This window comes from Mesorhizobium sp. M0983, assembly GCF_040318975.1.
GTDB lineage: Bacteria > Pseudomonadota > Alphaproteobacteria > Rhizobiales > Rhizobiaceae > Mesorhizobium.
Genome location: NZ_JAMYNH010000010.1, coordinates 108,771 through 164,175, shown reverse-complemented (window position 1 = coordinate 164,175; position 55,405 = coordinate 108,771). Strand labels below are relative to the sequence as shown.

57 protein-coding genes (2 of these 57 only partly in view) are annotated in these 55,405 nt (G+C 63.7%); 17 read left to right on the top strand and 40 right to left on the bottom strand.

What is annotated here, in order from left to right; all coding sequences use genetic code 11:
• Positions 1-3 carry the start of a DUF6481 family protein gene (locus NKH71_RS19830; RefSeq protein ID WP_352484331.1) on the bottom strand. The gene continues 426 nt to the left of window position 1, outside the view, so only the first 3 of its 429 coding nucleotides appear in the window; it begins with the start codon at positions 1-3; its stop codon lies beyond the left edge, outside the window.
• A gap of 231 nt (positions 4-234) precedes the next feature.
• On the opposite strand from NKH71_RS19830, the gene NKH71_RS19825 reads away from it, so the two are divergent.
• The 3 genes from NKH71_RS19825 to NKH71_RS19815 all read left to right on the top strand — a co-directional run bounded on the left by NKH71_RS19825 (position 235) and on the right by NKH71_RS19815 (position 3,731).
• On the top strand, positions 235-1,293 hold the full coding sequence (locus tag NKH71_RS19825; RefSeq protein ID WP_352895285.1) for an LLM class flavin-dependent oxidoreductase: 1,059 nt from the start codon (positions 235-237) through the stop codon (positions 1,291-1,293).
• 118 nt (positions 1,294-1,411) lie between these two features.
• Positions 1,412-2,572: an AI-2E family transporter gene (locus NKH71_RS19820; protein ID WP_352548080.1), complete on the top strand. Its 1,161-nt coding sequence runs from the start codon at positions 1,412-1,414 to the stop codon at positions 2,570-2,572.
• Positions 2,573-2,729: 157 nt separating this feature from the next.
• Positions 2,730-3,731: an LLM class flavin-dependent oxidoreductase gene (locus NKH71_RS19815; RefSeq protein ID WP_352495038.1), complete on the top strand. Its 1,002-nt coding sequence runs from the start codon at positions 2,730-2,732 to the stop codon at positions 3,729-3,731.
• Between the two features lie 157 nt (positions 3,732-3,888).
• Here the strand turns inward: NKH71_RS19815 and NKH71_RS19810 are convergent, their stop codons facing one another.
• The gene (locus NKH71_RS19810; protein WP_352790263.1) at positions 3,889-4,512 is read right to left on the bottom strand and encodes a L,D-transpeptidase; all 624 of its coding nucleotides are present in this window, start codon (positions 4,510-4,512) and stop codon (positions 3,889-3,891) included.
• A 255-nt stretch (positions 4,513-4,767) separates the two neighbouring features.
• A complete protein-coding gene (locus NKH71_RS19805; protein ID WP_023718178.1) occupies positions 4,768-5,787 on the bottom strand; it encodes a LacI family DNA-binding transcriptional regulator in 1,020 nt (339 codons plus the stop codon).
• A gap of 217 nt (positions 5,788-6,004) precedes the next feature.
• Here NKH71_RS19805 and NKH71_RS19800 point away from each other — a divergent pair, with 217 nt between their 5' ends.
• The 3 genes from NKH71_RS19800 to NKH71_RS19790 are packed head-to-tail and all read left to right on the top strand — an operon-like array spanning position 6,005 to position 9,860.
• The gene (locus NKH71_RS19800; protein ID WP_352790260.1) at positions 6,005-7,588 is read left to right on the top strand and encodes a sugar ABC transporter ATP-binding protein; all 1,584 of its coding nucleotides are present in this window, start codon (positions 6,005-6,007) and stop codon (positions 7,586-7,588) included.
• The gene (locus tag NKH71_RS19795) at positions 7,585-8,898 is read left to right on the top strand and encodes an ABC transporter permease (RefSeq protein WP_023718176.1); all 1,314 of its coding nucleotides are present in this window, start codon (positions 7,585-7,587) and stop codon (positions 8,896-8,898) included. Before NKH71_RS19800 ends, NKH71_RS19795 begins: the two co-directional genes overlap by 4 nt.
• Entirely contained in the window at positions 8,895-9,860 is a 966-nt protein-coding gene (locus tag NKH71_RS19790) for a substrate-binding domain-containing protein (protein ID WP_023718175.1), read from the top strand. Before NKH71_RS19795 ends, NKH71_RS19790 begins: the two co-directional genes overlap by 4 nt.
• 69 nt (positions 9,861-9,929) lie before the next feature.
• Here the strand turns inward: NKH71_RS19790 and NKH71_RS19785 are convergent, their stop codons facing one another.
• From NKH71_RS19785 to NKH71_RS19760, 6 genes are read right to left on the bottom strand one after another with little or no spacing between them, the layout of a single operon-like run.
• On the bottom strand, positions 9,930-10,391 hold the full coding sequence (locus NKH71_RS19785) for a MarR family winged helix-turn-helix transcriptional regulator (RefSeq protein WP_352484337.1): 462 nt from the start codon (positions 10,389-10,391) through the stop codon (positions 9,930-9,932).
• Positions 10,388-10,972, bottom strand: a complete 585-nt coding sequence (locus NKH71_RS19780; protein ID WP_023718173.1) for an amino acid synthesis family protein — start codon at positions 10,970-10,972, stop codon at positions 10,388-10,390. Before NKH71_RS19780 ends, NKH71_RS19785 begins: the two co-directional genes overlap by 4 nt.
• Positions 10,965-11,840 (bottom strand): UPF0280 family protein, encoded by an 876-nt coding sequence (locus NKH71_RS19775; RefSeq protein WP_352484338.1) that lies wholly within the window; start codon positions 11,838-11,840, stop codon positions 10,965-10,967. Before NKH71_RS19775 ends, NKH71_RS19780 begins: the two co-directional genes overlap by 8 nt.
• On the bottom strand, positions 11,840-13,381 hold the full coding sequence (locus NKH71_RS19770; RefSeq protein WP_352484339.1) for a 6-hydroxynicotinate reductase: 1,542 nt from the start codon (positions 13,379-13,381) through the stop codon (positions 11,840-11,842). The genes NKH71_RS19775 and NKH71_RS19770 overlap by 1 nt, the downstream gene beginning before the upstream one ends.
• Positions 13,378-16,131 (bottom strand): molybdopterin-dependent oxidoreductase, encoded by a 2,754-nt coding sequence (locus NKH71_RS19765; RefSeq protein WP_352790254.1) that lies wholly within the window; start codon positions 16,129-16,131, stop codon positions 13,378-13,380. Before NKH71_RS19765 ends, NKH71_RS19770 begins: the two co-directional genes overlap by 4 nt.
• Complete coding sequence (locus NKH71_RS19760; RefSeq protein ID WP_352484341.1) at positions 16,131-16,991, bottom strand: FAD binding domain-containing protein; 861 nt, start codon at positions 16,989-16,991, stop codon at positions 16,131-16,133. The genes NKH71_RS19765 and NKH71_RS19760 overlap by 1 nt, the downstream gene beginning before the upstream one ends.
• A 272-nt stretch (positions 16,992-17,263) precedes the next feature.
• Here NKH71_RS19760 and pncA point away from each other — a divergent pair, with 272 nt between their 5' ends.
• Positions 17,264-17,863 carry a bifunctional nicotinamidase/pyrazinamidase gene (gene pncA / locus NKH71_RS19755; RefSeq protein WP_023718168.1) on the top strand — a complete coding sequence of 200 codons (600 nt, stop codon included), beginning with the start codon at positions 17,264-17,266 and terminating at the stop codon, positions 17,861-17,863.
• Positions 17,864-17,903: 40 nt separating this feature from the next.
• Positions 17,904-19,331 carry a sodium:proton antiporter gene (locus tag NKH71_RS19750; RefSeq protein WP_023718167.1) on the top strand — a complete coding sequence of 476 codons (1,428 nt, stop codon included), beginning with the start codon at positions 17,904-17,906 and terminating at the stop codon, positions 19,329-19,331.
• Here the strand turns inward: NKH71_RS19750 and NKH71_RS19745 are convergent, their stop codons facing one another.
• The 8 genes from NKH71_RS19745 to gcvA (NKH71_RS19710) form a co-directional block, all read right to left on the bottom strand.
• Complete coding sequence (locus NKH71_RS19745; RefSeq protein ID WP_352484342.1) at positions 19,332-20,051, bottom strand: ABC transporter ATP-binding protein; 720 nt, start codon at positions 20,049-20,051, stop codon at positions 19,332-19,334.
• A complete protein-coding gene (locus tag NKH71_RS19740) occupies positions 20,044-20,772 on the bottom strand; it encodes an ABC transporter ATP-binding protein (RefSeq protein ID WP_023718165.1) in 729 nt (242 codons plus the stop codon). The genes NKH71_RS19745 and NKH71_RS19740 overlap by 8 nt, the downstream gene beginning before the upstream one ends.
• On the bottom strand, positions 20,769-21,731 hold the full coding sequence (locus NKH71_RS19735; RefSeq protein ID WP_023718164.1) for a branched-chain amino acid ABC transporter permease: 963 nt from the start codon (positions 21,729-21,731) through the stop codon (positions 20,769-20,771). The genes NKH71_RS19740 and NKH71_RS19735 overlap by 4 nt, the downstream gene beginning before the upstream one ends.
• Positions 21,728-22,609 carry a branched-chain amino acid ABC transporter permease gene (locus NKH71_RS19730; protein WP_023718163.1) on the bottom strand — a complete coding sequence of 294 codons (882 nt, stop codon included), beginning with the start codon at positions 22,607-22,609 and terminating at the stop codon, positions 21,728-21,730. The genes NKH71_RS19735 and NKH71_RS19730 overlap by 4 nt, the downstream gene beginning before the upstream one ends.
• Before the next feature lie 86 nt (positions 22,610-22,695).
• Positions 22,696-24,000 (bottom strand): ABC transporter substrate-binding protein, encoded by a 1,305-nt coding sequence (locus NKH71_RS19725; protein ID WP_352895284.1) that lies wholly within the window; start codon positions 23,998-24,000, stop codon positions 22,696-22,698.
• Between the two features lie 163 nt (positions 24,001-24,163).
• Positions 24,164-25,606, bottom strand: coding sequence for a hypothetical protein (locus NKH71_RS19720; RefSeq protein ID WP_352484343.1), 1,443 nt, complete (start codon positions 25,604-25,606; stop codon positions 24,164-24,166).
• Between the two features lie 168 nt (positions 25,607-25,774).
• Positions 25,775-27,079 (bottom strand): nicotinate phosphoribosyltransferase, encoded by a 1,305-nt coding sequence (gene pncB, locus NKH71_RS19715; protein ID WP_352484344.1) that lies wholly within the window; start codon positions 27,077-27,079, stop codon positions 25,775-25,777.
• A gap of 192 nt (positions 27,080-27,271) precedes the next feature.
• Positions 27,272-28,246, bottom strand: coding sequence for a transcriptional regulator GcvA (gene gcvA, locus NKH71_RS19710; RefSeq protein WP_023722516.1), 975 nt, complete (start codon positions 28,244-28,246; stop codon positions 27,272-27,274).
• Between the two features lie 181 nt (positions 28,247-28,427).
• On the opposite strand from gcvA (NKH71_RS19710), the gene speB reads away from it, so the two are divergent.
• From speB to NKH71_RS19690, 4 genes are all read left to right on the top strand, one after another.
• Positions 28,428-29,489: an agmatinase gene (gene speB, locus NKH71_RS19705; protein WP_352484345.1), complete on the top strand. Its 1,062-nt coding sequence runs from the start codon at positions 28,428-28,430 to the stop codon at positions 29,487-29,489.
• 138 nt (positions 29,490-29,627) lie between these two features.
• On the top strand, positions 29,628-30,437 hold the full coding sequence (locus NKH71_RS19700) for a transporter substrate-binding domain-containing protein (RefSeq protein ID WP_352484346.1): 810 nt from the start codon (positions 29,628-29,630) through the stop codon (positions 30,435-30,437).
• A 6-nt stretch (positions 30,438-30,443) separates the two neighbouring features.
• On the top strand, positions 30,444-31,112 hold the full coding sequence (locus tag NKH71_RS19695; protein ID WP_023722519.1) for an amino acid ABC transporter permease: 669 nt from the start codon (positions 30,444-30,446) through the stop codon (positions 31,110-31,112).
• The gene (locus tag NKH71_RS19690; protein ID WP_352484347.1) at positions 31,109-31,756 is read left to right on the top strand and encodes an amino acid ABC transporter permease; all 648 of its coding nucleotides are present in this window, start codon (positions 31,109-31,111) and stop codon (positions 31,754-31,756) included. The genes NKH71_RS19695 and NKH71_RS19690 overlap by 4 nt, the downstream gene beginning before the upstream one ends.
• Before the next feature lie 16 nt (positions 31,757-31,772).
• Here the strand turns inward: NKH71_RS19690 and NKH71_RS19685 are convergent, their stop codons facing one another.
• On the bottom strand, positions 31,773-33,176 hold the full coding sequence (locus NKH71_RS19685; RefSeq protein WP_352484348.1) for an MATE family efflux transporter: 1,404 nt from the start codon (positions 33,174-33,176) through the stop codon (positions 31,773-31,775).
• Between the two features lie 229 nt (positions 33,177-33,405).
• Between NKH71_RS19685 and NKH71_RS19680 the strand changes: the two genes are divergently transcribed.
• On the top strand, positions 33,406-33,987 hold the full coding sequence (locus NKH71_RS19680; RefSeq protein ID WP_352548107.1) for a histidine phosphatase family protein: 582 nt from the start codon (positions 33,406-33,408) through the stop codon (positions 33,985-33,987).
• Positions 33,988-34,001: 14 nt separating this feature from the next.
• Here NKH71_RS19680 and NKH71_RS19675 read toward each other — a convergent pair whose 3' ends face one another.
• The 9 genes from NKH71_RS19675 to gcvA (NKH71_RS19635) all read right to left on the bottom strand — a co-directional run bounded on the left by NKH71_RS19675 (position 34,002) and on the right by gcvA (NKH71_RS19635) (position 43,922).
• Positions 34,002-35,588, bottom strand: a complete 1,587-nt coding sequence (locus NKH71_RS19675) for an FGGY-family carbohydrate kinase (protein ID WP_352548063.1) — start codon at positions 35,586-35,588, stop codon at positions 34,002-34,004.
• On the bottom strand, positions 35,585-36,268 hold the full coding sequence (locus NKH71_RS19670) for an HAD family hydrolase (protein ID WP_352895283.1): 684 nt from the start codon (positions 36,266-36,268) through the stop codon (positions 35,585-35,587). The genes NKH71_RS19675 and NKH71_RS19670 overlap by 4 nt, the downstream gene beginning before the upstream one ends.
• A 15-nt stretch (positions 36,269-36,283) precedes the next feature.
• Positions 36,284-37,762, bottom strand: coding sequence for a mannitol dehydrogenase family protein (locus NKH71_RS19665; RefSeq protein WP_352484351.1), 1,479 nt, complete (start codon positions 37,760-37,762; stop codon positions 36,284-36,286).
• Between the two features lie 72 nt (positions 37,763-37,834).
• Positions 37,835-38,605, bottom strand: a complete 771-nt coding sequence (locus tag NKH71_RS19660; RefSeq protein ID WP_352484352.1) for an L-iditol 2-dehydrogenase — start codon at positions 38,603-38,605, stop codon at positions 37,835-37,837.
• On the bottom strand, positions 38,602-39,606 hold the full coding sequence (locus NKH71_RS19655; RefSeq protein ID WP_352895282.1) for an ABC transporter ATP-binding protein: 1,005 nt from the start codon (positions 39,604-39,606) through the stop codon (positions 38,602-38,604). The genes NKH71_RS19660 and NKH71_RS19655 overlap by 4 nt, the downstream gene beginning before the upstream one ends.
• 50 nt (positions 39,607-39,656) lie before the next feature.
• Positions 39,657-40,481, bottom strand: coding sequence for a carbohydrate ABC transporter permease (locus tag NKH71_RS19650; protein WP_352484354.1), 825 nt, complete (start codon positions 40,479-40,481; stop codon positions 39,657-39,659).
• 11 nt (positions 40,482-40,492) lie between these two features.
• A complete protein-coding gene (locus NKH71_RS19645) occupies positions 40,493-41,365 on the bottom strand; it encodes a carbohydrate ABC transporter permease (protein ID WP_031195183.1) in 873 nt (290 codons plus the stop codon).
• Positions 41,366-41,478: 113 nt separating this feature from the next.
• On the bottom strand, positions 41,479-42,789 hold the full coding sequence (locus NKH71_RS19640; RefSeq protein WP_352495053.1) for an ABC transporter substrate-binding protein: 1,311 nt from the start codon (positions 42,787-42,789) through the stop codon (positions 41,479-41,481).
• Positions 42,790-43,010: 221 nt separating this feature from the next.
• A complete protein-coding gene (gcvA, locus tag NKH71_RS19635) occupies positions 43,011-43,922 on the bottom strand; it encodes a transcriptional regulator GcvA (RefSeq protein ID WP_023722531.1) in 912 nt (303 codons plus the stop codon).
• Positions 43,923-44,032: 110 nt separating this feature from the next.
• Between gcvA (NKH71_RS19635) and NKH71_RS19630 the strand changes: the two genes are divergently transcribed.
• Positions 44,033-44,218: a hypothetical protein gene (locus NKH71_RS19630; RefSeq protein WP_352495054.1), complete on the top strand. Its 186-nt coding sequence runs from the start codon at positions 44,033-44,035 to the stop codon at positions 44,216-44,218.
• Between the two features lie 75 nt (positions 44,219-44,293).
• On the opposite strand, the gene NKH71_RS19625 is transcribed toward NKH71_RS19630, so the two are convergent.
• The gene (locus NKH71_RS19625) at positions 44,294-45,253 is read right to left on the bottom strand and encodes a sugar-binding transcriptional regulator (RefSeq protein ID WP_023722533.1); all 960 of its coding nucleotides are present in this window, start codon (positions 45,251-45,253) and stop codon (positions 44,294-44,296) included.
• Positions 45,254-45,510: 257 nt separating this feature from the next.
• On the opposite strand from NKH71_RS19625, the gene NKH71_RS19620 reads away from it, so the two are divergent.
• Entirely contained in the window at positions 45,511-46,143 is a 633-nt protein-coding gene (locus NKH71_RS19620) for an HAD family hydrolase (RefSeq protein WP_023722534.1), read from the top strand.
• A gap of 282 nt (positions 46,144-46,425) precedes the next feature.
• Here NKH71_RS19620 and NKH71_RS19615 read toward each other — a convergent pair whose 3' ends face one another.
• The 7 genes from NKH71_RS19615 to ureC all read right to left on the bottom strand — a co-directional run bounded on the left by NKH71_RS19615 (position 46,426) and on the right by ureC (position 52,013).
• Positions 46,426-47,193, bottom strand: a complete 768-nt coding sequence (locus NKH71_RS19615) for a class II aldolase and adducin N-terminal domain-containing protein (RefSeq protein WP_352791971.1) — start codon at positions 47,191-47,193, stop codon at positions 46,426-46,428.
• Between the two features lie 86 nt (positions 47,194-47,279).
• Complete coding sequence (gene ureG / locus NKH71_RS19610; protein ID WP_352791970.1) at positions 47,280-47,921, bottom strand: urease accessory protein UreG; 642 nt, start codon at positions 47,919-47,921, stop codon at positions 47,280-47,282.
• Entirely contained in the window at positions 47,918-48,358 is a 441-nt protein-coding gene (locus NKH71_RS19605) for a DUF3995 domain-containing protein (RefSeq protein ID WP_023722538.1), read from the bottom strand. The genes ureG and NKH71_RS19605 overlap by 4 nt, the downstream gene beginning before the upstream one ends.
• Entirely contained in the window at positions 48,355-49,026 is a 672-nt protein-coding gene (locus NKH71_RS19600; RefSeq protein WP_352495055.1) for an urease accessory protein UreF, read from the bottom strand. Before NKH71_RS19600 ends, NKH71_RS19605 begins: the two co-directional genes overlap by 4 nt.
• Positions 49,019-49,603, bottom strand: a complete 585-nt coding sequence (gene ureE / locus NKH71_RS19595; RefSeq protein WP_352481503.1) for an urease accessory protein UreE — start codon at positions 49,601-49,603, stop codon at positions 49,019-49,021. Before ureE ends, NKH71_RS19600 begins: the two co-directional genes overlap by 8 nt.
• A gap of 56 nt (positions 49,604-49,659) precedes the next feature.
• Positions 49,660-50,253, bottom strand: coding sequence for a hypothetical protein (locus NKH71_RS19590; RefSeq protein ID WP_352791969.1), 594 nt, complete (start codon positions 50,251-50,253; stop codon positions 49,660-49,662).
• A 47-nt stretch (positions 50,254-50,300) separates the two neighbouring features.
• Positions 50,301-52,013, bottom strand: coding sequence for an urease subunit alpha (gene ureC / locus NKH71_RS19585; RefSeq protein ID WP_502895920.1), 1,713 nt, complete (start codon positions 52,011-52,013; stop codon positions 50,301-50,303).
• A 179-nt stretch (positions 52,014-52,192) separates the two neighbouring features.
• On the opposite strand from ureC, the gene NKH71_RS19580 reads away from it, so the two are divergent.
• Positions 52,193-52,576, top strand: a complete 384-nt coding sequence (locus NKH71_RS19580; protein WP_023722543.1) for a hypothetical protein — start codon at positions 52,193-52,195, stop codon at positions 52,574-52,576.
• A 126-nt stretch (positions 52,577-52,702) separates the two neighbouring features.
• Positions 52,703-53,197 (top strand): hypothetical protein, encoded by a 495-nt coding sequence (locus NKH71_RS19575; protein ID WP_023722544.1) that lies wholly within the window; start codon positions 52,703-52,705, stop codon positions 53,195-53,197.
• 26 nt (positions 53,198-53,223) lie between these two features.
• Here the strand turns inward: NKH71_RS19575 and NKH71_RS19570 are convergent, their stop codons facing one another.
• The 5 genes in view from NKH71_RS19570 to NKH71_RS19550 are tightly spaced (at most 35 nt apart) and all read right to left on the bottom strand, a layout consistent with a single transcriptional unit that may run on beyond the window.
• A complete protein-coding gene (locus NKH71_RS19570; protein WP_023722545.1) occupies positions 53,224-53,529 on the bottom strand; it encodes an urease subunit beta in 306 nt (101 codons plus the stop codon).
• Between the two features lie 8 nt (positions 53,530-53,537).
• A complete protein-coding gene (locus NKH71_RS19565) occupies positions 53,538-54,131 on the bottom strand; it encodes a HupE/UreJ family protein (RefSeq protein WP_352791974.1) in 594 nt (197 codons plus the stop codon).
• Positions 54,132-54,166: 35 nt separating this feature from the next.
• Positions 54,167-54,424: a DUF1272 domain-containing protein gene (locus tag NKH71_RS19560; RefSeq protein ID WP_023722547.1), complete on the bottom strand. Its 258-nt coding sequence runs from the start codon at positions 54,422-54,424 to the stop codon at positions 54,167-54,169.
• 23 nt (positions 54,425-54,447) lie between these two features.
• The gene (locus NKH71_RS19555) at positions 54,448-54,750 is read right to left on the bottom strand and encodes an urease subunit gamma (RefSeq protein WP_023677011.1); all 303 of its coding nucleotides are present in this window, start codon (positions 54,748-54,750) and stop codon (positions 54,448-54,450) included.
• Positions 54,751-54,778: 28 nt separating this feature from the next.
• A protein-coding gene (locus tag NKH71_RS19550; RefSeq protein ID WP_502896922.1) for an urease accessory protein UreD crosses the window boundary here: on the bottom strand, positions 54,779-55,405 show its 3' portion. 195 nt of this gene lie beyond the right edge of the window; the window shows 627 of its 822 coding nt (coding positions 196-822); its start codon lies beyond the right edge, outside the window; its stop codon occupies positions 54,779-54,781.

Here is a 55,405-nt window from a genome sequence, read left to right as displayed (position 1 = left end):
CAAGTCCACTTCCCTGGAGTCAATTTGCGAGGCTTACATACGCGTGAAAACCGAGAGTTCAAGCGCCAAAACGGTATGCCAGCCATGAAATTCTGATCTGTTGCAACCGGGAGACGCCATTTCGATCGAATTCGGCTGAAAGCCACCCGCACTGTTCACCATCCAGGCCTCTGGCGGCGCAGCGGACTGATCGCTACCTGTAGCGCCAAGACAAAACGCTAGGATGACACCACTATGGAACTCGGTCTCTACACCTTCGCTGACGTCAGCCGGGAACCGGGTCCCGGTGCGATCGGTGCGCATGAGCGGCTGCGCAACCTGATCGAGGAGATCGAGCTCGCCGATCAGGTCGGGCTGGACGTCTTTGGTCTCGGCGAGCACCACCGTCCCGACTATGCTGCCTCCGCTCCGGTGGTGGCGCTGGCGGCGGCTGCCGAACGAACCAAGCGCATAAGGCTGACCAGCGCGGTCACCGTTTTGTCCTCCGACGATCCGGTGCGCGTCTTTCAGCAGTTTGCCACCCTCGATCTTCTGTCCGGCGGCCGGGCCGAGATCATGGCCGGGCGCGGCTCGTTCATCGAATCCTTTCCGCTGTTCGGCTATAATCTCGAAGACTATGACGAGCTCTTTGCCGAGAAGCTCGACCTGCTGCTCGCCATCCGTGATCATGTCAAGGTGACCTGGTCGGGCAGTCTGCGCGCGCCGATCAACGATCGCGGCGTCTATCCCCGGCCCTTTCAGGACAAATTGCCGATCTGGATCGCGATCGGTGGTACGCCGCAATCGGCGGCGCGGGCTGGCGTACTCGGGTTGCCGCTGGCTCTGGCGATCATCGGCGGCGAACCGGCGCGGTTTGCACCACTGTTCGACATCTACAGGGATGCAGCCAGGCGGGCCGGCAGCGATCCGGCGAGCCTTGCCACCAGCCTCAACGTGCACGGCTTCATCGCCGACACCGCCGACCAGGCAGCCGACGATTTCTACAGGCCGCAGGCCGAAGTGATGAACCGCATCGGCCGCGAGCGCGGCTGGGGGCCGACGTCGCGGGCTCATTTCGACCAATCGCGCGGCCCGAACGGCGCCCTGTTCGTCGGCAATCCAGAACAGGTGGCGCACAAGATCATTGCCCAGCACAGGATATTCGGCAACGACCGCTTCCTGCTGCAAATGGCGATCGGCACCATGCCGCACGCCAAGGTCATGAAGGCTATCGAACTCTACGGCACCAAGGTGGCGCCGATCGTGCGCCGGGAAACTGCGAAGGCCGTCGCCGCGGCAGCGCCGGTTGCCTGATTCACCAGCAAAGCCGCGAGGCGGCCTTGCCGGTGACGCCGGCTAACGGAACCTTGAAGCCGCAGAGGCGTTTTCGCCAACGGTCTACACCAATCGCGGTGTGCCGCCGAGGGTCAGAATGAAGGCCGAACCCGCCGCTTCGGGCGCAAGCGCTGCCGAAAGCCCGGATTCGCGCGTCGAGGCGCGGGCGGATGCGCATCTGATGCGTTCGCTGCTCGTCGGCATCTTCATCCTCATGGCGATCTACGCGCTTTACTTCGCCCGCGCCTTCTTCATGCCGGTCATTCTGGCTTTTCTGCTGGCGCTGACGCTGACGCCGATCGTTCGCTTCCTGCGCAAGCATGGCATGCCCGATGTCATTTCGGCGACACTGCTGGTGCTGCTTTCGTTTTGCCTCGTCGCCGTCGCGGGATATCTGCTCAGCGGCCCGGTCATCGACCTCATCAACAACACCTCGACGATCGGCCAGCAGCTTACCGAACGTCTGGCACAACTGCGCCGTCCGTTCGAACGGATCGTGGAGATTTCGCGCCAGATCGAGGGCCTGACACAGACGTCCCAGGAGCCGGGCGTTCAGAGGGTGGCGATGGCGCCATCGGGTATTCTCTCGCAGGCCGCCGGCAATGTGCTGTCGGCCGGCGCCAGCGTCACCATCGTCTTCGTCCTGTCGCTGTTCCTGCTCGCCTCGGGCACGATGTTCTATGAAAAGATCGTCCAGTCCTTCCCCAGTCTAAGCGAAAAGAAGCGGGCGCTGCGCGTAGTCTATGACGTCGAGCGTGAAATCTCGCACTATCTGCTTACTGTCACGGTCATCAATACATGTCTCGGCGTGGTCATCGGGCTCGGCCTGTGGGCACTCGGCGTGCCCAACGCGCAGGTCTGGGGCGCGGCAGCGGCCTTGCTCAATTTCCTGCCCTATATCGGGGCGCTGACCACCATCACGCTGGTCACGATCATCGCGCTGATCAGCTTCGACACGATTTCCTATGCGCTGCTGGCGCCGGCCTTCGTCCTCTTATGCGACGTCGTCGAAGGCCAGTTCGTGACGCCGACGGTGGTCGGCCGCCGTCTCGAGATCAACGCCGTGGCGATCCTGATCGCCATCGCCTTCTGGTCGTGGCTATGGGGTTTCGTCGGCGCGCTGATGGCGGTGCCGCTGCTGGTCGTCATCAAGGTATTCTGCGATCATTTCGACGGTCTCAGCCATTTCGGCAATTTCCTCGCGGCGCAGCACACGGCGGTAATCGAGGATGAAGAGATTTCCGAGCCAAAAAGGTAGCGGCTTAAGAGCCCAAAAGCGTCACTGATTGGTGTGCATATCAACGACCTTGCATCGGTTGCACATCCGTCAGGCGCACAGCGCTCGATCAACATTTTGAATTTGCCGCCCCGGCAACGGCTTCCTACATCCGTCCGGTCCACAGGAATCCCCGCCGATGACCGCTCTTTCCGTTCTCGACCTGTCGCCGATCGTCGAAGGCAGCAATGCTTCGCAGTCGCTCGCCAATTCGCTCGATCTCGCCCGTCATGCCGAGCGGCTGGGATATAAGCGCTACTGGCTGGCTGAGCATCACAACATGCCAGGCATCGCCAGCGCCGCCACCTCGGTGGTCATTGCCCATGTGGCCGGAGGTACCCGTACGATACGCGTAGGCGCCGGCGGCGTCATGCTGCCCAATCATTCGCCACTTGTCATCGCCGAGCAATTCGGCACGCTCAACGCTCTGCATCCCGGCCGCATCGATCTCGGCCTCGGCCGGGCGCCCGGCACCGACATGCCCACGGCACGGGCGCTGCGCCGCAACCTCGACGCTGGCGCCGACAATTTCCCGCAGGACGTCGTCGAGCTGATCGGTTACTTCCAGCCAGCCGAAGACGGCCAACGCATCCGCGCGGTGCCCGGCGAAGGCGAAAAGGTGCCGATCTGGATTCTCGGCTCCAGCCTCTACGGCGCGCAGCTTGCCGCCACGCTCGGCCTGCCCTACGCCTTCGCTTCGCATTTTGCGCCGGCCGAGCTCGACCATGCGCTGGAGATCTACCGCTCGCGCTTCCAGCCTTCGGAGCAGCTCGACAAGCCCTATGTGATGCTCGGCCTCAATGTCTTCGCTGCTCCTTCCGATGCCGAGGCGCGGCTGTTGTTCACCTCGCTGCAGCAGGCCTTCGTCAATCTGCGCACCGGCCGGCCCGGCCGATTGCCGCCGCCGGTCGAAGGATATGAGCGCGACCTCGATCCAATGGCCAAGACCATGCTCGGCCAGGCGCTTTCCTGCGCCGTCGTCGGCTCCCCCGAAACGGTCAGGCAAGGCATCGAGGCATTCGTGCGCCGCACCGGCGCCGACGAACTGATGGTCACAGCGCAGATTTTCGACCATGCGGCGCGGGTGCGCTCGTTCGAGATCCTGACCGACGCCCACAAATCGCTGTCGGAAGCTGCCTGAGAGCTGGTTCGCCACTTGGCACTGTTGCGGGCAAGGCCGGCCTTAGGCAGGGAACATCGCGAACAGGTGTGCGAAGACATCGCGAACAGTTCGCGCGCTTTACGCGGAGAGTTTTCGATCCGTCATGCTCGTCTGTTAGACGGAAACGCGGCGTCTACTAAATGACGATCACCTTGGTGCCGATTGTGGAGCGGTTGTAGAGATCGATGATGTCCTGGTTCATGAGGCGAATGCAGCCCGCCGACACAGCTTTGCCGATGGACCACCATTCAGGGCTACCGTGCAGGCGATATCCAGTGTCACCTTTCTCGTTGAAAAGATAGAGCGCCCGCGCCCCGAGCGGGTTCATGAGTCCGCCCTCCATATGAGCCGGTATGATGCGGCCCCGCTTCTGCTCGCGCACGATCATCGCAGACGGCGCGCTCCAATCCGGCCATTCGCGCTTCCTCGCAACGTGAGCAGTGCCATGCCACTCGAAGCCCGCCTTGCCAACGCCGATTCCGTAGCGCAGCGCCTGACCGTCTCCCAACACGTAGTAGAGGAACTTCGCTCCTGTATCGACAATGATGGTGCCAGGCGCCTCTTCAGTCGCATAAGGCACTGTCTGCCGAAAGAACTTTTGGTCAACCTTGTAGATCGGAACCGGCGGAACGCGAAAACCGGCGTCGGTGAGGCCGCCATAGGCCGAGGGGAAAGTCTTCAATGCGCCGCCGGTGGTGCAGCCGAAGAATGCGACCATCCCAGCAAGTACCAGCCCGATTAGGATCGATTTCACGCGCATGACTCAAGCCGGCGCCCGTGTGAGCGATCAGCCGCATCTCGTCATATTCCTAATCCGACATGCTTCGATTGCCAAGATTTTCCTGCTTGTCGGCGGGCTGATTGTTGGCCACTTGGCTCGATCAGCGCCGCGTCCTTCAATTGCTCGGTTTTCGAACGACGAACGCCCGTAGCGGCTGCGAAAGGGCCGGGGTCGGCAGGACAGAGGGAGCGCTGTCCGTCCGGCATTACAACGTTTCTGAACAGAGCCCAAGCGCTACGCGCTGACGCTTTGTGCGATCGCGCCAAGTGGCCGGCATGAATTGCGGATCATCAGGCGTCCCTTGAGCGTCAGCTTGCGCGGCGGCGCATCCCTGTTGCCGGCGAGCCGGTCGAGCAGCAGATTGGCCGCCTGTTCGCCAATCGCCTGCACCGGCTGTGCGACCGTGGTCAATTGCGGCCGGAACACATCCGACCACGGAAAATCGTCGAAGCAGGCGACCGAAATATCCTCCGGACAGGACAGGCCGATATCGCGGATGGCCTTCATCGTGCCGATCACCATCGGGTTGTTGGCCGAAAAGATGGCGCTCGGCCGGTCGTGCAGCGAAAGCAGCTGCATGGTGGCGTTGTAGCCATCGACTTCGTGGAAATTGCCGAAGCGGACGAGCTCGGGCTCGGCCGGCAGGCCCGCGGTCTGGAGGGCTTCCCGGTATCCCGCCATGCGGTCATGCATCGGCGAGATATCGAACGAGCCGGAGATGTAGCCGATGCGCCGATGGCCGAGATCGATCAGATAAGTGATGGCGTCGAACACCGCGCGCTGATTGTCGAGAACGACGGCATCGGTGTCGACACCCTGGCAAACACGGTCGAGTAGCACGACCGGCACATTGGCGTCGTCGACAATCCGTTTGAGGATCGCGCCGTCGCCGACACGCGCGACGATCAGCCCGTCGACCATCCGGTCGAGCAGCAGCCTGATCTGGTCGTCCTGCGTGTTCAGGTGCTCGTCGGTGCAGCACAGCATGACGGCGTAGCCGGCCCTGTCGAAAGCCTGCTGGATCACCGAAACCACGTCGGTAAAGAACGGGTTGGTGATGTGTGGGACGGTGAGCCCGATGGTGCGTGTGGTGCCCATCTTGAGGCTGCGGGCGATGGCGTTGCGCTTGTAACCGATGTCGCGGATCGCCTGTTCGATGCGCTGGCTGAGCTCGGGGCTGACGGTCGCGGTGCCGTTGATCAACGCCGATACGGTGGCCACGGAAACACGCGCCGCTTCGGCCACGTGAAGCATGGTCGGTGCAGTGGATTTGCGCTGCTTTTTTCGTCCTGACGCTGTCATTTTCGAAACGTTTCACCACTCCGCGGCAGCAATACGTACGGAATCTTATGGTTTTGCGCAAGAATTGAAATGGAACAATCTTCGACACCAGATATTGGCTTGACATGATCGAAACGTTTAGATTAGCGTTTGAGGCGTTCGGTGACGACGGAGGGAGGCCGTCCTTGTCATGCAGCACGGCAATTCCATCCCTGCGGAAGGCGTTATGGCGGACGGCTCGGCTATCGTGCTGAGCGCCGAGCACATCTCCAAGTCCTTCGGCGGCATCGCCGCGCTTGTCGATGTCGGCTTCGAACTGCGGCGCGGCGAGGTCCATGCGCTGATGGGCGAGAACGGCGCCGGCAAGTCGACGCTGATGAAGATACTATCCGGCGTCTATACGGACTATAACGGAACGGTCAGTATCGATGGCCATCCGGTGCGCTTTGCCGGCGTCCGCGAAGCCGAGCGCGCCGGCATCGCCATCATCCACCAGGAGCTGAACCTCGTTCCCGAACTCAGCGTCGCGGACAATATCTTTCTCGGCCGCGAGAAGCTGATCGCCGGGCTGATTGTCGACCGCAAGGCGAGCAGCCGCGCTGCCGGCGCGCTCTTGCAAAGGCTCGGCATCGAGCTCGACCCGGATGCGCGCGTCGGTGCCTTGCGCGTCGGCGAACAGCAGTTGGTCGAGATCGCCAAGGCGCTGTCTATGTCGGCGCGCATTCTGATCATGGACGAGCCGACCTCGGCGCTGTCGCCAGCCGAATGCCAGCGGCTGTTCCGCATCATCCGCCAGCTCGCCGATAGCGGCGTGGCGATCGTCTACATTTCGCACCGCATCGACGAGGTCATGCATCTGGCCAGCCGGGTCACCGTGTTTCGCGATGGACGCCACGTCCTGACGCAGACGATGGACAAGCTCGACGAAGACGCCATAATTTCGGCGATGGTCGGGCGAAACCTGCTTGCTTCCTCCCAGGAGCACCGCATCCCCGGTGGCAACACCATCCTTTCCGTAAGCGAGCTGTCGCTATCGAAGCCCAATCGCCATGGCTGGCGCACCGTGCTCGACGGCGTCAGCTTCGATCTTGCCGCAGGAGAAATCCTCGGTATCGGCGGGCTGCTGGGCTCGGGCCGTACCGAAATCCTGGAAACGATCTTCGGGTCCAGCGGAGGACGTGCTGGCGGTGAGATCAGGCTCGATGGCGAGGCAGTAGAAATCCGTTCGCCGCGCGATGCGCGCCGGCTCGGCATCGCCCTGGTCACAGAAGACCGCAAGACGCAAGGCCTGCATCTCGAGGCCTCGATCACCGACAATGTCGCGCTGCCGCTGGTCGGCGCGCTGGCGCGGTTCGGCCTGCGCTCGCTGGCCGGCGAGCAAGGGCTGGCACGGGACGCCGTCAAGGCGCTCGGTATTCGCTGCGAAACCGTCGAGCAGCCGGCCGGCACGCTGTCCGGCGGCAACCAGCAGAAGGTCGTCATCGGCAAATGGCTGGCGACGAGGCCACGGGTGCTGCTGCTCGACGAGCCGACGCGCGGCATCGATGTCGGCGCCAAGCGGGAAATCTACGATCTCATCTTCAAGCTGGCGCGAGACGGGCTGGCGATCGCCGTCATCAGCTCGGAATTGCCGGAGCTGCTGCATCTTTCCGACCGTATCCTGGTCATGGCCGATGGCCGCCAGACGGGAATCCTGTCCCGCGCGCAAGCCAGCGAGGAGGCCATCATGCGGCTTGCAGCGCCGCGACGGACCATGACGAGGCCTGCTGCATGAGCATTTTGCATATCCTGTCCCGGACGAAGCTCTATTGGGGCCTGATCGCAATCTTCCTGATCGGCGTGCTTGGCTCGCCGATCAGCTCCAAGGGCAACAACATCTTCCTGTCCTACGGCAACCTGCTCGATGTGCTGCGCCAGGTGTCGACCACGGGGCTGATTGCCACTGGCATGACGGCGGTAATCATCACTGGCGGTATCGACCTTTCCGTCGGCTCGCTGATGGCGATCTGCACGGTAGTCTGTGCCATGCTGCTGACGGTCCCCGGCGTGACGCCGGCGGTGGTGCTGGGGGTGCCGACAGTTGCTGTGGCAGCCCTTTGCCTCGGCATTCTCGTCACCCGTTTCATCCTGCTGAACATCGAAAAATCCCGCGCCGGCGCGCAGGCCACGCACGACATCAGGTTGGATAGCGTTCGTGGGCTGGTTACCCCCGGCATTGTCGGGGTGATCCTGTGCAGTCTGGTGCTGTGGTTCCTGCTGCCGCAGGTAGGCTCAAAATTCGGCGTGCTCGGCGTGCTGCTGGTGGCGCCTTGCGTCGGCCTGCTGTTCGGCGCGCTCAACGGCTTCATCATCGTCGCCGGACGGCTGCAGCCCTTCATCGTGACGCTGGCGATGATGGTCACTGCGCTCGGCATCGCCCGGCTGACAGCCGGCCAAAACAATGCGGTGCTGCCGGTCTACACCGGCTCGAATGCCACCGCCGATTTCGAAATGCTGCGCTCGCTGGTGTTCGGCGTGATTCCGATGCCGGGCCTGTTCTTCCTCGGCGCGATCCTGATCTACGGCGCCGTGCTGCGCTTCACGCCGTTTGGCCGCTATGTCTATGCCATCGGCGGCAATGAGGAAGCGGCCCGGCTGTCCGGCATCGCCGCCGGCCGCGTCAAGATCGCCACCTACGCGGTTTCGGGGCTGCTGGCCGGCATCGCGGCGGTGCTCTATGTCGCGCAATACCGGCAAGGCAAGCCGGACGCCGGCGCCGGGCTGGAACTCGACGCGATCGCCGCCGTGGTCATCGGCGGCACCAGCCTGATGGGCGGACGCGGCAGCCTCACCGGGACGTTCTGCGGCGTGCTGATCTTCGGGCTGCTCTCTAACATCCTGCAGCTGCACAACATCAATTCGAACCTTCAGCTGGTGCTGAAGGGGATGATCATCATCGGTACCGTGCTCGTACAGGAGCGCAATGCCGGCGATCTTCTCTTCTATCTGCGATTGCCCGGTGGGCAAGCGCACAAGGAAACGGCCGCGGCAAAGCGGCCGTCGCAAGAGACCGCGTCTCTGAATATTGGAGGAAACAAGAAATGAAACGACGTGAATTGTTGAAGCTTGCCGCGCTGACAGCGGCACTCCTGACCACGACCGCGATGCTTGCCAGCGGTGCCCACGCGCAGGACAAGAAATGGAAAATCGGCTTCTCGCAGGTTACGACCATCGAACCCTGGCGTGCCCAGTTCAACAAGGACATCCTGGCCGAAGCGGCCAAGCATCCGGAAGTCGAGCTGATCGTAACCGACGGCGAGGACAAGACCGAGAAGCAGGTCGCCGATGTCGAAAACCTGATCCGTCAGGAGGTCGATGCGCTCTTGGTGTCGCCGAAAGAGTCCGCCGGCCTGACCGGCGTCGTGCAGCAGGCGATCGATGCCAAGATCCCGGTCTTCGTGCTCGACCGCAACGTCGAAACCAACGACTACACGCAGTTCGTCGGCGGCGACAACAAGCTGATCGGCCGGGCTGCCGGTGAATATGCCGTCGAGCTGCTTGGCGGCAAGGGCAAGGCCGCCGGCAACGTCGTCGAAATCTGGGGCGGCATGGGCACCCAGCCGGCGCATGACCGCCATGACGGCTTCCATGAATTCACCGACAAGGAGCCGGGTATCAAGAACCTGCTCGACCAGCAGTCGGGCGACTGGAAGCAGGACCAGGCCTACAACATCATGGCCACGGCGCTGCGCAACAACGAAAAGATCGATCTCGTCTACGGCCACAATGATCCAATGGCCTATGGCGCCTATCTTGCCGCCAAGGACGCCGGACGTGAGAAGGACATCAAGTTCATCGGCATCGACGGCCTGCCCAATGAAGGCGTGCAACTCGTCGCCAATGGCGAGCTGACGGCGACGTTCACTTATGTGACGCCGGGCGCCGAAGGGCTGCGGCAGGCGATCAAGTTCCTGAACGGCGAGAAGGTGGAAAAGACCATCATCCTGCCGACGCAGAAGATCACCAAGGAAAATGCTGCCCAGATCCTGAAGGACAACGGCCTCTGAGACGAGGCTTTCCTGCCGGGCGTTCAGCGCCCGGCAGGAGTAACAACTAAACGCTCGGCAGGTGGCAGCTCAAGCCAGCTTGGCCAGCAGCTTCATGAAAATGGCAGCCTCCTTGGCGGAAAGCGGTGCCAGCGTTTCCTGCGTAATCTCGCGGGCAAGCGGAATCAGCCGCTCGATCGAGTCGCGCCCCTCGGCCGTCAGATTGACCAGCAGGCGCCGTTTGTCGACTTCGTGTTTGCTAAGTTCGACAAAGCCTCGCGCTTTCAGCCGGTCGATGACACCTTTCACCGTCGCCGCATCCATGGCGATCAGGCTGCCAAGCTGGTTCTGCGAGGTCTCGCCGACGTCGCGCAATTTGGCCAGGGCGGCAAATTGCGGCGGCGTCAGATCGGCGATGTGTGCGGCGAAGATCGAGACATGGCGCTGGTGCGCCTTGCGCAGGATAAAGCCGACCTGCTCCTGCAAGCGATAGTCGTTTTCGTCAGGTTCCTCGGCCTCGACCAGCTTGAGCAGATTGTCTTCGGCGCTCACCTCAGCCCATCCCATGCCTTGATGTCCTTGGCAGCCAGCCCGCCCATGCGGTCATGCACGCGCGGGCCGCAGGTCATTGCGAGGCAAAACAGGATCTCGTCGGGACGCGGGCCATCGCTGATGCCGATTTCCATGGCATCGAAATGGCTGCGCACATAGGCCGCGTTGATGTGGCCGAGCGGCACATCGAGCCGCGCGCCGAAGCCGCCGACCTTCTTCGACGACGGCACGATCGACTTGGCGTCGCCAAGCCGTTCGCGCATGGCATAGCCGCCCGGCACATGCCACAGCGCGCCATGCTCCAGCTCGCCCGCCGCGCCGACGATGGCACCCTTGCCATAACCGTCGATCTGTTTCACGTCGCCGCCCAATGCGGCAATGAGCCTGTCGGAGAGCAGCAGCCCGAGCGGCTTCAAATCCTCCATCGCGCTCTGCAGTTCCTCGACGTAACGGCCGGCGAACGGGTTCTTCACCACGGCCATGGCCGCGGCGCGGCGCCGCGGCACCTTCGCCACCGGCCCGCCTTCGTGAAAAATCTCTTCGGTCAGCACGGCGATCTTGCGGATCGGAAACTCAGGCATGGGCAATTTCCCTCTCTAAAACTTTATTGGCGAGCGCCATCGGACCTGCGATGCGCGCCTGACCGTCGAGGAAAAGCGCCGCGGCGGCAATCAGGCCGCGCCGCCGAAAGTCTTCCGCCACGGCAAGCCCGCTGTCCAACGCGGTAGCGATTTCGACGGCGGACAGTGGCCCTACGTCTTGCGTCACCTGTCGGTCGCCCAGATCGCTGTCCGGGGCGAGATCGCGCGCCCGTACGCGCGTAACGGCGGGATGACCGGGCAGATCGACGGCGTTGGCGATCAAGGTCGCGGCGGCGTCGGCTTCAGCACCCGTCCGCGCCAGCACGGTGACGGCGTCGGCGATGCCCAGCGAAAAGGACCGGCCGCGCCAGCCGCTTGTTGCGACGCCGCGGATCCCGTCTTCGGCGCGGATCGTGAGACGGTCTGCCAGTCCGTGACCTGTTCCGGCAATGGCAAGCGTCATCGACTGGCCGTGGCCGAGATGGATCGCGCTGTCGCCGCCATTGTTGACATAGGCGCGCTCGAGCCGGCGGCCGGCGAGCAGAACGCCAAGCACTTCGTCGGCTACCGAGCCGGCGACGGCCGCCATCGGCGTGATGAATTGTTTCGCTAGCGGAACGACCGCCGCTTCCATGCGACGTGCCGTCGGGCCGACAAACATGCGAGGACGCAGCGGCGCCTGGCGACGCAGTTCGGGCAACTCTTCGACCAGTTCGGGCAGGATTGTCTGGAAGCGCGTTGCCGCCTGATGATAGGCGGCGCGGCATTCGCTCGCCTCGCCGAAGGCCTCGACGATCAGATCGATCGGCCCATGATTGAGGTGAAGCCTTCGGCCGTCCTCGAGCCAATGCGCCTGCGGGCCGTTCATCACCCTGCCCCATTTGTCGTCGCGCGCCGCAGCTGCACCAGCGGCGGCCAGGGATTGTCGCGAGGTGCGGCCTTGCCGCGGCGCGGGTTGAGATACTCGCCGCCCTTGGCCAGGATATCGTCGACGCTGCGGATTTCGGCTTCATAGCCGCCGAGCCTGACATAATCGTCGCGGCGCATGGTGAATTCGATGGGCGCCACCAGCGCCGGCGTCGGGACATAGCCGAAGGCGCCTTCCGGCACGCGGATGACGTCGACCATCAGCGTGATGCCGCCGCCCGGCCAGACATAGACCGGCGCGCCGCCGACCGTCACATAGGTCTTGAGGCCCTGCACCGAGCGGGTCAGATTGACCGGGTTCTCGGTGACGCCGGCGCGCAGCGAGCCGCCGGCGCCGCCGACGAAAAGCACGGTGCAGAGCGCCGGCTCGCAATTGTCCTCGATCAGTTCAACCGACTTCCGCAGCCGCTCCGGGAACGGTTTCTGCACCGGCTTCAATTCGTCGTCGAGCTCGTAATAGGCGAATTGCTCACCGGTGGTCGAGACCATCAGCAGCGACATGCCGGGGCGCGCACCCTTTTTGGCGCTCCATTCACCAAGGATCGACAGCGGGTCGGAGATATTGGTGCCGCCCCAGCCGAGGCCGGGCTCCGACACCTTGAAATAGCGGCCCGGCGTCGAACGGCGGCCGATGATCTTGATGCCGGTATCCTGCCAGCCAAGCACCTTGCCCGCCTGATGCTCGGAGACGACGCCGGTGATGTGGTCGTCGACCACCACCACCTCGTCGACAAGGCCGCGCCACTGGGTGGCGAACATGCCTATGGTGGCCGAACCGCAGCCGACGCGCATGCGCTGCTCAAGTTTGCCGTCGATGACAGGCGGTTTGCCGGCTTCGACGATGACGGTGGCGCCGCCGTCGATGACGAGCTCGACCGGCTTGCGGTTGCACAGCCTGAGCATGGCATCACAGGTGGCGCGCCCTTCAGCCTTTGAGCCGCCGGTCAAATGATGCACGCCGCCCAGCGACAGCATCTGCGAGCCGTATTCGCCGGTGGTGACATGGCCGATCGCCTCGCCTTCGGCACGGACCGTTGCCGTTTCGGGGCCGATATGACGGTCGGTGTCGATCTTCACCTTGACGCCGCAATAGGAGAAGATGCCCTCGGTGACGACGGTGACCAGATCGACGCCCTCGACCTCCTGGCTGACGATGAAGGGCGCCGGCTTGTAGTCGGGATAGGTGGTGCCGGCGCCGATCGCGGTGACGAAGCGGCGGCCGGTGTTGACCAGTTCGCCGTCCCAGCCCTTGCCTTCCTCGGCAAAGGGCACGACCGCGCCGCCTGTCTCGGCCGCGTGGTCGAGGATGGTCAGCGGATCCATCCGCACGATCCTGCCGCCAACATTGCCGTAGCGATCGCAGGCGCCGGTGCGGCCATCGGCGATGTAGCACATGACCGGACAGGCATCGCACCGGATCTTCTCCGCCACCAGCTTCTCGCCGGGATCGTGTGTCTCGAAGCGTTCGGCAAGCTCGCTCATCGGCGCGCCTCCTTGTCGAGGATGGCGGCGCGGATGCGGGTCGGAGTCGCCGGAATCTTGGTGACCACCACACCGGCGGCATGGCGTATGGCGTTGAGGATCGCCGGCGCCGTCGGGATCAGCACATGCTCGCCCAAACCCTTGGCGCCGAAGGGTCCTTCCGGATCCGGAACTTCTATCAAGATGGTCTCGATCGGCGGCACGTCGCCGATCGTCGGGATCAGATAGTCGTGCAGGTTTTCGGTGCGGCCAGGGATGTATTCTTCCATCAGCGCCATGCCGATGCCCTGGGCGATGCCACCCTCGATTTGGCCTTCGGCAAGCAAGGGATTGATGGCCTTGCCGACATCGTGCGCGGCGGTGATTTTTATCAGCTTCACGGTGCCGAGCCTGAGGTCGACCTCCAGTTCGGCGATCTGGGCGCCATAGCCATAGACGGCGTAAGGCTTGCCCTGACCTTTTGCATCGAGCGGCTGCGTCGGCGGGTCGTAGCTTTCCTCGGCCCGGAAGACGAATCCTTCGGCGTCTGCCTTCAGCGAGGAAAGATCGATGCGGCGCGTCGCTTCGCCTTCCCCGATGCTCAGACTTGTGCCGTCCAGCGCAATCGCCGCCTTTTCCGAGACATTGGCGAAACGCAAGATCTCATCGCGCAAGGCGCGGCCGGCCTTTTCGGCGGCCTTGCCGGTGACGAAGGTCTGGCGCGAGGCCGATGTCTTGCCGGCGTCGGGGGTGATCGCCGTGTCGGCGCCTTTCAGCCGGAGCTTTTCAAGCGGAAGCCCCAACGCGTCGGCGCAGATCTGCGCGATGACAGTGTTCGAACCTTGCCCGATATCGACCGCCCCCTGATGCAGGACGACTTCACCCGATACCGAGATGCCGACCTTGACGGTCGACGGATTGGGCAGCGAGGTGTTGCCGCAGCCGTACCAGCAAGAGGCCACGCCGACGCCGCGTTTTTTGATGCTGCTACCGGCATTGAACGCTTCGGCATCACGAAGGGCACGCCGCCAATGTGAGCGGAGGGCCTCCAGGCAGTCGGCGATGCCGACGCCTGACTCGAGCCGCTGCCCGGTAACTGTTTCGGATCCGTTCCGAAGGCAGTTCTTCAGGCGAAAGTCGAGCCGGTCCATGCCTAGCTTGTCGGCCAACTCGTCATAGAGGGTCTCCTGCATGATCGTCGCCTGCGGCACGCCGAAACCGCGAAAGGCGCCGGCAATCGGGCCATTGGTGTGGATGGCGCGGCCTTCGGCGCGATAGTTCGGCGTCGCATAGGGGCCGGAGGCGTGCACCGGCACGCGGTTGGCGACCGTCGGCCCCCAGCTGGCATAGGCGCCGGTGTTGAAATCGCCGGCGAAGACCATGCCGGTGACGCGGCCGTCGGCATCGGCGCCGATGCTCGCTCTCATCCGAGCGGGATGGCGCTTGGTGGTCGAGATCATCGATTCGGTGCGGGTATAGGCGAGTGCCGCCGACCGGCCGGTTTTCATGGCGACGAGGCCGATGAGCGGTTGCAGCGAGACATCGAGCTTGGAGCCGAAGCCGCCGCCGGTGGCGGTCGGCACGATGCGCACCTTTTCCGGGGCAAGGCCGAGCACTTTTGCCGTGTCGTCGCGGTCCATATAGGGGGCCTGCGTGCAGGCGACGACGACCAGCGTATCGCCGTCCATGAAGGCATAGCCGGCTTCCGGTTCGATATAGGCATGCTCGACATAGGAGGTGTCGATGGCGCCGGAAACGACGAAAGCCGCACCGGCAAGGGCGGCCTCGGGGTCGCCACGCTCGACGAAGCCGGAGGTGAGCAAGTTCGAGGGCCGGTTTTCATGGACCAGTGGCGCGCCGCTGGCCTGTGCTTCGCAAGGGTCCAGACAATGCGGCAATTCGGTCCAACTGACAGGAAAATCGGCAAGGTCGAGATCGAGGATAGCCTCGCGTTCGCCGGCAACCAGGGCCACCGCCTCGCCGCGAAAGCGCGAAAATCCTTCGGCAAGCGCCGGCTGGTCGGCGAAGGGGGCAATGACGCCGAAACAATTCTTTCCCGGGATATCGGCGGCGGTAAAGACGCCGGCAATGCCGGGACAGGATTTCACCCAGCTGCCGAGATCGCCAAAAGTGAAAGCGGCATGATAATGCGGCGAGCGGACGACCAGCACTGACAGTGCATCCGTGGGGAAGGAATCGCCGCCGAATTTCTCGACGCCGGTGACTTTCGGCACGCCATCGAGGCGGATCGGAGAGGAGCCCACGGCATGGCCGGATCGTGGCAGGCGCGGATCGAGACCGTCGGCATGGCGCGAAGCATCCATCACCGCGGCGACGATCTTGCGGTAACCAGTGCAGCGGCAGAGAACACCGCCCAGTGCATCCTGCGTTTCGGCCTCGGTCGGGTAAGGCGTCCTGTCCAGGAGTGCCGTTGCGGCGACCAGCAGGCCGGGCGTGCAGGCGCCGCACTGTGCTGCGCCATGGCTGAGGAACGAGGCCTGCAGCGCCGACAGCCTGCCGTTGGCGAGACCTTCGACGGTCGTTACCACGGTGCCGGAGGCGGAAGCCGCCGGCGTCAGGCAGGCGCAGACCGGCTCGCCGTCGACCAGCACCGTGCAGGCGCCGCAATCGCCGGCATCGCAGCCGATCTTGGTGCCGGTCAGCCGCAGCTCGTCGCGCAGCACCGCGGACAGCCGTCGCACCGGCGGTACGCAAACGCTGACGGCGGCGCCGTTGACCTCGAAGGCGATGTTGGCTCGCTCCATGCCCATCAGGCCGCCGCCCTTTCGCCGGGAATAGCGCCCATCGCACCAAGCACGGCGCGGACGACGATCTCGCGCGCCGCATCCAGCCGGTATTCGGCGCTGCCGCGCACGTCGCCGATCGGCGACAGATCGTCCATTGGCGCGGATTGGATGGCAGTGGCCAGCGCGGGGCCGACCGGACGGCCGCGCAGCGCCGCCTCGACGCCCGCCAAGCGCCTGGCGACGACCGAGCAGGACCCGACGGCGACGACCGCGTTCCTGACGATGCCATCTTCGATGGCCAGGCGTGCGGCGGCCATGGCGATGGAGATGACGAGATAACGCCGTGCGCCAAGCTTCACGAAGGCGGAGCTGCCGGCGGTCGCGGGTTTGGGAATGCGGATTGCCGTGACCATTTCGCCGGGCTGCAGAGCGGTGCGACGGTTGCCGAGGATGAATTCTGCAAGGGGCAGATGCCGGGTCGCCACCGAGGAACGCAGTTCGACCTCGGCGTCGAGCACCAGCAGCGCCGGCACGCCGTCGGCGGCCGGCGAGGCATTGCAAAGATTGCCGGCAATCGAGGCAACGTTCTGGATCTGCACCGAGCCGACTTCCCGCGCCGCCTGCTTCAGCGCGTCGAAAGCCGCCGGCAGCGGATGGCGGACGAGATCGGTCCAGGTGGTGCGCGCGCCAACGAGCCAATGGTTCTCGGCTTCGGCAATGCCGCGCAATGCCGCCAAGCCATTGATGTCGAGGACATTGTCGCGGAAAGGCTTGCTGCCCTGTGCCGGATAGAAGTCGGTGCCGCCGGCGAGGATGCGCCATTGTCCTTCGCCCAGCAAAGCGAGGGCGTCGTCGACCGTGGTGGGTTTTGCGTAACGGATCACGCTTTGCCTTCCCAGAATGGACTTCCCGAGAGGGGATCCTGCCGAAAGATTTTCCCGAGCATGCAAGGCAGGAAATTCATTCGTATGCAAATGATATCAAGCCGGCAGGAATTGTCAAAGCCAGAGTTTGCACGGCTATGGGCACCGGTGCGCCCGGAACGCATTTGTTATGCCGTGAGAGGTTGACGCAGCCGGCCATCTGGTCAAGTTTCTGCGTCCGGTCGCGTTTTCATTGGAGCCTAAGCTCAAGACCAAGAAAATAAGGAGGCTCCATGGCCGACGAAGCGCTTGTCGTCATCGACCTGCAGAACGATTTCTGCCCGGGTGGCGCCCTGGAAGTGGCTGGCGGCGACGAAATCGTGCCGTTGGTCAACGACCTGATCCGGCGGACCGAGCACGTCCTGCTGACGCAGGACTGGCACCCTGCCGGCCATTCCAGCTTTGCCTCCAGCCACCCCGGCAAGCAACCGTTCGAAACGATCGATGTGCCTTATGGCCACCAGACGCTGTGGCCGGATCACTGCATCCAGGGCAGCCTGGGATCGGATTTCCATTCGGGCCTCGCCTGGAGCAAGGCCGAGCTGGTGATCCGCAAAGGGTTCCGTCCTGCGATCGACAGCTATTCGGCATTCTTCGAGAACGACCGGACGACGCCGACCGGCCTTGCCGGCTATCTTCGGGATCGGAACATCGAGACGCTGACCCTGGTCGGCCTAGCGACGGATTTCTGCGTCGCCTTTTCGGCGCTCGACGCGGTCAAGCTCGGTTTTGAGACGTCCGTGCGGCTCGACGCCTGCCGCGGCATCGATCTCAACGGCTCCGTGGAGAGGATGCTGGGCCGGATGCGCGATGCCGGCGTGGCACTGATTTGAACGTCATCCAGCCGAACCTGACAGACTTTTGAGGGGCTCCATGCGGTTTGCGGCGTTGACGGCAAGTGCTGCACTGATTGCCGCAATCTTTTCTCCGGGAGCGGTTCTCGCGGCCGAAGCGCACGAATTGCCGGGCGCCGCCATGTCGCTGTGGTGGGTGCTGCCGTTTGCCGGGCTATTGCTTTGCATCGCGACCGGGCCGTTGCTCTTCCGTCATGCCTGGGAGCACCATTACGGCAAGATTGCCGCTTTCTGGGCAGCGTTGGTGATCGGGCCGCTGGCGCTCGCCTTCGGCATCCCGTCGGCAACGCAGGCGGTGCTGCACGCGCTGCTCACCGAATACATGTCGTTCATCATCCTGTTGTTCGCACTGTTCACCATTTCGGGCGGCATCTTCGTTGCCGGCAACATCCACGGCACGCCGCTGGTCAATGCCGGGCTGTTGCTGGGCGGCGCTGTGCTTGCTTCGATCATCGGCACAACCGGCGCCTCGATGATCCTGATCCGGCCGCTCATCCGCGCCAACGACAACCGGCGCTTCAACGCCCATGTCGTCATCTTCTTCATCTTCCTGGTGTCCAACATCGGCGGGTCGCTGACGCCGCTCGGCGATCCGCCGCTGTTCGTCGGCTTCCTGCGCGGCGTCGATTTCTTCTGGACGACAGTTCACCTGTTGCCCGAGACACTGTTCGTCGCCGGCGTGGTGCTGGCGGTTTTCCTGGCGATCGACATCATCATGCATCACCGGGAGGAAGGCGCGCCGAAGATCAAGGATCCGACGCCCGACAGCAAGGTGCGCATTCGCGGCCTGGCCAACATCCCGCTGCTGGCAGGGGTGATCGCCGCGATCCTGATTTCCGCTGCCTGGAAGCCGGGAGTGAGTTTCTCTTTTCAGGGCGTCAGCCTCGAGCTGCAGAATCTGGTGCGCGACGCCGCCATCCTGATACTGGCCTTCACGTCGCTTGTCGTCTCGCCAAAGGAGTTTCGCGGCGCAAACGCCTTCAGCTGGGGGCCGATTGCCGAGGTGGCGAAGCTGTTCGCCAGCATCTTCATCTGCATCGTGCCGGTCGTCGCCATATTGCGGGCCGGCCTCGACGGCGCGCTGGCGCCGTTGGTGCTGCTGGTCAGCTCGCCGACCGGCGCGCCCGACAATCTCGCTTATTTCTGGCTGACCGGGGCGCTGTCGTCCTTCCTCGACAATGCGCCGACCTATCTGGTGTTCTTCGAGCTGGCCGGCGGCGATGCGCAGCATCTGATGACCGAGCTCGCCTCGACGCTGGCGGCCATCTCGGCCGGCGCGGTGTTCATGGGTGCCAACACCTATGTCGGCAATGCGCCGAATTTCATGGTCTATGCCATTGCCAGGCATCGCGGCATCAAGATGCCGAGCTTCTTTGGCTACATGGCGTGGTCGGGCGCCGTGCTGATCCCGACTTTCCTGCTCGCCGGCTTGCTGTTTTTTGCCTGATCAGCCGACGCCGACATAGCGGCGGACCGCCGAGGGATCAGCACGCAGTTCCTCAACGTCGACCGTCTCGCGGTTGCGGCCGTTTTCGATGAAGCAAACGCGGTCTGCGACCGAGAGCACGGCATCGACGCGCTGCTCGACAAGGATTGTCGACACGCCAAGCGCACGCAGCTTCGAAACGGTTTCGCGGATCTTGGCGATCATCGACGGCATCAGCCCTTCGGTCGGCTCGTCGAGTAGGAGCACCTGTGGTTCCAGACACAGGGCGCGGGCCATGGCCAGCATCTGCTGCTCGCCGCCCGATAGCGTGCCAGAACGCTGCCTAAGGCGCTGGCGCAGCAGCGGGAAGAGATCGAGCACGTTTTCGCGCGTCGCCTTGCCCTTGTTGCGGGCCATCAGGCCGATCTCGATGTTTTCAGCCACCGTCATCTCGGCGAACAGCCGCCGGCCCTGCGGCACATAGGCGACGCCGGCCTTGGGCACCTCGTGCGCCGGCAGGCCGGTCAATTCCCGCCCTTCGAGCCGGATCGAGCCGGCGCTTGCCGGCACCAGGCCCATGATCGCCTTCAGCGTCGTCGTCTTGCCGGCGCCGTTGCGGCCGAACAGGCAGAGCACCTCGCCCTCGCTCAAGACGAGATCGAGGCCATAGAGCACCTGGACCTCGCCATAGAAGCAATCAAGCCCGGAGATCGTCAGTGCCCTGGACTGGGCCTCAGCCATGGGTCGTCCCCAGATAGGCGTCCTGCACCGCGGCATTGGCGCGGATCTGCTCGGGCGTGCCTTCAGCTAAAATCCTGCCGGCGTTGAAGACGGTGATGCGGTCGGCGAGCTGCATGACCACCGGCATGTTGTGCTCGATCAAAAGCACGGTGGCGCTATCGGCGATCTCGCGCACCAGTTCGATGAAATTGTCGATCTCGCTGTCGGCCAGCCCTTGCGTCGGTTCGTCGAGGATCAGCAGCCGCGGCTTCAGTGCCAGCCCCATCGCCACTTCCAACAGGCGCTGGTGACCGTAGGACAACTGCCCGGCCGGCATTTGCGCCCAGTCGGCAAGTCCGGTGCGCTCGAGCGCCGCCATGACGCCGGTGTGAACCGCGCCCTTCGAGCGGCTGTCGGTCAGCGTGCGCTGCACCGGCAGGGCAACATTGTCGTAGGCGCTGAGATTGGCAAAGACGCTGGTGATCTGGAATGTATAGGCGATGCCAAGGCGAACCCTGGCGTAGGCAGGCAGGCTGGTGATATCGGCGCCGTCGAAGATGATCGTGCCCGACGAGGGCTGGATGCGGCCGCTGACCAGGCTGACGAAGGTGGTCTTGCCGGCACCGTTGGGGCCGATGACAGCGCGGATCTCGCCCGGCATCAGCGCGAAGTCGACGCCGTCGACGGCGCGCAAGCCGCCGAAACTGCGCGACAGGTCTTTGGTGGTCAAAAGCGGCATCATGGCAGCCATCCGAGCCAGCGCTGGCGAATGCTGCCGAGAATGCCTTTTGGGAAAAACAAAACCAGCAGGATCAGCGCGATGCCGACGATCAGCAGATAGGCGGAGGTGTAGCCGCTAGCGACGTCGATGACATAGTACATGAACAGCGTGCCGATCAGCGGCCCGAGCGTGGTGGCAGCACCGCCCAGCAGCACCCAGAGCAGCGGCAGGATGGAATACTGCACCGAAGCGAAGCTCGAGCCGACATAGCCGAACAGCAGCGCATAGGCGGCGCCGGAACCCGCGCAGATGGTGCCGGAGACGATGACGGCGGCGAGCTTGTTGGAAAACGTATCGTAGCCGAGCATTTTTGTCCGCTCCTCGTTCTCGCGGATGGCGACCAGCACGCGGCCATAGCCGGAGCGGACTATGGCCAGGCTTATAAGCAGCACGATCGAGAACAGCGCCAGCGCGCTCATATAGCGCACGGTCGGGTTGGTGAGGTCGAGCGACGTGCTGCCCAGGACAAGGACACGCATCGACTGCGGTACGACCATGCCCTGGTCGCCGCCGGTCCAGGCGGCGAGATAGAGGATGACGAGATAGAATACCTGAGCGAACATCATTGTTACGATCATGAAGGCGACGCCGGAGGTGCGCAGCGCCAGCAGCGCGATCACCAGCGCGAGAAGTGCGCCGCAGGCAAGCCCGGCTGCAAAGGCGGCCGATACGCTCCAGCCGAGATGAATGACGGCGAGGCCGGCGCCATAGAGCCCGGCTGAAAAAAACATGGCATGGCCGAGGCTGAGCAGCCCGACATAGCCGAACAGCAGATTGTAGCCCATGGCGAAGACCGCCAGCACCATGATGCGAGCGAGCAGGCCGTGATGGTATTCCGGCAAGACGAAGCTCAGGGCGAAAAGCAGGGCGATGACGCCGAGGTGCAGCGCATATGGCTTTGCCGGCGAAGCATCCTTCATCGCGATGCCGTCCCGAACAGGCCCTGCGGCCGGAACACCAGCACCATGGCGACGAGCAAGGTGGCGATGATCTTGGCCAGCGTCGGTGAGAAGAACACCGAGATGATGCCGTCGGAAAGGCCGATCAGCACCGCGGCGACGACCGTGCCGCGCAGCGAGCCGAGGCCGCCGATGATGACGACGATGAACGACAGCAACAGCGGGTCTTGTCCCATCAGATAGTGGGCCTGGCTGATCGGCACGATCAGCACCGCGGCCACAGCCGCCAACATGGCGCCGAGCGCGAAGACGCCGGCATAGACTCTGGTCACCGGAATGCCAAAGGCCTGCGCCGTCTCGCTGTCATATTGCGTGGCGCGCATGATGAGGCCGATTTTCGTGCGCGTCAGCACCAGCCAGGTCGCGACCAGAAGCAGCGCGGATGCGGCGATGATCGACAGCTTGTAGCCGGAATAGCCGAACCACGGCAGGAGGATGCGGTAGCTGAACGGCGGCTCCACAGGCCGCGCCTCCGGGCCGTAGAAGGTCAGCGCCAATTGCTGGATGATGTAGAGCATGCCGATGGTGGCGACGATGGTGGCTTCCGGATTGTAGTTGAGCCGGCGCAGGACCAGCCGTTCGGCGAGCAGTGCGATCAAGCCGACGATCAGCGGCGCCAGCACCAGGGCGGCCAGGAAGCCGAGCGCCGGATGGCCGGATATCGCCGTAGAAATCGCCCAGGCAAGCACCGCGCCCAGCATGAAGAACTCGCCATGCGCGACATTGACGACGCGCATGACGCCGAACACCAGCGACAGGCCAAGCGCCGTCAGCGCCAGGACGGCGGAGGTGACGAGGCCTTCGAGGGCGGCGAGGAGCAGGTGGGGTCCGAAGTGCATCGGCTAAGCACCGGCGGATGCGCGAAGCACCCCCCTCTGGCCAGAGGGGGGTGTCTTGGCGCTCACGCTTGCTGCAGCAGCCAAGCTCACAGCGCCTGCGTCGTGTAATCCCCTTCCGGCTCGTAGAGGCCGTCCTCGATCTTGGTCTTGTGGACGACATTCAGCCGGCCGCCTTCGACCTTGGAGATGTTCTGGATACCAAAACACTGGTGGATCTTGCCGTTGAAGGTTTTCGGTCCCTGCGGATGCTCGGGCCCCTCGGCGAACTCGGTCAACGCCTCGGTCGCCTCGACCAGCTTGGCGCGGTCTTCCGGGCCCTTATAGCCGGCATCCTCCATCGCCTTCTTGACGACGTAGAGCGTTTCCCAGCAGCCGAACATGTGCGCGGCGGTGGAGACGTCCTTGGGATCGCCGACAGATGCACCATTGTCGTCGATGCCGACGGCGGCACGATAGGCCTTCTGTGCAGGGGAGTCATCGGGCTGCGCATAACGTGGCGAGCCTTCCCAGAAATGGCTGCCGTCGAGGAATTCGAGGCCGGGGCTGTTGATGTCGGTGACTTCGAGCGAATCGATGAAGCCGAACAATTGCGGCCGGTTGGAGCCGTAGAACTCGCCGAGTTCCTTGACGAAGGTGAGCACCGCCGGGCCGACCATGACGTGGTAAATCACCTCGGTCTCGGCCGGGATCTGCGGAAAATATTTGGTGAAGGAGGATTCCGTCGGCGGGATGGCGATCTGCGCGATGACCTCGGCGCCTTGCGCCTTCAGCGCCGGCGGCAGGTAGTCGCGATGATCGTAGCCGAAAGCGAAATCGGGGAATATCTGCGTCACCTTCTTGCCGGCATTGGCGGCAATCCACGGCGCCATCGACTGGATCTGGCTCTTCACGTCGGTGATGCCGGGCTGGAAGACGTAGCGGTTCAATTTGGTCGACGCGACGTGGTGACCTTCACTGACGACGAAATAGGGCATCTTGGCCTCGCCGGCGGCCGGCGCCGAGCCGATGACGACATGCGAAAACAGCGTGCCGTAGACGATGTCGGTCTTGTGCTGGGAGGCGAATTTGCCGACCACTTCGGCGCCCCGGCCGGGATCGGTGCCGTCATCCTCGATGATCACCTCGACCGGCCGGCCGTTGATGCCGCCGGCATCGTTGATCGCCTTGACCGCCGCGGCCGTGGTCTTCTCGTACCAGCGGCCATAGGCGGCGCCGATGCCGGTGCGGTGCGACTGGAAGCCGATCTTGATCGGCGCCGAGCTCTGCGCCTGGCTGTAGCGCACGAAGCCCGGCGCGACGGCAAGACCGGCGCCGGCGGCAAGGACCTTCAGCGCCGTGCGGCGGGTGAGAGCGGATCTGGAGAGATCGAAAAACCCATTCTTGTCAGTCACGGCAGTTCCCCTTGTTTTTGAGCTTTGACCAATGGCTGTAGCGAGGCGGGCCACTCTTGCTAAGAGGGCCGAAAATTGCATGTGTACAAACTAAATCACCAAAGCTCTGACGTGGCAAGCGAGCTTTCCCCAAGGTTCGATTGACGGGCATCGCGCATCTCGTTCACCCGGCGGTTGGCGTCGCAAGCAGCCACAAGCCGAAGACGGTGTAGGCGATCATCAGCGCGGTGAGCGGGAACTGGCTGAGCGCGGCGCGAGCGGGAACGGGATGCAGCCGCCCGGCCAAACCGTGGGCGACAAGCACTGCAAACATGTGACCGGCTATGATGACGCCGGCCTGGAGGTTCCACAGCCACCAGGCCGAGCCGGCGCCGGCGACGACGCCGGCTTCAATTGGCATGTCGGCGGTACCGAACAGGTTCCAGCCCAGCGCAAACGGGTCGGAGAGCGCGGCAATCGCATATTGGCCGTCGACCAGCAGCGCCGTCAGATAGTGCGCGAAGTGGTAGGCGAGCGCGATCGGCACGATCGACCGGACCAGCAGCCCTGCGGCGTGAGCGAGGGAATGCTTGCTGCCGGCAAGGTGCTGGCCAAGAAAGACGGCAAGCGCGAACACGGCCGCAAGCACAACAAAGGTCAGCACAAGGCCGAAACTGCCGATGCCGATCAAGGCGGTGCGTCCCGGAAACTCCAGCGGATTGATGCCGAACCGGCCTAGCCAGAAGAAGGTTTTCGACAGGCCGTCGAAGGATACCGACGACAGCGCAAGCAGCAGGAAAGCGACGCCGCTGAGCGACAGCGGCGCAACCTCGAGCAGCTTAGCGCCCGGCCAGCAGAGTTTGAGCCGGCCGTCCTCGTTGCGTTCGACAATGGCGAAGCGCGCCACCATCGAAAAGAACACTGTCAGGAACTCACCGCTGCGGGTCCAGCCGCGGTAGCCGAAGACCTGCATGGCCGCGAAGCTTAGCAGCCAGTAGACGCCGGCGGCCCAGGCCAGCCGCGCCGGGTCATCGGGCGCCGGGTCGATCAGCTCGAACCAGGCGAAGGCGAAGAACAGCACGAAAGCCGGCCAATAGCCGAGCCACTGGGGCGGCCGCCGTGGCTCGGTTCTGTCGGACAGGCGCGAGACGACGCGGCAAGGCCCGTACCACGGATTGAGCCACGACCAGAGATCGCCGCCGAGCCCTTGCAGCAAAGCCAGCCCAACCCAGAGCAATGTCCATACGGTCAGCGGCAGCGGATTGGAGAGCGGATCGCGGCTACCGAACAGGCCGGCGGCAATGAGAATTGCAAAGCCGGCAAAGGATATCAGGCTGACGGCAGTCCGCGCGCCGTCGCCGAAGGTGAAAAGCGGCAGGCGTTTGTGCCAGAAGCGGTCGAGGGAGTCCGGCCGCAGTAGCGCCAGGACAAGGAAACTGGCGGCGACGGCGAGCGCGCCACCGGCGAGGTAGTAGCCGGTGGGAAGCAGTAGCACGTAGCCGCGGTCGGAGGCATGGGCGAAGGCGGGCGCGGGTGACAGGAGAGCCACCGAAGCAACGAGGCCGGGAAAGGGCCTGATTGCAGAAATGCAGCGCTCTGCGGCGCCCCCCTCTGTCCTGCCGGACATCTCCCCCACTTGGGGGGAGATCGGCGGTTCCGCCGTCGGCTCTCCTTCTGCAACTTTAGCGATTGGCGAAAGCAGCAATGAGGGCGCAATCTCCCCCCTCGTGGGGGAGATGTCCGGTAGGACAGAGGCGGGCGAGAAGGAACTCATACTACGCAAGAGTTCCCTACCTCACACCTTCACCAACTGCTCCACGCGGTCCTTCTGGCCGAAAATGCGCAGATAGCGCTCGATCTCTTTCTCGTCGCCTGTCGACTTGGCCGGATTGTCGGAAAGCTTGACCGCCGGCCTGCCATTGGCCTCGGTGACCTTGCAGACCAGCGAGATGGCGTCGAGCCGGTTGGTCTCGGTCGGTGCGCAGCCTTCGAAATCATTGGTCAGGTTGGTGCCCCAGCCGAAGGACATGCGCACCTTGCCGCGGAAGTGGCGGTAGGTCTCCTCGATGGTCTCGACCTCAAGCCCGTCGGAGAAGATGAGCAGCTTCTGCTTGGGGTCCTTGCCCTTTTCGCGCCACCAGGAAATGATCTTCTCGCCGCCCTCGATCGGCGGCGCGCTGTCGGGGCGGAAGCCGGTCCAGTCGGCGACCCAGTCCGGCGCATCGCGCAGGAACGCCGCGGTGCCGAAGGTGTCCGGCAGCACGATCAGCAAATTGCCGCCGTAGTAGCGCTGCCAGTCCTGCAACACCTTATAGGGCGACTGCTTCAATTCCTTTTCCGAATTGGTGAGCGCGGCGAACACCATCGGCAGCTCATGCGCGTTGGTGCCGAGCGCTTCGAGGTCGTTGTCCATGGCGAGCAGGACGTTGGAGGTGCCGGTAAAGGCCTCGCCGATGCCCTCCTTCAACGCTTCGACGCACCAGCGCTGCCACAGGAACGAATGACGGCGGCGGGTGCCGAAATCCGAGATGCGGATGCCGGGCAGCGCCTTCAGCCGCTCGGTCTTGGCCCACATCTTGGCCTTGGCGCGGGCATAGAGCACGTCGAGCGCGAACGGCCCGAACGCCCGCATGGCCGCGCGAGATCGAAGTTCATTGATAATTGCCAGCGCCGGGATCTCCCACAGCGTCGTGTACATCCACGGGCCGCTGAAGGCGAGTTCGTATTGGCCGTCGCGCCTGGAGAGCTCGTATTCGGGCAGCCGGAAATTTTCCAGCCAGGCGAGGAATTCCGGTTCGAAGATCTGCTTGCGGCCATAGAAGGTGTTGCCGCCGAGCCAGATCATCTCTTTCTTCGAGAAGCGCAAGGTGCGGGCATGGTCGAGCTGCTCGCGCAGCTCCGTCTCGTCGATCTCCTCGGCAAGGCGGACCGAGGTGGTACGGTTGATCAGCGAGAAGGTGGCGTCGACCTTGGGATACATGCCCCAGATCATCTGCAGCATCAGAAGCTTGTAGAAATCGGTGTCGAGCAAGCTACGCACGATCGGGTCGAGCTTCCAGGTGTGGTTGTAGACGCGCCGCGCTATATCGGTCTTTGCCATCGCTCAATGCGCCTTCGCTGCTCGTTCTAGCTTTTGTCTAGCGCAATTCCGGACGGAAAACCGCTGCGCACTTTTCCTGGAATTGCTCCAAATGCCTCTTAGCATCGAATTTTTGAACGCGCCTCCCGCTTTGCGGGCTGGCCCGACAAAAAGAAGCCCCTGCGGCAAGCGGCGCCCACGGCAGTTTCGGCCTCAGGATGCGGTCTTGGCGCCGACCACCTTGAGCGCTGGACGCTTGCGGCGAAAGCCGATGCGGCCTGCCACCGGCGCGTCGGCGCGGCGATCGGCCTGCTCTTTCTCGGCAAACAGCCAGTCGATGAACAATTGCACGATCGGCGCCGACCGCATCTCGTTGCGGCAGACGACGTAGAAATCGTCGACGGCCGGCACGGAAAGGCTGAATGGCGCGACAAGCAGACCCCTGGCGAGCAGTCCGCTTGCCGTCACCGTGTCGCCGAGCGCCACGCCATGGCCGTGGACTGCGGCCTCGGTCGCCATGCGCGCGTCGCCGAGATGGTGGCGGCGGCCGCGCTCCAGGTCCAGCGCATCGGCGGCGGCCAGCCAGGTGTGCCATTCGCGGCCGTCGTCGCCATGCAGGAAGACGTGATCGGCGAGGTCGCGGACGGTGCGGATCGGGCGGTTGTTGATCAGCGTCGGGCTGACCACCGGGAACAGTTCGAGACCCGACCATTTGCGCATCCAGCAATCGGTCCAGCTGCCGTCACCATAGTGCACGCAGACATCGATATGCGGTGCGCGGACGTCCTTGGCATCATTGGATGGGATCAGCGTCAGCCGGATATCCGGATATTGCGAAGTGAAGCTGCCCAGCCGCGGGATCATCCACAGCAATAGCAGCGCCGGCACGCAGGATACCGATAGCGCGCCGGTGCTGGCCGGCCGTGTCATGCGCTGCGTGGCGGCGGCAATGCCGTCGAAGGCTGTCGACACCGCCGGCAGCAATTCGGCGCCGTGCGGCGTCAGCTTCACCCGCTGGCCGGCACGCTCGAACAGCTTGACGCCCAACGATTGCTCGAGCGCCTTGATCTGATGGCTGATGGCACCGTGGGTGACGTTCAGCTCGGCCGCCGCCTTGGTCAGCGAGGCATGGCGCGCCGTCGCCTCGAAGGCGCGCAGCGGGTTGAGCGGTGGCAAACGCTTGGCCATTTGGAACCTAAGCTCTGTGAGATTTTCTCACAGCGAACACCCTAACAATATCAATTGATTTTTCAATGCAGCTACAGGACACTTTGCCCAAGCATTGCATCAAGACGTGAAATCTGCAGGCAGCCAACGGCTGCGGCTATCGAGGCCGCCGTCCGCGCTGCACCAGCCATGGAGGACCGACATGGGTTATGACCGCGGCAAGCTCGAAGCGCTGCGCCGCAAATACGGCGAGAGCCATGGCGGCGAAATGTTCGACCCGAAATTCCAGCGTGTCGCCGACAAGATCTTCTCCAAGACCGGCACGCGGCTGGCGCCCTATTCCGGCATCCCGACCTTCCTCGCGGCGCCCTATCGTGAAATCGCCGCCGACAATCCGGATTTCGGCGATCTTCAGGTGGCGATGATCGGTGTGCCGATGGATCTGGGCGTCACCAACCGGCCGGGCGCCCGTTTCGGGCCAAGGGCGCTGCGCGCCATCGAGCGCATCGGCCCCTACAATCATGTGCTGGAATGCGCACCGACGCATGAGCTGAAAGTCGCCGACATTGGCGACGTGCCGTTCCAGAGCCGCTACCGGCTGGAGACCAGCCATGACGACATCGAACGCCGCACCAACCAGATCGTCGACGCCGGCGTCCTGCCCTTGTCTGTCGGCGGCGACCATTCGATCAGCCACCCGATCCTGAAGGCTGTCGGCAAGAAGGCGCCGGTGGGCATGATCCATATCGATGCCCATTGCGACACCAGCGGCCTGTTCGACATGACCAAGTTCCACCATGGCGGTCCGTTCCGCAACGCGGTGCTGGACGGCGTGCTCGACCCGAGCCGCACCATCCAGATCGGCATTCGCGGCTCGGCCGAGTACCTTTGGGAGTTCACCTATGAGTCCGGCATGACCGTGGTGCATGCCGAAGAGGTGACCGGCCTCGGCATTCCCGCCATTATCGAGAAGGCGCGCAGGATAGTCGGCGACGGCCCGACCTATGTCTCCTTCGATATCGACAGCGTCGATCCTGCCTTCGCGCCGGGCACCGGCACGCCGGAGGTCGGCGGGCTGACGACGCGCGAAGTGCTCGAGCTGCTGCGCGGCCTGAAGGGCCTCAATATCGTCGGCGGCGACGTCGTCGAGGTGGCGCCGCAATATGACGCGACCACCAACACGGCGCATGCCGGCGCGCAGGTGCTGTTCGAGATCCTCAGCCTGATGGTCTTCAGCCCGGCAATCACCAGCAAGGCGGGCTGACACGCTCGACCATGATCCCGAAAAGTGGGAACCGGTTTTCGGAGACGATCATGGTCCACTAGAAAATCCCAAAGGCGACCGCCGCGCTGGAGCCGGCGGTTACACTCACACAAACAAGCTTCCAGCAGGGGAACGACAATGACACTTCACATGAAACTCAAATCATCCATCGCCGCCGTGCTGATGCTCGGAGCAACCGGCTTTGGTTTCACTACCCAGGCCGCCAATGCCGACGCTATCGACGACATCACCAAGGCCGGCGCCATCAATGTCGGCATCTTTTCCGATTTCCCACCCTTCTCCTCGGCCAGCGCCGACATGAGCATCAAGGGCTACGACATCGACGTGGCGCAATCCATCGCCGACCAGCTCAAGGTCAAGCTCAATCTGGTCAGCGTGACCGGCCAGAACCGCATCCCATATCTTACCGACAAGCGCGTCGACCTGCTGATGAGCGTCGGCTATTCCAAGGAGCGTGAGCAGGTGATCGATTTCGCCGCCGCCTACGCGCCTTACTACATCGCCGTCATCGGCCCGGCAGCACTTGCGGTCAAAGGCAAGGAAGACCTTGCCGACAAGTCGATCGCCGTCAATCGCGGCACGCTGGAGGACACCTCGCTGACCGAGGCAGCACCCGCCTCGGCCGACATCCGCCGCTTCGACAACTACAATTCCGTCATCCAGGCCTTCATTTCGGGCCAGACCCAGCTGATGGTGGTCGGCAACGATGTCGGCGCCCAGGTGCTCGCCCGCCAGGAGGCGCTGAAGCCGGAACAGAAATTCCAGCTTCTCACCTCGCCATCGCATATCGGCCTCAACAAGAAGGAAGACCGCCTCAAGCAAGCGGTCAACGATGCGGTTGCCAAGATGCTGGCCGACGGCAAACTGGACGAAAGCTCGAAGGCCTGGCTGAAGACACCGCTCGATCCCGCCAATCTCAAGGATTGACGGCTGGTGACCTATAGCCTCGACTTCGGCTGGCTTGCCGGGGCGACAGGGGCGATCGCGCGCGGCGCGGCCACGACGATCCTGTTGATCGCCGTGACCACGCTGGCGGGAACGTTGCTCAGCATCCTCGGCGCCGCAGGGCGGCGGAACGGCCCGCTGCTGCTCAAGCGGGCGATCGGCGTCTATGTCGAGGTGATCCGCAACACGCCGTTCCTGGTGCAGCTGTTCTTCATCTTCTTCGGGCTGCCAAGCATCGGCGTGAGGCTCGATCCCGTGCTGGCAGCCATGCTGGCGATGACGCTCAACATGGCGGCGTACACGATCGAGATCGTTGGCGCCGGACTCGACGCGGTGCCGCCCGGGCAGACGGAAGCGGCAATGGCGCTTGGGCTCAGGCCGCGCCAGGTCTTCATCAAGATCGTGCTGCCGCAGGCGCTCAAGGTGATCTATCCGGCGCTGACCAGCCAGATCGTCATCATGATGCTGGAATCCGCCGTCGTGTCGCAGATCGCGGTGCGCGAGCTGACCTACGAGGCCGACATGCTGCAGGCGCGCACGTTCCGGGCTTTCGAGACCTATTTCGTGGTGACGGTGGTCTATCTCATCCTGTCGATTGGGCTGCGCCGTCTGCTGATTGGCGGCGGACGCCGGCTTCTCGGAGCCGGCGTATCATGATCGAATTCACCTTCTGGGATATTCTGCGCAACCTGCTGCTGGCGGCGCGCTGGACGGTGCTGTTGTCGTTGGCTGCCTTTGTCGGCGGCGCCGTGGTCGGCATGATCGTGCTGTTCCTCCGGATCGCCAAGAATAAATGGGCGCGCCGGTTTGCCTCCGGCTACATCGCGCTTTTCCAGGGCACGCCGCTGCTGATGCAGCTCTTCCTGATGTTCTTCGGCTTGCCGATGCTGGGCCTGCGCATCGAGCCGTGGACCGCGGCGGTGCTTGGCCTGACCTTCTTTGCCAGCGCCTATCTCGCCGAGATCTGGCGCGGCGGCGTCGATGCATTGCCACGCGGCCAGTGGGACGCCGGCGCCAGCCTCGGCCTGCACTATCTGCAGGAACTCCGGCTGATCATCCTGCCGCAGGCGTTTTCGATCACCCGCGCGCCGACCGTCGGCTTCCTGGTGCAGCTGATCAAGTCGACCGCGCTGACCTCGATCATCGGTTTCGAGGAGCTGGTGAGGACATCCAACGCAATCAACAATGCGACCTTCGAACCGTTCAAAGTCTACGGGCTGGTAGCGCTGATCTTCTTCGTCATGTGCTTTCCGCTGACGCAATACGCACGTTCGCTCGAGCAGCGGGCGGCGGCCCGCTGAGCGGGCGACCAGCAATTCAACGCCCGAACACCAGCGGCGGCGCGATCCTGTCCCGCCGCAGCCAGCGTCCCAGCAGGAGCGCGGCGACCACCGCCAGCCCGGACGACAGGCCGATCCAGATGCCGACGCCGTTGAAGCCGAAATGGAAGGCGAGCAGCACGCCGAGCGGCAGGCCGATGCCCCAATAGCCGATCGCGGCATAGATCATCGGTACCTTGGTGTCGTGCAGGCCGCGCAGCATGCCGCTGGCGACCGCCTGCGCACCGTCAAAAACCTGGAACAGCGCGGCAAAGGCGAGGAACGACACGGCAAGCGCCACCACCTCGGCATTAGCCGGATTGCCCAGATCGATGAAGGCGCCGATCAAGAGATGCGGCCACAGGATCATCACCAGCCCCATCAGCGCCATGAAGGAGACACCGACGACATACGCGGTCCAGCCGGCCCGGCTGACACCTTCCGGATTGCCGGCGCCGTGGGCAAGTCCGACGCGCACCGTCACCGCCTGGTTGAGGCCGAGCGGCACCATGAAGGTGATCGAGGCGATCTGGATGGCGATCGCATGGGCGGCAAGCGAAGCCGCATCGATCAGGCCCATGAGAAAGGCCGCCGCGTTGAAAATCGTCACCTCAAACGCCAGCAGGCCGGCGATCGGCAGGCCGAGCCGCAGCAGGCCCTTGAAGCGCGGCCAATCGGCCCGCCAGAAGCGTCCGAACAGACGATAGCGCCGGAATTTCTTCTCAAGCATCACCACCGCCGCCATGCCGGCGAACATTAACGTGCTGGACAGCGTGGTGGCGAGGCCGGAGCCGGCGATGCCCATCGATTGGATGCCGAGATTGCCGAACATGAACAGCCAGTTGAAAAAGGCGTTGCAGGCGACGGCAACGAAAACGATGATCAGTGCCCAGCCCGGCCGCTCCAGCGCCGAAATAAACGAGCGCAGGACGATGTAGCCGAAAAAGGGCAGCACCGCCCATTCGAGCCAGCGCAGATAGATGCCGGCCTGATGCGCCAGTGCCGGTTCCTGACCCATGGCCAGCAACACGGCCTCGCCGTGCCAGAGAAAGACCCAGATCGGAATGCAAATGAGGATCGCCAGCCACAGACCCTGGCGCACGGTGCGGCGCAGGTCGCGCACCGAGTGGCGGCGACGGCCGAGCTCGGTCGCCATCATCGGCGAGGTCGCCAGCATCAGGCCAAGTCCAAAGATCAGCGGCATGAAGTAAAGGTTGGCACCAAGCGCACCGCTGGCCAGCGTGTCCGGCCCCAGCCGCCCCATCATCATGACGTCGGTAGCGGTCATCGCGGTCTGACCGAGATTGGTCAGCACCATCGGCCAGGCGAGCGCCAGCATCGCCCTGATTTCCCGACGCCAAAGGTTTTCCGGCGCGCGAGCGTCGGCTTCGATCGCAGACATTTTTTCCGCCTATCCGATTGCGGCACGTCGGCAAGAGCCGGAAGCCGCGTCTCAGCGCGGAAAATGGCCAAGATCGGCCGGATTCCGCATTACGACGGGTTTGTCTATGAAATGGGCACCGGTGGCAAGAGGCTGACTTGCGGAAGGGTTAAGCCAGTCGGCTCAATGCAGGCTATTGGAGAGGCCATGGAAGCCGCTATGGTCACGGTGGATTCCTTTGAAAGGCAGCCTGATGAGCGCGTTTCCCGAAATCTATCTGGTTCGGCATGGCGAGACGGAATGGAGTGCGTCCGGAAAACATACCGGCCGGACCGACATACCGCTGACGCCGGCCGGCGAGGATGGGGCAAGGCGGGTCACTGAGCGGCTAAAGGGTCTATCCTTCTCGGCGGTGTGGTCGAGCCCGTCGCAGCGCGCCTTCAACACCTGTGCGCTGGCCGGCTTCGGCTCGTCAGGCGTGAAGAAGGACGATCTGGCGGAGTGGGATTATGGTGCCTATGAGGGATTGACCACCAAGCAAATCCTCGCCGAGCGTCCCGGTTGGCGGCTCTTTCGCGACGGCTGCCCGCGCGGCGAGTCCGCCACGGATGTAGGCTCGAGGGCGGACCGGATCGTCAGCCAGTTGCTCGAGGCCAGCGGCAATGTCCTGGTCTTCTCAAGTTCGCATTTCCTGAGGGTGCTAGCCGCACGCTGGCTCGGCCTGCCACCGCAAGACGGCGCGCTTTTCGTGCTGGATACCGCCAGCGTAAGCGTGATCGGTTATGAGCACGGCCTTGACGAACCGGTCGTCCGGCGCTGGAACCAGAGATAGCCGCCGATCCCGATCTATCGGATCGCGTCCAGCGCCTGCCTTTGCCGATGCATCTCGAGAAACACGCGGTAGTCGCGATCGAACCGGCCGGCGGCAGCCGGATTGGGCTCGCGCGTCCTGCCGCCTTGCTGCATGGCGACGCAAGCGGCGTTCAAATCGGGAAAAAGCCTGGCAGCGGTGGCGGCAATCATGCCGGTGCCGAGCAGCACCGCCTCGTCCGCCAGCGGCTCGACCACCGTGCATCCGGTGGCGTCGGCATAGAGCTCCATCAACAGCGGGTTCTTGGTGTGGCCGCCGGTGACGTGCAGCGTATCGATCAGATAGCCGTTTTCGTTCAGCGCTTCCAGCACATGGCGGACGCCAAGCGCGATGCTGACGGCGGTGCGCCAATAGAGCTTGCACAGGCTGTCGAAGGAGGAATCCAGCGTCAGCCCGCTGATGACGCCGACGGCATGCGGGTCGGCGAGCGGCGAGCGGTTGCCGTGGAAATCGGGCAGCACGTGCAGCTTTGCGGCGAGGTTGTCGCCCTCGGCGGTGCGCAGCTCGGCGACGCGGTGGGCGATCCTGGCATGCATGGCGGCATCCGGCTCGCCGCCGGCGCCATGCCAGCGGATGATGTGATCGAGCAGCGCGCCGGTGGCCGACTGGCCGCCTTCCGACAGCCATAGGCCGGGAAGGGCGGCGCCGTAGTAAGGACCCCAGACACCGGCGAAAGGCTGCGGATCGGGCGACATCGCCATGACGCAACTCGACGTCCCGGCGATCAGGGCCAGATGGCGGCCGATATCCTTCGCGTTGCCGGCGAAGCCTCCGAGCACGCCAAGCGCGCCGGCATACGCATCGATGACGCCTGCACCGACCCGGCATTTTTCGGTGAGGCCAAGCTCCGCCGCGGCTTGCGCGTTAAGCGCACCGATATCGGCACCGACCGGGCTTGCCTTTTCCGGCAGATTGCCGTGCTCGAAAAGGTCGCCGAGCCCGACGGCTTCGAAGAAGTCGCGCCGCCAGCCGGTCGCTTCATGGGCAAGATAGGTCCATTTGGCGGTCAGCGTGCATTGTGAACGGGCGAGCGAGCCGGTTGCCTTCCAGGTCAGGAAGTCGGTGAGGTCGAATAGGTAGCCGGCTTCGTTCCATGTTCCGGGCAGGTTGCGCTTCAGCCACATCAGCTTCGGCGTCTCCATTTCCGGCGACATGACGCCGCCGATATAGTCGAGCACGGCATGGCCGCTTTCGGTGCATTCGTCGGCCTCGGCAATGGCGCGATGATCGAGCCATACGATGGTGTCCCAGCGTCTTTCGCCTGATACCGACACGCTGAGCTGGCCGCCATGCCGGTCTCGCACCACCAGCGAGCAGGTGGCGTCAAAGGAGATGCCGACGATATCCTCAGCCTTCACGCGCGCCTTTTCGCGGGCAGCGCGGACGGCCATGCACACCGCCGACCATATATCCTGCGAATCGTGCTCGGCGTGGTCGGCTTTCGGCTGTTGCATGGCGATCGGGTGCTCGGCGCGGCCGAGCAAGGCGCCACCGGTGTCGAGAATGCCGGCACGGGCGCTTCCGGTGCCGACATCGACCGCGCAAACGAAACTGTTGGTCAAGGTGTTCTTGCTCTCGCTCCCAGGCCTGCAATCAGATCGGGCAATTGCAGCATGTCAGCGAATATAAAGTCCGGCTCACTCGACGCAAGCCGCGCTTTCAGTGCCGGGTTGCCGGTGTGCGAGCCCCCGGTGAAGGCAAGGACGCGCATGCCTGCCAGCCGCGCCGCTTGGATGCCGGCCGGGCTGTCCTCGACGACGAGGCAGTTTCGCGGGTCCGCTCCCATTTTAGCAGCCGCATGGAGAAAAAGATCGGGCGCCGGTTTGCCCCGCGCCACCATGGCAGCGCTGAACAAATGCGGCTCCAGCAGCCCAAGCAACCCCGTAACCTTGAGCGCATAGCGGATCCGCTCCAGCGTGCCGGAGGAGGCGACGCAGCACGGCACGCCGAGCTTCGGCAGGACCTGTGCCATGCCTGGCATCGGTTTCAGCTCCTGGCGAAACTTGCGCATCAGTTCGGAGCGCATCTCGGTCAGATGCTGGTCGGTGAGATCGAGCCCGAAGTCGCTTGCGAGGATTTCGCGGACGCTCTTCATGCTCTTGCCGAGGAAGTGCTCGTAGGCAACGTCCTCGCTGACGTTGCCGCCGGCAAGCGCGATCATCTCCAGCAATGCCGAGACGGACAGCATCTCGCTATCCACCAGCACGCCGTCACAGTCGAAAATGACCAGTTCAGGCGTCATCGCGCTGGATCGGCTTCAGAGGTCGCCGGCGAGATAGCGCGTCAGTGTCGCGCGCGCGCCGTCCGCCCACAGCGATTTGAGCGCATGGGCGAAGGCTTCGGCGAACGGCGGCGAGCGGCCGACATCGCCATAGATGTCCTCCATGGCAAGCCAGGCGGCAGGCATGTCCCTGGCCGCCTTGGCCGTCCCCTGCAACCGGCCCCAGTTCGGGTCGTTGGGCTCGGTGACGGCACCGGAATCCGTGGTGCCGAAGCAGTAGCGACACCAGAGCGCAGATTCCAGCGCCAGGCCGGTGACACTTTTGCCAGCCTTCAGCCGGTCAGCGATGGTCGGAATGATGAATTTCGGCTGGCGGTTAGAGCCGTCGAGGCAAAGCCGGCGTATGGTGTCGCCGATCTTCGGATTGGAGAAGCGGTGCTCGATGAGCTGGTAGTAATCTTCGAGGTCGGTGTCCGGAACCGGCGGCACGGTCGGGATGATTTCGTCATGCTCGAGCTTGTCGAGGAAGCCGCGTACCAGCGGCTCCTGCATCGCCTCATGGACGAAATGGATGTCCATCAGCCCGGCCGGATAGGCGATGGTCGCATGGCCGCCATTGAGGATGCGGATCTTCATCAGCTCATAGGGCGCGACATCGCTGACGAACTGCACGCCGACCTGTTCCAGCGGCGGCCTTCCATCGGTGAAACGGTCCTCCAGCACCCATTGCTTGAACGGCTCGCAAAACACCGGCCAATTGTCGTCGAGACCGAACTCGCTGGAGAGAATGCCGCGCTCGCGATCGGTGGTGGCCGGGGTGATGCGGTCGACCATGCCATTGGGAAAGGCCACGTTTTCGTTCACCCAATTTGCCAGATCCTCGTCGATCAGCCGCGCCAGGCCGATAACGCCATCGGAAGTGACGTGGCCGTTGTGGGGGATGTTGTCGCAGGACATGATGGTGAAGGGCACGATGCCATCGGCGCGGCGGCGCAGCAGCCCAGCGAGGATGAGGCCGAAGACGGTCTTCGGCGTCGCCCCCGGCTCAGCGTCGGCAACGATGTCGGGATGCGTCGGATTGAACACGCCAGAAGCCGGATCGATAAAATAGCCGCCCTCGGTGATGGTCAGGGAAACGATCTTGATCGCCGGATCGGCAAGCCGCTCGACGATTGCGGTCGCTTCGCCCGGCATCAGGAAATCGATCATAACGCCGGTGACGCGCGCGCTCATATGGCCGCTGTCCTGCTCGACCACGGTGGTCAGCCAGTCCTGTTCCTGCAGCTTGCCGCGGCCGACCTTCTCGCCCTCGAAGACGCCGGCGCCAACGATGGCCCAGTCGTGGCCGACGCCCGAATTGAAGAGGTCGTCGAGATAGACGGCCTGATGCGAGCGATGGAAATTGCCGACGCCGAAATGCACGATGCCGGCCTTGAGCGCGGCGCGATCGTATTTCGGGCCGGCGATCTTGGGCGGAAGCTTGGCGAGTATGGAAGAAGAGAGTTTCACGGACATCTGCTTTTACCCTTTAGCGGGACGGCTCTTCCCCCCGTTGGAGGAGACGGGGAGAAGAGCGCCTTCGCCCCCTCAACTCATCCACTGGCCGCCATCGACATTGTAGGTCTGGGCAACGATGTATTCGGCCTCATCGCTGGCCAGGAACACCGCCATGCCGGTGAGGTCTTGCGCCGTGCCCATGCGGCCATAAGGCACGGCTTCGCCGACCAGTCTCTTCTTCTCGCCCCTCGGCCGGTTCTCGAACTTGGCGAACAAGGCATCGACATGGTCCCAGTGCTCGCCGTCGACGACACCCGGGGCGATGGCATTGACGTTGATGCGGTGCTTGATCAGGTCGAGCCCTGCCGACTGGGTGAGCGAGATGACCGCCGCCTTGGTGGCGCAGTAGACGGCGACCAGCGCCTCGCCGCGGCGCCCGGCCTGGCTTGCCATGTTGATGATCTTGCCGCCCTTGCCGCGGGCAATCATCGAACGGGCCGCAACCTGAAGCGTAAACAGTGTGCCGGCGACGTTGACCGAGAACAATTTGTCGTAGCTTGCCTTGCTGATCTCGACGATCGGCGCCAGGTCGAACAGCGCAGCGTTGTTGATCAAAATATCGAGGCCGCCGGCTCTGGTTTCGACCGCCTTGACAGCCGCATCTATCGACGCGAGATCGGTGACGTCCAGCTTCACCGCGTAGGCGTTGCCGCCGATTTCCGAAGCCGTCTTCTCGGCAGCCTCGAGATTGATGTCGCCGATGGCGACGGTCGCGCCCTCCCGCATGTAGGCTTCGGCAAACGCCCTGCCGATGCCGCGCGCCGATCCGGTGATCAGCGCCGATTTACCTCCGAGCCTCATTGCAGCATCGCCTTCCCATCGGTGCCAAAACGATGCAGCTTGGTCTTGTCCGGTGTCAGATAGATTGTGTCGCCGTGATGGGCGGCAAGTTCGCCGTCGGCACGCACCGTCAGCTGCCCGACACCATCCGCCTGGACGTGCAAAAACGTGTCGGAGCCGAGATGTTCGGCAACGCCGACGGTCGCCTTCCAGTCGCCTGACGTCTTCGAAATGTTCATATGCTCCGGGCGGATGCCGACTGTCCTGGCGCCATATTTGGCGGCCGGCTCGCCTTCGATCAGGTTCATCTTCGGCGAGCCGATGAAACCGGCGACGAACAGATTCTTCGGCGTCTTGTAGAGCTCCATCGGCGAGCCGACCTGCTCGATATTGCCGGCGTTGAGCACGACGATCTTGTCGGCCATGGTCATCGCCTCGATCTGGTCGTGGGTGACGTAGACCATGGTGGTCTTGAGCTGGTGGTGCAGCTCGCTGATCTCCAGCCGCATGGTGCCGCGCAGTGCCGCGTCGAGATTGGACAAAGGCTCGTCGAACAGGAAGGCGGAAGGCTGGCGCACGATGGCGCGGCCGATGGCGACGCGCTGCCGCTGGCCGCCGGAGAGCTGGCCGGGGCGGCGATCTAGGTAGTTGGTGAGGTTCAAGATGCGGGCGGCGTCCTTCACCTTCTTGTCGATGGTCGCCTGGTCCTCGCCCGCCATCTTCAGGGGGAAAGCGATGTTCTTGGCCACCGTCATATGCGGGTAAAGCGCATAGGACTGGAACACCATGGCCAGCTTGCGCTTGGCCGGCGCCTCGCCGGTGACGTCGCGGCCATCGATGATGATGGTGCCGCCGCTGGTGTCCTCCAGGCCGGCAATCAGACGCAACAGCGTGGACTTGCCGCAGCCCGACGGGCCGACGAAGACGACGAACTCGCCGTTCTCGATGACCAGGTCGAGGCCGGGGATGATGGACGTCGCCCCGAAGGATTTGGAGACGTTCTTGAGCGTGATGTTTCCCATGATTTCCTCCCCCGAAGGGCTGTTTTTCGTTTTGCGTCAGGCGATGCCCGTTACTTTACCGCCCCAAACGTCAGGCCGCGGACCAGCTGCTTCTGGCTGAACCAGCCCATGATCAGGATCGGCGCGATCGCCAGTGTCGAGGCGGCCGAAAGCTTGGCCCAGAACAGCCCCTGCGGACTGGAGAAGGAGCTGATGAAGGCGGTGAGCGGCGCTGCCTCAGTGGTGGTCAGCCGGATCGTCCAGAACGCCTCGTTCCAGGCGAGAATGATGTTGAGCAGCATGGTCGAGGCGATGCCCGGCACCGCCATCGGCGTCAGCACGTAGATGATCTCGTTCCAGAGCGATGCGCCGTCCATGCGCGCCGCTTCCAGGATCTCTCCCGGGATCTCGCGGAAGTAGGTGTAGAGCATCCAGACCACGATCGGCAGGTTGATCAGCATCAGCATGACCATCAGGCCGATGCGGCTGTCGAGCAGTCCGGTGTCGCGGAAGATCAGATAGATCGGGAACAGCACGGCGACGGCCGGCATCATCTTGGTGGAAAGCATCCACATCAGGATGTCCTTGGTGCGTTTGCTTGGCGAAAACGCCATCGACCATGCCGCCGGTACGGCGACAAGCAGAGCCAGGACGGTCGAGCCGACCGACAGGAACACCGAGTTCAAGAAGAATTTGAAATAACCGTTCTGCGCCTGGACCTCGGAATAGCTCTCCGTGGTTCCCGACGGGAACAGGTTGAAGCCTTGGATGGCCTCCTGCTCCGATTTGAACGAAGTGATGATCGTATAGAGGATCGGGAAGAAGATCAGCAGCGCGACGATCCAGGCGGCCGCGGTCGCAATCGTCTTGTGCTGGGTGGTGACTGCACGTGCCATCGTTTCCTCCCTTATTTATCCAAATTCTTGCCGACGGCGCGCATGGCGAAGAAGGCGACGATGTTGGCGAGAATGACTGCGATGATACCGCCGGCGGACGCCTGGCCGATTTTGAACTCCAGCAATGCCTTCTGGTAGACGAGGAAGGGCAGGTTGGTGGAGGCATAACCCGGGCCGCCATTGGTGGTGACGAGGATCTCGGCATAGACCGACAGAAGGAAGATCGTCTGGATCAGGATGACCACGGTTATGGCGCGCGACATATGCGGCAGCGTCAAATAGATGAAGCGGCTGATGAAGCCGGCGCCGTCCATTTCGGCGGCTTCCTTCTGCTCGCCGTCGAGCGACTGAAGCGCGGTCAACAGGATCAGCGTCGCAAACGGCAGCCACTGCCAGGCGACGATGATGATGATCGCCAAAAGCGGATGCTGCCCGAACCAGTCGATCGGCTGCCCGCCGAAGAAGCGCGCAATATCGGCGAAGACGCCGTATTGCGGATGCATGATCATGTTCTTCCAGACCAGTGCCGCCACCGGCGGCATGACGAAGAACGGCGAGATGACGAGGATGCGGACGATGCCCTGTCCCCACATCGGCTGATCGAGCAGAAGGGCCAGCAAGATACCGCCGATCACCGTGATCAAAAGCACGCTGACGACGATGGTGAGCGTGTTGAGGATCGACTGCAGGAATGCCGGGTTGGAATAGAACAGCGCGTAGTTCGAAAACCCGACGAAGCCGTCGCGCATCGGATTGAGCGGATTGTACTGCTGGAAGGAGAACCACAGTGTGAATGCCAGCGGTACAATCATCCAAACCAGCAGCAGCACCACGGATGGCGCCATCATGAAGCGGGCAAGCGAACGGGTCTGCTGAGTAGCCATGACGGTCACCCTTCGAGGTCAGCCAAGTTTTCAGCGGTGTGAAAGCCGGCCGCCCGAACTGGGATTCGGGCGGCCGTTGCCGGTCGCCATTGGCAACCGGCACCGGGAGGAGCCTACTTGATGTAACCGCCCTCGGTCATCGTCGCGGTGGCGGCGTCCTGCGCCTGCTTCAGGGCGTCGTCGACGCTCGACTGGCCGGCAAGTGCCGCCGAGAAGAGCTGGCCGACAGTGGTGCCGAGGCCCTGGAACTCAGGAATGGCGACGAACTGGACGCCGACATAAGGCACCGGCTTGACGGTCGGATGCGTCGGATCGGCGGAGTTGATCGAGTCCAGCGTCATCTTGGCGAAAGGTGCTGCCTTCTGGTACTCGGGATTGGCATAGAGCGAGGAGCGCGTTCCCGGCGGAACGTTGGCCCAGCCTTCCTTCGAGGCGACGAGCTCGGCATAATGCTTGCTGGTAGCCCAGGATACGAACTTTTGAGCGGCGTCGGCCTTCTGCGTGCCGGCGGGGATGGCCAGCGACCAGGCCCACAGCCAGTTGCCGCGCTTGCCGAGGCCATTGTCCGGCGCCAGCGCATAGCCAACCTTGTCGGCGACGGTGGAGTTCTTCGGATCAGAGACGAAGGAAGCAGCGACGGTGGCGTCGATCCACATGCCGCATTTGCCCTGCTGGAATAGCGCCAGGTTTTCGTTGAAGCCGTTGGATGATGCGCCCTCGGGGCCATCGGCCTTCATCAGGTCGACATAGAACTGCAGCGTGTTCTTCCACTCGGGCTGGTCGAATTGCGGCTTCCAGTTCTCGTCGAACCAGCGCGCGCCGAACGAGTTCGACATGGCGGTCAGGAAGGCCATGTTCTCGCCCCAGCCGGCCTTGCCGCGCAGGCAGACGCCGTTCACGCCGTTGGCGCGGTCGGTCATCTTGTCGGCAGCCTGCTTGATGAAGTCCCAGGTCGGTGCATCGGGCATCTTGAGCCCGGCCTTTTCCATCAGATCCTTGCGGTACATGACGAAGGAGCTTTCGCCGTAGAACGGCGCGGCGTAGAGCTTGCCGTCGACCGACAAGCCGCCGGCAATGGCCGGGATGATGTCCTTGACGTCATAGTCGTCGCCGAGCTTGTCGAGCGGCAGGAGCCAGCTCTGCTTGGCCCAGATCGGCACCTCGTAGGTGCCGATGGTCATCACGTCGTATTGGCCGCCCTTGGTGGCGATGTCGGTGGTGACGCGCTCGCGCAGGACATTTTCCTCGAGCGTGACCCACTGCAGCTGGATGTCGGGATTCGTTGCGGTGAAGTCGTCGGTCAGCTTCTGCATGCGGACCATGTCGCCATTGTTGACCGTGGCGATGGTGATGGATTCGGCATGCGCGGCGAAAGCAAGCGCGCTGGCCGGCAACAGGCCTAGGGTGAACGTGCGAAGTTTCATCAAAATTCCTCCCATGAACCAAGATGAGCATTTGCCTTGGCTGTGAGCAATTACTCACTTGCCGCAAATTATGTCAAGCCGGATTCGTTGCTGCAGCGCAGCACGCGGTCTCGTGCAGCGGCAAGCCTGGGACACTCGCGGTATATGTGGAGAAGGGTTGGGTCGGGCTCATCGCGCCGTCAAAAGCCGGAGCTTTGCTGTCCGGGTGGCCTGGATTCGGCCTACTGGCAAGCGATCTCGTTCAGGATCCAATCACGAAAGGCGCGGATCTTCGGCACGTTGCGCCGCGCTGTCGGGTAGACCAGCCAATAGGCATGGCCGTCGTCACCAACAAGATCGAAGGGCTGAATCAGGCGGCCGTCGGCAAGTTCGGTCTTGAACAGCGCCTTGGTGACGATCGCCACGCCGTGGCCGGCAATCGCGGCATTGGCCTCGTAGGCCTGCGCGCCCATGCTGGTGCCGGTGCGTTTGGCCAATTCCGCGACCGGCAGGCCGGCGGCGGCAAACCAGTCCCGCCACCAGATGTCGCCCGGGTCGAGGATCGGCAGCCGTAGCAGGTCGGCCGGTTCGTTGACGCCGCCGATGCTTGCCGCGAGCTTTGGACTAAGGACCGGCGTGAAGTCGGCCCGGAACAGCATATGGGTCTCGACGCCCGGCCAATTGCCGCCGCCGGAGCGGATGGCGATGTCGATATCCTCTCTGGCAAAGTCGACAACCCTGTTCGAGGTATCGACGCGCACCGCCAGCGACGGATGCGCGACCTGGAACGAGCCGAGATGCTGCGCCAGCCAATTGGAGGCAAAGGTCAGCAGCGTCGAAACGCAAAGCACGCCATCGGCGCCGGTGCGCGCGGCGGCATAGGCGCCGCTCAACAGCGCGAACGCTTCGCTGACCGCGGGCGCCAGGCGTTGGCCAGGTTCGGTCAGCACGATCTGTTTTGGCTGGCGCAGGAACAAGGGTGCGCCGATGCGCTCCTCCAAAAGCTTGATCTGATAGCTTGCCGCCGCCTGCGTCATGCCAAGCTCCTGGGCGGCCTTGGTGAACGAGAGATGCCGCGCCACCGCCTCGAACACCCGGATCGCCTGAAGCGGAGGAAGCTGCGAAACCAGCTGTCGTGAATTGAGCTCCGGCATAAGCCCTCCTTATGGGCAATGATCGACGTTTGATTGGCGGCACCGGCCGGTCCTACCGATATTCCGTGTTGAAGATCAATTACGCCTAGAGATAGCGAAGGCTGACGATCATGACCACATTACAGGAAAAGCTGCTTCTTGCTCCAGCCCATGGCTGGTTTTCACGGCTGGCGCGGGGATTGGCAAGGCACGCGGCGCGGAAACGGGCCTATCTCGACGTCCGGGAACTGCCGCCGCATCTCCAGCGCGACATGGGCTTCCTCGACGGCAACGATCCTTGTGGCCGGCACCAATAATGTCGCTCGTTTTATCGAGGGTTCAGCTGCGTTTCGATTTCACCTGATCGTTTCCGACCGCCAGCGGCTCTGAGATCATGCGCCGGCCAGCAAGGCGGCGGCGGTCCGCTCATCGGTGATGAGGCCGTTGACCAGCCGCCGGTTGACGGCGGCGAAGATGCCCGGCAGCTTGCGGTCGCCCATGGCAAGCGCGATCACCAGCGACTTTTCGCGCGACGGCAGCGGTGCCGACGAGACCCGGTCGTTGGTGATGCCCTCGATCATGCGGCCGTCACGATCGAATACCCAGCCGACGATCTCGGCGACGCCGCCGGCCTTCTGCAGCGCCTTCAATTCACCCTCCGAAATGAAGCCGTCCTCGTAAAGCGGCGCCTTCGGGCCAAGATCGCCGATGCCGACAAAGGTGACGTCGGCCTCGGCCGCAAGCGCCAGCGTCGGCTGGATCATCGGCTGGCTGAGCAGCATCTCGCGCTCCTCCGGCGAGGAGGCGATGACCGGCAAAGGCATCGGAAACGAGCGCGCCTTGACCCTGTCGGCCATGGTGAAGATGACGTTGTAGAAGGCCGCCGAACCGTCTGGCGAGATATTGCCGGTCAGCGACACCACCTTGTGCTGCGGGCATTCCATCGGCGGCAGCTGCTCGATCGCGGCCTTCAGCGTGCGGCCGGTGCCGATCGCCATGACGATCGGTGTGGGCGACCGCAGCCGCCGTTCGATCTCCGCCGCCGCCGCCTCCGCGACCCCGATGACGGTGGAGGACGAAGAAGGGTCGCTCGGCACCACCTCGACCAGATCAAGCGCAAAGCGCGATTTCAGCCGTGCCGCAAGGTCGAGGCAATTGGCGATCGGATGGTCGACGCGCACCTTGATCAACCCTTCGGAGACCGCGAGCGACACCAGCCGCTGCGCCGTCTGCCGCGAGATGCCAAGCGTGGCGGCGATCTGGTCCTGGGTGTTGCCTGCGACATAATAGAGCCAGCCGGCGCGCGCCGCATCGTCCAGCCTGTTGCCGCCGCTATCCTGCCGCGAATTCAAGGTCCTGCCTCCCTACTCCGCCGACCATAAGGGGCGGAGCCTCATAGTTTCGCAGGGAATGAACTTGCGCGCAATTGCCTATTGCAAGAGCAATTGCTTAGGTCCCGGATCTGGTATTTCAAGCGAGGCGGCCATCGCCGACGCAGTCTCTCAAAATAATCCGGGCAGTGTTGGTCGCACGGGCTCAGTTCTCGCAGCCGCGGCGGTTTATCTCCCACGCTAAACGCTTTAAGGGATTTTGGAGAATGGAGCCTTGCATGACGCTGAAAGCGGTTTTCTGGGATATGGACGGCACGCTGGTCGACAGCGAACCGCTGCACGAGGCGGCGCTGATTGCGGCGCTGCACAGCGTTGGCATCGCCCCGCCAACCGACCTGCATGAGCGGGTGCTCGGCATCGCCGCATGGCCGGTCTACGAGATGCTGCGCGACGAGTTCGGCCTCGACCTGCCTTTCGACGACTGGATCGTGCGCAAATACGATCACTATCTGCCGATGGCGCAAACGCTGAGGCCACGCAGCGGCGCGATCGAGATTTTCAACGAGCTGCGCAAGCTTGGCGTGGAGCAGGCGGTGGTGTCCAATTCGGACAGGCTGATCGTCGACGCCAATCTGCGTGCGGTCGGCCTTTTCTACCCCGGCATGAAGACCATCAGCCGCAACGACGTGCGCGAAGGCAAGCCGCATCCCGAGCCATTCCTGCGCGCCGCCTGGCTGGCCGGCGTCGATCCCGCCGAGGCCGTAGCGGTCGACGACAGCATGACCGGCGCCACGGCGGGGCTGGCGGCGGGAATGAAGACGGTCTTCTGGCCGGAGGCGCCGATGGAAGGGCCGCCGGGCGCGATTGTCATCAACAGCGCCGACGAATTGCGAGCCCATCTGGGACTTTAAGCTTGGCTGAAAAGGCCGCCTCAAGCTAGACTTCCTGCAACGCCGATGATTGGCGAAACCAGCGATGACAGCGTCCTTCTCCCCGTCATTGTACGGGGAGAAGTGCCCGGCAGGGCGATGAGGGGCGGCGCCGAGCTTGACAATTAACGCCCCTTTCCGGGCGCATTGAGATCACTGGCAGGCCGAGTTTTGAGTTCGTCGCAGGCTTTCGGGCGCTTGCGCTGCCCCTCATCCGCCTGCCGGCACCTTCTCCCCGTATAGCGACGGGGAGAAGGGCGCAGCTCAGTACCGGTAGACAGGCTCCTGCTCGTCGAGGATAGCCTTCAGTTCGGAGAGGTGGCGTTCGGCCTGGCCGGGATAGTCTTCCTGTTCCCTTGCCGCTTTCTCTGCGATCTCATCCGACAGTACCCGCAGCGGCCGGCCGGTCCACAGCGCCTTGATATAGGTTTCGGCGGCGCGCTCGAAATAGAACATGCGGTTGAAGGTGTCGGCGACGCTGTCGCCGATGACCAGCACGCCATGGTTGCCCATCACCATCACCTTGACCTTCGGGTCGACAAGAAGCTGCGAGCAGCGCTCGCCCTCTTCCTCGAGGGCCAGCCCGCCATAATGAGCGTCGACGACATGGCGGTTGAAGAAGATCGCCGAGTTCTGGTCGACCGGCGGCAGCGTCGAGTCGGCGAGCGAGGCAAGCACGGTGGCGTGGATCGAGTGGACATGCATGACGCAGCGCGCATGACGCACGTTGCGATGGATGGCGCGGTGCAGGCCCCATGCCGTCGGGTCGGGCGCATTCGGGCCTGTCAGCGTGTCGGGATCATTGGCGTCGATCAAAAGCAGGTCGCTCGCCTTGATGCGCGAAAAATGCACCTGGTTAGGGTTCATCAGGAATTGCGAGCCATCGTCGTTGACCGCCAGCGAGAAATGGTTGGCCACCGCCTCGTGCATGTTGAGCCGCGCCGTCCAGCGGAAGGCGCAAGCGAGGTCGACGCGCTCCTCATAGAACGGCAGGTTGGTCAGCACTTCCTTCTGCAGGCGCGTGATGCTCATCGTATGTCTCCGCGAATGGAGCGAGCATGCCGCGCGGCTGGAACACCCGCAACCGATTTCGTTTGGTGCAGGCGAGCACTGTCGCCTTACGCCGCCGTGCTGGCGGCGGCGCCGACCCTTAGGCCGCCATGCTCGACGATAAAATCGATGACCTCCTGCAGCCCCTTGCCGCGCGACAGATCGGTGAAACCGAACGGCCGCTTGCCGCGCATGCGGGCGGCGTCGCTCTCCATGACATCGAGATTGACGTTCACATAGGGCGCAAGGTCGCTCTTGTTGATGACCAGGAAATCGGACCGGGTGATCGCCGGTCCGCCCTTGCGCGGAATCTCCTCGCCCTGGCAAACCGAGATGACATAGAGCGTCAGGTCGGCAAGGTCCGGCGAGAAGGTGGCGGCGAGGTTGTCGCCGCCCGATTCGATGAAGATGATGTCGAGATCCGGGAATTTTTTGGTCATTTCGGCAATCGCCTGCAGATTGATCGAGGCGTCCTCGCGGATGGCGGTGTGCGGGCAGCCGCCGGTCTCGACGCCGATGATGCGATCTTCGGGCAGCGCCTGGAGGCGCGCCAGCATCATGGCGTCCTCCTTGGTGTAGATGTCGTTGGTGACGACGGCGATCGAGAACTCGTCGCGCAGCGCCTTGCAGAGCTTTTCGGTGAGCGTCGTCTTGCCGGAGCCGACCGGACCGCCGATGCCGATGCGAAGAGGGCCGTTCGGGGATATCATGCGGGGAACTCCGTGAAGGCAAGGATGGCGAAGCCGAGGCCGATCAGCAGGCACAGCGGCGAATAATAACGCAGATCGAGCCGCGCGAAAGGTTGCTCGGGCGTCAGCCGGCGCCACCACGGCGTGAAGCCGGCAATGCCGCGCGCCAGGAAAACCAGCGCGATGAGCAGCGACGTGGCGGCAAGCCCGGCCTTGGGAAAGGGCGTGGCAAAGATGCCCTCGAGCGCCATCGGCCACAGTGTCGCCAGGCCGAGGCAGGCGGCAACGGCGAAGCTGGCGAAGGGCGCCGGCATTTCGTCGACGCCATGAAAGCCGATGACGGCGCGGGCGCAGGAGGCAGCATCCCTGCCCGGCCAGATGCCGCCAATGGCCCAATAGACATGCAGCGCGGTGATCAGCAGCAGAACCAGCGAGAGGGCGAAAGCGAGGACGATCATGAGCGGAACAGCCGCGAATACTGGGTCTCGTGCCTACTCGCCGTGATGTCGGAGATAAAAGCGCAGCCGCCGAGATCGTCGAGCGTCGAGCCGGTAGCGCGGGCCGCGGTCGCCAAGGCCAGCGGCTCGAAGCCGGCGAGCAGCGTCATCGCAGCACTCTGGCCGACGACACCGAGCCGGATCGCTGCCTGGACGAGGTTGGAAAAGAAGGCCTGCAGGAAGGCGCCCAGCGCGTCCCGCAGCATAAATCCGTGGCCGCCGGCGACGGCACCGACGGCGACGCAATAGGCACATTCGGCCGGCAGGCGGTCCAGCACCTGGCACGGCCAGGCCGAGGCCGCCTTCAGGAAGGCGGCGCCCTGCAGCATGGTTTCGGCATGACGCTCGCGCGAGCCGGCTAAGGCCTCGCCGAGCGCAGCGACCTCGACGAGATCGCCGGCTTCGCGCGCCCGGCGCCAGCTTTCGGCAAACAGCACCGCATCGTTCCAGCCGGAACCCATCTCGACCAGCGTTTCCAGCCACGCGGCGAGGTCTTTGCTGTCGGCAACCAGCCCGGCATGCACGGCTTGTTCCAGGCCATGGCTGTAGGAAAAGCCGCCGACCGGGAAGGAAGGCGACAGCCACGCCATCAGCCGCAACAATGCAATGTTGGAAGGCTGGTCAGTCATGGTCATGGTCGTGCGAATGGCTGTGGGAATGCGATTCGCTATGGCTATGAGAATGCGCTTCGGCGTGGCTGTGCGTATGCGCCTCGGCATGAGCATGGCCGTGCCCGCCATGGCCGGAATAAGCGCCGCGCACCGGCTTGAACGGCTCGGAGACGTCGCTCACAATGGCGCCCAATCCCTCCAGCATCGCCTTGATGACATGGTCGCGCAGGATGAGGATGCGCCCAGCTTCGATTGCGGCGGCGAGATGGCGGTTGCCGATGTGCCAGGCAAGCTCGGCCAGATGGACAGGATCGCTGGCCCTGATGTCGTAGAGCGGCTCCGCGGCCGCGATGATCTCGATTTGGCGGCCATCCTCCAGCACCAGCCGGTCACCATGGTTCAACGTCACCGGTTCGGGCAGGTCGACCAGCACCTTGTCGCTACGGGCCGTTTCGATGGCGCGACGGCGCAGATGCCGCTCGTCATGAGCAAGCACTGCGCTGTCATATGGCGTAGTGGTTCCGGCTTCGCCTGCGGCCAGGACGGAGACCGCGCGCGGGAATTTGGTGAAGTCGGTGCGAATATCGAGCTTCATGTAAGACTGCCTTTCGCAAAAAGCCTAGACTATCCGGTCCGCCGCCCCAATGGGGCTCAGACGATCGTGTCGAAGAGCCGCAGGATGAACGATATCTGATAGACGAGCGCGCCGGCGACAAAGGCGATGTGAAAGCGGCGGTCGCGCAGCAGGATCGCAATGACGCAAAGCGCGACGAAAACCGGCGTGCGGATCAGATATTCGATGCCGAAATGGGCGAAATGCTCCGGCCCTTTCAGCAGCGTGTCGATCACGTCGAGCAGATAGGTCGCCGCCAGCAGGCCGAAGAACCAGGCCCGGCGCGAATAGAAGAAATCCTCATAGCTGGTGTAGTCCAGCATCGAATCCGGGAACAGCAGCGCGCAGACCAGGAACAGCGTGACGGCGTAGAAGATGATGAACAGGTATTTGCCGAAGGTCCAATTCTCGATCTGGAACAGGCCGAACTCCCACCACCAGAAATGCACCAGCATCAGAAGCACCGACGCAACCCAGGCGAGGTGCACGGGATAGAGCCGGTACTGGCCGGGATGCTGGACGATGCGGGCGAGCCCCGACAGCAGCCGTGTGACGCCAAGGCCGATCACCATGCCCAGGACAATGCGGATATGCGGGAAAATGTCGTGGGCGTAAGGGAGTTGCTGGTCCATAGGCTTGGCGCGGCATGTTCTACATCGGTCGTTCTAACGCCTATGGTTCAGAACAGGAAGTAGCGTTGCGCCATCGGCAGCACGGTGGCCGGCTCGCAGGTGAGCAACTCGCCGTCGGCGCGGACCTCGTAGGTTTCGGGGTCGACCTCGACATGCGGCGTGGCGTCGTTGAGCACCATCGAATGCTTGCCGATGCCGCCGCGGGTATTCTCGACCGCCACCATCTGCTTGTCGACGCCGAGCCTGCCGCGCAGGCCGGCGTCGAGCGCGGCTTTCGAAACGAATGTCACCGACGAATTGGTCATCGCCTTGCCATAGGCGCCGAACATCGGCCGATAGTGCATCGGCTGCGGCGTCGGGATCGAGGCGTTGGGATCGCCCATCGGGGCGGCGGCGATCATGCCGCCGATCAGCACCATGTCCGGCTTGACGCCGAAGAACGCCGGATTCCACAGCACGAGATCGGCGCGTTTTCCCACCGCCACCGAGCCAATGTCCTTCGACAGGCCATGCGCGATGGCCGGATTGATGGTGTATTTGGCGATGTAGCGGCGGACGCGGAAATTGTCGTTGTCGCCGGTCTCCTGCGGCAGCGAACCGCGCTGGCGCTTCATCTTGTCGGCGGTCTGCCAGGTGCGGATCGCGACTTCGCCGACGCGGCCCATGGCCTGGCTGTCCGACGAGATGATCGAGAAGGCGCCGATGTCGTGCAGAATGTCTTCGGCGGCGATGGTTTCCTTGCGGATGCGGCTTTCGGCAAAGGCGATATCTTCGGGGATCGACGGCGACAGATGGTGACAGACCATCAGCATGTCGAGGTGTTCGGCCAGCGTGTTGACCGTGTAGGGGCGGGTCGGATTGGTCGAGGACGGAATGACGTTGGGCAGGCCGCAGACCTTGATGATATCAGGTGCGTGGCCGCCGCCGGCGCCTTCGGTGTGGAAGGCATGGATGGTGCGGCCCTTGATCGCCGCCACCGTGTTTTCGACGAAGCCGGACTCGTTCAGCGTGTCGGTGTGGATCATCACCTGCACGTCGTAATCGTCGGCGACCGACAGGCAGCAGTCGATTGCAGCCGGTGTCGTGCCCCAGTCCTCATGCAGCTTCAGCGAGCAGGCGCCGGCGAGCACCATCTCCTCGAGCGCGGCAGGCAGCGACGCGTTGCCCTTGCCCGACAGGCCGATATTCATCGGGAAGGCATCGAAAGACTGGATCATGCGTGCCAGATGCCACGGCCCAGGCGTGCAGGTGGTGGCCAGCGTACCGTGCGCCGGGCCGGTGCCGCCGCCGAGCATGGTGGTGATGCCCGACATCAGCGCTTCCTCGATCTGCTGCGGGCAGATGAAGTGGATATGCGCGTCGAAGCCGCCGGCGGTCAGGATCTTGCCCTCGCCGGCGATGATCTCGGTGCCCGGGCCGATGATGATGGTGACGCCGCCTTGAGTATCCGGATTGCCGGCCTTGCCGATCGCGGCGATACGGCCGTCCCTGAGGCCGATATCTGCCTTGACGATACCGGCGGTGGCATCGACGACCAGCGCATTGGTGATGACGGTGTCGACCGCGCCTTGCGCGCGCGAAACCTGGCTCTGGCCCATGCCATCGCGGATGACCTTGCCGCCGCCGAATTTCACCTCCTCACCGTAAAGGGTGAGATCCTTTTCGACCTCGATGAACAGTTCGGTGTCGGCGAGCCGGACCTTGTCGCCAACGGTCGGGCCGTACATCTGCGCATAGGCGGCGCGGGTGATTTTAGCCATCAGCAATTGCTCCCGAAATACAGCCCGAAAATACCGCTTGTCGAAGCCGGGACCCACATTGCCGCCATCCTATGGTCACGCAATGACCCGCTGAGCGACACTTTCCGATCCCATTTGGCGGTTGAGGTGGGCGGGCCACCCCAAAACGACCATTTGCCAATCGATGGAAAGGAACATCCATGCGCAAAACGACCCTTCTGGCAGCCGCCGCCACGCTGGTGCTCGCAACCGCCGCCAGCGCCCAGCAACAGCCTGCGCAGCAGCCCAGTCCGGCGCCGGCCGCTCCTGCTCCTGCCGCGCCCGGGGCGCAGCCGCAGGCGCCCACCATTCAGGCGATCAATGTCGTCGATATCAAGGATCTGCCGGCGGACACTCAAGCCAAGGTCAACGAGGTGATCGCTAAGCGCAGCGATGCCGATTTGCAGAAGCTGCGCGGCTCGATCGACGCGACACCGGAGGTCAAGTCCGCGCTCGAAGCGAAAGGACTCACCTCGGCGCAGGTGATCGCCGCCAGCATGAGCACCAATGGCGCGCTGACGCTGATCACCAAGAAAGCCAGCTGACGAGGCGAGGCGGCGGGCCGGCGCCCGGTCAGCCCGCCGCATCGCAAAGGGAACCTTCACAGGGGAAGTTACGTTTCGGTCCTGTCGCCCTGACACAAGCCTCGAAAAGGAGCCTGAGAACGAGCGATGGCAATCACCACCTTCTCCGACACCAGATGGCTGCATGGGATTGCTGCGACCGCGTTTCTGGCAGCCAGCATTCCGCACGCCGCGCTGAACGCGCAGAGCCTCGATAGCGCCGAGACCGTCAACCGGATCGTCGGCTCGGAGGTCGGCCAGGAAGAGACCAAGACAAATGCGGAAGCCGGCAAGGTCAGCTCGGCGATCGACCGCACGCGTGAAAACATCGCTGTCGTGCGCAAGACGTCCAAGCTCGACAAGGTCGATATCGTGTTTCTTACCGACGCCGCGCGCACCGAAGGCGGCCCGCCGCCGGCGATCGAAAACAAGGTCAGGCAACATCGGGACGACATTGCCGAGCTGCGCAAGGAGATCGAGGCGAACGCATTGCTGTTCAACGCCATCGACTCGCGGAGAGTGCAAACCGAGGACGTTCTGGCGGTGGAGTTCGACGATCCGGGAAAGGTCGTCATCTATGCGGCGGCCAAGCCGCCCGGCTGAGCCGAAACTGCTCGACGCCTTCGATCTCACAGCTTGCCCATGATCTTCTGCTGAAATCCGTAGACCTCGCGCTTGCCGCCGAACGGCACCAGGGTAACGTCACGCTCCTGCCCCGGCTCGAAGCGCATGGCGGTGCCGGCAGCGATGTCGAGGCGCATGCCGCGGGCCTGGTCGCGATCGAATCTCAGCCCTTCATTGGTCTCGAAGAAATGATAATGGCTGCCGACCTGGATCGGCCGATCGCCGCTGTTGGCTACCTTCAAGGTGACGGTCGCCAGACCCTTGTTCAGCTCTATCTCGCCGCTTGCCGTGATGATTTCACCTGGGATCATTGCGGCCCTCACAGGACGCCGAAAGCAAGGCCGGCGCCAATCGTGGCACAGGCGGCCCCGGCGACGCGGGCAAGTCCGCGGAAGCGCCAGCCGAGGTTGAAACCGGCAGTGATGCCGATGGCGTGGAGCAGCGCGGTGGCGGCGGCAAAGCCCGCCATGTAGCCGAGCCCACCCGCATTTTCGGGCACCTCGGTGCCGTGGGCATAGCCGTGGAACAACGCGAACAGGCCGATGACGGCGACGCCGGCCGAGACCGGAAGGTCGACGGCGAGCCCAACCAGCAGCCCGAGCACCACGACGGACGCCAATATGGCCGGCTCGACGAAAGCCATCGGCACATGCAGGATGCCGAGCGCGCCGCCGGCCAGCATGATGCCCACGAAAGCCAGCGGCCATGCCCAGATCGCTTTGCCGCCCTTGAGCGCTGCCCACAGGCCGACGGCAATCATCACCGTCATGTGATCGAGGCCGGAGAGCGGGTGGGTGAAGCCGGCGGTGAAGGACGAAACCGTGCCGTCGCCGACATGGGCATAGGCTGGCCCAGCTGCCGCCAGCAGCAGGACCGCCGACAGCGTTGTGCGTTTCATCGTAGCGGGGATCATCGGCGTACCTTCCATCTTCGAGATCATCATGCCTCTCACGCGGCCTTGCGGGCCGGGCCGCAGCCCTCTGCCTTGAGAATGCGCTGGGTCGAGGCCGGATATTTCTTCAGCATCGCTGCCGGACGGATCGGGCGGGCCGAGAAGTTGCCGCCACAATTCGGACAGGCGCCGCCGAGCACGTTTTGGGCGCAGTCCGCGCAGAAGGTGCATTCGAAGGTGCAGATCACCGCATCTGTCGCATCGGGCGGCAGATCCTTGTCGCAGCATTCGCAGTTGGGACGCAGCTCAAGCATTTTCCTCTCCTCGCCTTTGGTGATTATCTGATCGGTTCGTGCACGGTCACCAGCTTGGTGCCGTCGGGAAACGTCGCCTCGACCTGCACATCGTGGATCATTTCGGCAATGCCTTCCATCACCTGCGCCCGGGTCACGACATGGGCGCCGGCCTCCATCAGCTCGGCGACCGCGCGCCCGTCGCGGGCACCCTCGACGACGAAATCGGTGATCAGCGCGATCGCTTCCGGGTGGTTGAGCTTGACGCCGCGTTCGAGCCGCTTGCGGGCCACGATCGCCGCCATGGCGATCAGCAGCTTGTCTTTCTCCCTCGGCGTCAGATTCATGCTTTTTCCTGCAGTGGCATAATCGAAATCAGAGTGACCATAATTTGGGCAGGCCCGCCCGCCCGTTGAGCAATTCGACAAGCGGCACCAGCCGCTTGCGGAGCTGGTAGCCGTCCTCGGCGAACAGCCTCGCAAGAAGCTTGCCAGATTTCCGCACACTCCAGAAACTGACGCCGCCCTGGCCGCCGACCATGCCCCGGGCCGGCTCGAGCAAAGCCTCTGCCCGCGGCGACACCATCAGCAGCGTCGCCACGGCGATGCCGCCACCGGCCACAGCCGTACGGTTCAAGGTGGCCGCAATGTCGGGCCCGATGCGGAACTCCTCGGCATGGACCAGCGCTCCGTCCTGGCGGACGCGCCAGCGGTCGTGGAAATAGCCTTGCGCTGCCCGTTCGCCCATGGCCAGGCGGCCGAAGACAGTAGCCTCCAGGATCAGCGCCTCGGCTCCGGCGGCAAGCTCCACGTCAAGCGTGCGGGCAAAGACCGAGCGGTCGAAGACGATGGTTTCCTGCGGCAGCCAGGCAATGTGGCCGCCTTCGCCGACGGTCAGTTGCACCCGCACTTCGGCGCGATCGGATGCGGCGCGGTAGATTTTCTCGCAGGCCTGCGTTGTTATGGTTGCGGAGGCGCCGGCACCGACATCGACCTGCCAGGC

Excerpts from the sequence above, each read along its gene's own strand:
- NKH71_RS19815 (WP_352495038.1), top strand. The coding sequence starts at position 2,730 with ATGACCGCTCTTTCCGTTCTCGACCTGTCGCCGATCGTCGAAGGCAGC.
- NKH71_RS19820 (WP_352548080.1), top strand. The coding sequence starts at position 1,412 with ATGAAGGCCGAACCCGCCGCTTCGGGCGCAAGCGCTGCCGAAAGCCCG.
- gcvA (WP_023722531.1), bottom strand. The coding sequence starts at position 43,922 with ATGCCGGAGCTCAATTCACGACAGCTGGTTTCGCAGCTTCCTCCGCTT.
- NKH71_RS19685 (WP_352484348.1), bottom strand. The coding sequence starts at position 33,176 with ATGTCTGCGATCGAAGCCGACGCTCGCGCGCCGGAAAACCTTTGGCGT.
- NKH71_RS19615 (WP_352791971.1), bottom strand. The coding sequence starts at position 47,193 with ATGAGCATCACGCGCCTGCAGAAGGAAGTGCTGACCAACCTGCCGTTC.
- NKH71_RS19630 (WP_352495054.1), top strand. The coding sequence starts at position 44,033 with ATGACCACATTACAGGAAAAGCTGCTTCTTGCTCCAGCCCATGGCTGG.
- NKH71_RS19565 (WP_352791974.1), bottom strand. The coding sequence starts at position 54,131 with ATGATCCCCGCTACGATGAAACGCACAACGCTGTCGGCGGTCCTGCTG.
- NKH71_RS19660 (WP_352484352.1), bottom strand. The coding sequence starts at position 38,605 with ATGAGGCTCGGAGGTAAATCGGCGCTGATCACCGGATCGGCGCGCGGC.
- NKH71_RS19645 (WP_031195183.1), bottom strand. The coding sequence starts at position 41,365 with ATGGCTACTCAGCAGACCCGTTCGCTTGCCCGCTTCATGATGGCGCCA.
- NKH71_RS19700 (WP_352484346.1), top strand. The coding sequence starts at position 29,628 with ATGACACTTCACATGAAACTCAAATCATCCATCGCCGCCGTGCTGATG.
- ureE (WP_352481503.1), bottom strand. The coding sequence starts at position 49,603 with ATGAAGCTCGATATTCGCACCGACTTCACCAAATTCCCGCGCGCGGTC.
- NKH71_RS19735 (WP_023718164.1), bottom strand. The coding sequence starts at position 21,731 with ATGAAGGATGCTTCGCCGGCAAAGCCATATGCGCTGCACCTCGGCGTC.
- gcvA (WP_023722516.1), bottom strand. The coding sequence starts at position 28,246 with ATGGCCAAGCGTTTGCCACCGCTCAACCCGCTGCGCGCCTTCGAGGCG.
- NKH71_RS19775 (WP_352484338.1), bottom strand. The coding sequence starts at position 11,840 with ATGAACGGCCCGCAGGCGCATTGGCTCGAGGACGGCCGAAGGCTTCAC.
- NKH71_RS19825 (WP_352895285.1), top strand. The coding sequence starts at position 235 with ATGGAACTCGGTCTCTACACCTTCGCTGACGTCAGCCGGGAACCGGGT.
- speB (WP_352484345.1), top strand. The coding sequence starts at position 28,428 with ATGGGTTATGACCGCGGCAAGCTCGAAGCGCTGCGCCGCAAATACGGC.
- NKH71_RS19780 (WP_023718173.1), bottom strand. The coding sequence starts at position 10,972 with ATGCCTGAGTTTCCGATCCGCAAGATCGCCGTGCTGACCGAAGAGATT.
- NKH71_RS19740 (WP_023718165.1), bottom strand. The coding sequence starts at position 20,772 with ATGATGCCGCTTTTGACCACCAAAGACCTGTCGCGCAGTTTCGGCGGC.
- pncB (WP_352484344.1), bottom strand. The coding sequence starts at position 27,079 with ATGGCAAAGACCGATATAGCGCGGCGCGTCTACAACCACACCTGGAAG.
- NKH71_RS19555 (WP_023677011.1), bottom strand. The coding sequence starts at position 54,750 with ATGAATCTGACGCCGAGGGAGAAAGACAAGCTGCTGATCGCCATGGCG.
- NKH71_RS19570 (WP_023722545.1), bottom strand. The coding sequence starts at position 53,529 with ATGATCCCAGGTGAAATCATCACGGCAAGCGGCGAGATAGAGCTGAAC.
- NKH71_RS19765 (WP_352790254.1), bottom strand. The coding sequence starts at position 16,131 with ATGGGCATGGAGCGAGCCAACATCGCCTTCGAGGTCAACGGCGCCGCC.
- NKH71_RS19730 (WP_023718163.1), bottom strand. The coding sequence starts at position 22,609 with ATGCACTTCGGACCCCACCTGCTCCTCGCCGCCCTCGAAGGCCTCGTC.
- NKH71_RS19605 (WP_023722538.1), bottom strand. The coding sequence starts at position 48,358 with ATGATCGTCCTCGCTTTCGCCCTCTCGCTGGTTCTGCTGCTGATCACC.
- NKH71_RS19800 (WP_352790260.1), top strand. The coding sequence starts at position 6,005 with ATGCAGCACGGCAATTCCATCCCTGCGGAAGGCGTTATGGCGGACGGC.
- NKH71_RS19805 (WP_023718178.1), bottom strand. The coding sequence starts at position 5,787 with ATGCTTCACGTGGCCGAAGCGGCGCGTGTTTCCGTGGCCACCGTATCG.
- NKH71_RS19720 (WP_352484343.1), bottom strand. The coding sequence starts at position 25,606 with ATGTCCGGCAGGACAGAGGGGGGCGCCGCAGAGCGCTGCATTTCTGCA.
- NKH71_RS19590 (WP_352791969.1), bottom strand. The coding sequence starts at position 50,253 with ATGGACCAGCAACTCCCTTACGCCCACGACATTTTCCCGCATATCCGC.
- pncA (WP_023718168.1), top strand. The coding sequence starts at position 17,264 with ATGGCCGACGAAGCGCTTGTCGTCATCGACCTGCAGAACGATTTCTGC.
- NKH71_RS19580 (WP_023722543.1), top strand. The coding sequence starts at position 52,193 with ATGCGCAAAACGACCCTTCTGGCAGCCGCCGCCACGCTGGTGCTCGCA.
- NKH71_RS19620 (WP_023722534.1), top strand. The coding sequence starts at position 45,511 with ATGACGCTGAAAGCGGTTTTCTGGGATATGGACGGCACGCTGGTCGAC.
- NKH71_RS19790 (WP_023718175.1), top strand. The coding sequence starts at position 8,895 with ATGAAACGACGTGAATTGTTGAAGCTTGCCGCGCTGACAGCGGCACTC.
- NKH71_RS19640 (WP_352495053.1), bottom strand. The coding sequence starts at position 42,789 with ATGAAACTTCGCACGTTCACCCTAGGCCTGTTGCCGGCCAGCGCGCTT.
- NKH71_RS19750 (WP_023718167.1), top strand. The coding sequence starts at position 17,904 with ATGCGGTTTGCGGCGTTGACGGCAAGTGCTGCACTGATTGCCGCAATC.
- NKH71_RS19655 (WP_352895282.1), bottom strand. The coding sequence starts at position 39,606 with ATGGGAAACATCACGCTCAAGAACGTCTCCAAATCCTTCGGGGCGACG.
- NKH71_RS19665 (WP_352484351.1), bottom strand. The coding sequence starts at position 37,762 with ATGTCCGTGAAACTCTCTTCTTCCATACTCGCCAAGCTTCCGCCCAAG.
- NKH71_RS19575 (WP_023722544.1), top strand. The coding sequence starts at position 52,703 with ATGGCAATCACCACCTTCTCCGACACCAGATGGCTGCATGGGATTGCT.
- NKH71_RS19745 (WP_352484342.1), bottom strand. The coding sequence starts at position 20,051 with ATGGCTGAGGCCCAGTCCAGGGCACTGACGATCTCCGGGCTTGATTGC.
- NKH71_RS19670 (WP_352895283.1), bottom strand. The coding sequence starts at position 36,268 with ATGACGCCTGAACTGGTCATTTTCGACTGTGACGGCGTGCTGGTGGAT.
- NKH71_RS19810 (WP_352790263.1), bottom strand. The coding sequence starts at position 4,512 with ATGCGCGTGAAATCGATCCTAATCGGGCTGGTACTTGCTGGGATGGTC.
- NKH71_RS19690 (WP_352484347.1), top strand. The coding sequence starts at position 31,109 with ATGATCGAATTCACCTTCTGGGATATTCTGCGCAACCTGCTGCTGGCG.
- NKH71_RS19770 (WP_352484339.1), bottom strand. The coding sequence starts at position 13,381 with ATGAGCGAGCTTGCCGAACGCTTCGAGACACACGATCCCGGCGAGAAG.
- NKH71_RS19795 (WP_023718176.1), top strand. The coding sequence starts at position 7,585 with ATGAGCATTTTGCATATCCTGTCCCGGACGAAGCTCTATTGGGGCCTG.
- ureG (WP_352791970.1), bottom strand. The coding sequence starts at position 47,921 with ATGATATCCCCGAACGGCCCTCTTCGCATCGGCATCGGCGGTCCGGTC.
- NKH71_RS19560 (WP_023722547.1), bottom strand. The coding sequence starts at position 54,424 with ATGCTTGAGCTGCGTCCCAACTGCGAATGCTGCGACAAGGATCTGCCG.
- NKH71_RS19650 (WP_352484354.1), bottom strand. The coding sequence starts at position 40,481 with ATGGCACGTGCAGTCACCACCCAGCACAAGACGATTGCGACCGCGGCC.
- NKH71_RS19600 (WP_352495055.1), bottom strand. The coding sequence starts at position 49,026 with ATGACTGACCAGCCTTCCAACATTGCATTGTTGCGGCTGATGGCGTGG.
- ureC (WP_502895920.1), bottom strand. The coding sequence starts at position 52,013 with ATGGCTAAAATCACCCGCGCCGCCTATGCGCAGATGTACGGCCCGACC.